Origin of the sequence: Burkholderia sp. ABCPW 11 (genome assembly GCF_001523445.1) — a bacterium.
Classification (GTDB): Bacteria; Pseudomonadota; Gammaproteobacteria; order Burkholderiales; family Burkholderiaceae; genus Burkholderia.
Genome location: NZ_LOVM01000031.1, coordinates 173,014 through 229,272 on the forward strand (window position 1 = coordinate 173,014; position 56,259 = coordinate 229,272).

At 68.4% G+C, this 56,259-nt stretch carries 53 protein-coding genes and 1 pseudogene (2 of these 54 cut by a window edge); 19 read left to right on the forward strand and 35 right to left on the reverse strand.

What is annotated here, in order from left to right:
- The 8 genes from lpxO to WS61_RS12655 all read right to left on the reverse strand — a co-directional run.
- Positions 1-123, reverse strand: partial view of a lipid A hydroxylase LpxO gene (gene lpxO, locus WS61_RS12620; RefSeq protein ID WP_059500776.1) — the beginning only. It extends 777 nt beyond the left edge of the window; the window shows 123 of its 900 coding nt (coding positions 1-123); its start codon is at positions 121-123; its stop codon lies off the left edge, out of view.
- A 207-nt stretch (positions 124-330) separates the two neighbouring features.
- Positions 331-885, reverse strand: a complete 555-nt coding sequence (locus WS61_RS12625) for a carboxymuconolactone decarboxylase family protein (protein WP_059500777.1) — start codon at positions 883-885, stop codon at positions 331-333.
- Positions 886-910: 25 nt separating this feature from the next.
- A complete protein-coding gene (locus WS61_RS12630) occupies positions 911-2,245 on the reverse strand; it encodes an aspartate aminotransferase family protein (RefSeq protein ID WP_059500778.1) in 1,335 nt (444 codons plus the stop codon).
- A 15-nt stretch (positions 2,246-2,260) separates the two neighbouring features.
- Complete coding sequence (locus WS61_RS12635; RefSeq protein WP_059500779.1) at positions 2,261-3,310, reverse strand: C45 family peptidase; 1,050 nt, start codon at positions 3,308-3,310, stop codon at positions 2,261-2,263.
- 20 nt (positions 3,311-3,330) lie between these two features.
- Positions 3,331-4,059, reverse strand: a complete 729-nt coding sequence (gene glnQ / locus WS61_RS12640) for a glutamine ABC transporter ATP-binding protein GlnQ (RefSeq protein ID WP_034205076.1) — start codon at positions 4,057-4,059, stop codon at positions 3,331-3,333.
- Entirely contained in the window at positions 4,056-4,712 is a 657-nt protein-coding gene (gene glnP, locus WS61_RS12645; protein ID WP_059500780.1) for a glutamine ABC transporter permease GlnP, read from the reverse strand. The genes glnQ and glnP overlap by 4 nt, the downstream gene beginning before the upstream one ends.
- Before the next feature lie 66 nt (positions 4,713-4,778).
- Complete coding sequence (glnH, locus tag WS61_RS12650) at positions 4,779-5,531, reverse strand: glutamine ABC transporter substrate-binding protein GlnH (RefSeq protein ID WP_059500781.1); 753 nt, start codon at positions 5,529-5,531, stop codon at positions 4,779-4,781.
- 395 nt (positions 5,532-5,926) lie between these two features.
- Complete coding sequence (locus WS61_RS12655; protein WP_059500879.1) at positions 5,927-9,466, reverse strand: ABC transporter ATP-binding protein; 3,540 nt, start codon at positions 9,464-9,466, stop codon at positions 5,927-5,929.
- 119 nt (positions 9,467-9,585) lie between these two features.
- Here WS61_RS12655 and WS61_RS12660 point away from each other — a divergent pair, with 119 nt between their 5' ends.
- Positions 9,586-10,533, forward strand: coding sequence for a LysR family transcriptional regulator (locus WS61_RS12660; RefSeq protein ID WP_059500782.1), 948 nt, complete (start codon positions 9,586-9,588; stop codon positions 10,531-10,533).
- Positions 10,534-10,576: 43 nt separating this feature from the next.
- On the opposite strand, the gene WS61_RS12665 is transcribed toward WS61_RS12660, so the two are convergent.
- Entirely contained in the window at positions 10,577-10,948 is a 372-nt protein-coding gene (locus WS61_RS12665) for an MAPEG family protein (RefSeq protein ID WP_059500880.1), read from the reverse strand.
- A gap of 302 nt (positions 10,949-11,250) precedes the next feature.
- Between WS61_RS12665 and alr the strand changes: the two genes are divergently transcribed.
- Entirely contained in the window at positions 11,251-12,372 is a 1,122-nt protein-coding gene (alr, locus tag WS61_RS12670) for an alanine racemase (protein ID WP_059500783.1), read from the forward strand.
- A 153-nt stretch (positions 12,373-12,525) separates the two neighbouring features.
- Here the strand turns inward: alr and WS61_RS12675 are convergent, their stop codons facing one another.
- Together WS61_RS12675 and WS61_RS12680 are read right to left on the reverse strand one after the other, a co-directional pair.
- Positions 12,526-13,320 (reverse strand): enoyl-CoA hydratase, encoded by a 795-nt coding sequence (locus WS61_RS12675; protein ID WP_059500881.1) that lies wholly within the window; start codon positions 13,318-13,320, stop codon positions 12,526-12,528.
- Positions 13,321-13,504: 184 nt separating this feature from the next.
- Positions 13,505-14,932, reverse strand: a complete 1,428-nt coding sequence (locus WS61_RS12680; RefSeq protein ID WP_059500784.1) for an MFS transporter — start codon at positions 14,930-14,932, stop codon at positions 13,505-13,507.
- 256 nt (positions 14,933-15,188) lie between these two features.
- On the opposite strand from WS61_RS12680, the gene WS61_RS12685 reads away from it, so the two are divergent.
- A complete protein-coding gene (locus WS61_RS12685; RefSeq protein ID WP_059500882.1) occupies positions 15,189-16,070 on the forward strand; it encodes a LysR family transcriptional regulator in 882 nt (293 codons plus the stop codon).
- A gap of 12 nt (positions 16,071-16,082) precedes the next feature.
- On the opposite strand, the gene WS61_RS12690 is transcribed toward WS61_RS12685, so the two are convergent.
- On the reverse strand, positions 16,083-17,033 hold the full coding sequence (locus WS61_RS12690; protein WP_059500785.1) for a hypothetical protein: 951 nt from the start codon (positions 17,031-17,033) through the stop codon (positions 16,083-16,085).
- An 89-nt stretch (positions 17,034-17,122) separates the two neighbouring features.
- Here WS61_RS12690 and WS61_RS12695 point away from each other — a divergent pair, with 89 nt between their 5' ends.
- Positions 17,123-18,175, forward strand: coding sequence for an RNA-guided endonuclease TnpB family protein (locus WS61_RS12695; RefSeq protein ID WP_059500786.1), 1,053 nt, complete (start codon positions 17,123-17,125; stop codon positions 18,173-18,175).
- Positions 18,176-18,325: 150 nt separating this feature from the next.
- Here the strand turns inward: WS61_RS12695 and WS61_RS12700 are convergent, their stop codons facing one another.
- The 7 genes from WS61_RS12700 to WS61_RS12730 all read right to left on the reverse strand — a co-directional run bounded on the left by WS61_RS12700 (position 18,326) and on the right by WS61_RS12730 (position 24,661).
- Positions 18,326-18,778: a DUF3592 domain-containing protein gene (locus WS61_RS12700; protein ID WP_059500787.1), complete on the reverse strand. Its 453-nt coding sequence runs from the start codon at positions 18,776-18,778 to the stop codon at positions 18,326-18,328.
- 10 nt (positions 18,779-18,788) lie between these two features.
- On the reverse strand, positions 18,789-19,373 hold the full coding sequence (locus tag WS61_RS12705; RefSeq protein ID WP_059500788.1) for a hypothetical protein: 585 nt from the start codon (positions 19,371-19,373) through the stop codon (positions 18,789-18,791).
- 190 nt (positions 19,374-19,563) lie between these two features.
- Complete coding sequence (locus WS61_RS12710; RefSeq protein ID WP_006486240.1) at positions 19,564-19,929, reverse strand: response regulator; 366 nt, start codon at positions 19,927-19,929, stop codon at positions 19,564-19,566.
- Between the two features lie 36 nt (positions 19,930-19,965).
- Positions 19,966-20,925, reverse strand: coding sequence for a chemotaxis protein CheX (locus WS61_RS12715; protein ID WP_059500789.1), 960 nt, complete (start codon positions 20,923-20,925; stop codon positions 19,966-19,968).
- Between the two features lie 22 nt (positions 20,926-20,947).
- Positions 20,948-21,526, reverse strand: coding sequence for a hypothetical protein (locus tag WS61_RS12720; RefSeq protein WP_059500790.1), 579 nt, complete (start codon positions 21,524-21,526; stop codon positions 20,948-20,950).
- Positions 21,523-22,251: a methyl-accepting chemotaxis protein gene (locus WS61_RS12725; protein WP_059500883.1), complete on the reverse strand. Its 729-nt coding sequence runs from the start codon at positions 22,249-22,251 to the stop codon at positions 21,523-21,525. The genes WS61_RS12720 and WS61_RS12725 overlap by 4 nt, the downstream gene beginning before the upstream one ends.
- Before the next feature lie 22 nt (positions 22,252-22,273).
- Positions 22,274-24,661: an MCP four helix bundle domain-containing protein gene (locus WS61_RS12730; protein ID WP_059500791.1), complete on the reverse strand. Its 2,388-nt coding sequence runs from the start codon at positions 24,659-24,661 to the stop codon at positions 22,274-22,276.
- A gap of 96 nt (positions 24,662-24,757) precedes the next feature.
- Between WS61_RS12730 and WS61_RS33250 the strand changes: the two genes are divergently transcribed.
- Complete coding sequence (locus WS61_RS33250; protein ID WP_257127253.1) at positions 24,758-24,946, forward strand: hypothetical protein; 189 nt, start codon at positions 24,758-24,760, stop codon at positions 24,944-24,946.
- Positions 24,947-25,071: 125 nt separating this feature from the next.
- Here the strand turns inward: WS61_RS33250 and WS61_RS12735 are convergent.
- Positions 25,072-25,470 (reverse strand): annotated as a pseudogene (locus WS61_RS12735) (type II toxin-antitoxin system VapC family toxin); the annotation flags it as partial.
- A complete protein-coding gene (locus WS61_RS12740) occupies positions 25,467-25,709 on the reverse strand; it encodes an antitoxin (RefSeq protein WP_059500792.1) in 243 nt (80 codons plus the stop codon). The pseudogene WS61_RS12735 and the gene WS61_RS12740, both read right to left, overlap by 4 nt.
- A gap of 256 nt (positions 25,710-25,965) precedes the next feature.
- Here WS61_RS12740 and WS61_RS12745 point away from each other — a divergent pair, with 256 nt between their 5' ends.
- Positions 25,966-26,655 carry an alpha/beta hydrolase gene (locus WS61_RS12745; protein WP_059500793.1) on the forward strand — a complete coding sequence of 230 codons (690 nt, stop codon included), beginning with the start codon at positions 25,966-25,968 and terminating at the stop codon, positions 26,653-26,655.
- 57 nt (positions 26,656-26,712) lie between these two features.
- Here the strand turns inward: WS61_RS12745 and WS61_RS12750 are convergent, their stop codons facing one another.
- Positions 26,713-28,215, reverse strand: coding sequence for an amino acid permease (locus WS61_RS12750; RefSeq protein ID WP_059500794.1), 1,503 nt, complete (start codon positions 28,213-28,215; stop codon positions 26,713-26,715).
- A 103-nt stretch (positions 28,216-28,318) separates the two neighbouring features.
- Complete coding sequence (gene aspA, locus WS61_RS12755) at positions 28,319-29,725, reverse strand: aspartate ammonia-lyase (RefSeq protein WP_059500795.1); 1,407 nt, start codon at positions 29,723-29,725, stop codon at positions 28,319-28,321.
- Positions 29,726-29,866: 141 nt separating this feature from the next.
- Between aspA and WS61_RS12760 the strand changes: the two genes are divergently transcribed.
- Complete coding sequence (locus WS61_RS12760; RefSeq protein WP_059500796.1) at positions 29,867-30,841, forward strand: LysR family transcriptional regulator; 975 nt, start codon at positions 29,867-29,869, stop codon at positions 30,839-30,841.
- Between the two features lie 57 nt (positions 30,842-30,898).
- On the opposite strand, the gene WS61_RS12765 is transcribed toward WS61_RS12760, so the two are convergent.
- The 4 genes from WS61_RS12765 to WS61_RS12785 form a co-directional block, all read right to left on the reverse strand.
- Positions 30,899-31,960 carry an asparaginase gene (locus WS61_RS12765; RefSeq protein WP_059500797.1) on the reverse strand — a complete coding sequence of 354 codons (1,062 nt, stop codon included), beginning with the start codon at positions 31,958-31,960 and terminating at the stop codon, positions 30,899-30,901.
- 256 nt (positions 31,961-32,216) lie between these two features.
- A complete protein-coding gene (locus tag WS61_RS12775; RefSeq protein ID WP_059500884.1) occupies positions 32,217-33,239 on the reverse strand; it encodes a DUF2891 domain-containing protein in 1,023 nt (340 codons plus the stop codon).
- A 19-nt stretch (positions 33,240-33,258) separates the two neighbouring features.
- Positions 33,259-34,209, reverse strand: a complete 951-nt coding sequence (locus tag WS61_RS12780; protein ID WP_059500799.1) for a DUF979 domain-containing protein — start codon at positions 34,207-34,209, stop codon at positions 33,259-33,261.
- Positions 34,206-34,895: a DUF969 domain-containing protein gene (locus tag WS61_RS12785; protein WP_034205098.1), complete on the reverse strand. Its 690-nt coding sequence runs from the start codon at positions 34,893-34,895 to the stop codon at positions 34,206-34,208. The genes WS61_RS12780 and WS61_RS12785 overlap by 4 nt, the downstream gene beginning before the upstream one ends.
- A gap of 271 nt (positions 34,896-35,166) precedes the next feature.
- Here WS61_RS12785 and WS61_RS12790 point away from each other — a divergent pair, with 271 nt between their 5' ends.
- The gene (locus tag WS61_RS12790; RefSeq protein ID WP_027782734.1) at positions 35,167-35,391 is read left to right on the forward strand and encodes a hypothetical protein; all 225 of its coding nucleotides are present in this window, start codon (positions 35,167-35,169) and stop codon (positions 35,389-35,391) included.
- A 328-nt stretch (positions 35,392-35,719) separates the two neighbouring features.
- On the opposite strand, the gene WS61_RS35640 is transcribed toward WS61_RS12790, so the two are convergent.
- Positions 35,720-35,938 (reverse strand): hypothetical protein, encoded by a 219-nt coding sequence (locus tag WS61_RS35640; protein ID WP_257127255.1) that lies wholly within the window; start codon positions 35,936-35,938, stop codon positions 35,720-35,722.
- A gap of 179 nt (positions 35,939-36,117) precedes the next feature.
- Between WS61_RS35640 and WS61_RS12795 the strand changes: the two genes are divergently transcribed.
- Together WS61_RS12795 and WS61_RS12800 are read left to right on the forward strand one after the other, a co-directional pair.
- Positions 36,118-37,119 carry a chemotaxis response regulator protein-glutamate methylesterase gene (locus WS61_RS12795; protein WP_059500800.1) on the forward strand — a complete coding sequence of 334 codons (1,002 nt, stop codon included), beginning with the start codon at positions 36,118-36,120 and terminating at the stop codon, positions 37,117-37,119.
- 76 nt (positions 37,120-37,195) lie between these two features.
- Positions 37,196-38,248, forward strand: a complete 1,053-nt coding sequence (locus WS61_RS12800) for a PleD family two-component system response regulator (protein ID WP_059500801.1) — start codon at positions 37,196-37,198, stop codon at positions 38,246-38,248.
- 19 nt (positions 38,249-38,267) lie between these two features.
- On the opposite strand, the gene WS61_RS12805 is transcribed toward WS61_RS12800, so the two are convergent.
- The gene (locus tag WS61_RS12805; protein ID WP_059500802.1) at positions 38,268-40,517 is read right to left on the reverse strand and encodes a bifunctional diguanylate cyclase/phosphodiesterase; all 2,250 of its coding nucleotides are present in this window, start codon (positions 40,515-40,517) and stop codon (positions 38,268-38,270) included.
- Between the two features lie 177 nt (positions 40,518-40,694).
- Complete coding sequence (locus WS61_RS34855) at positions 40,695-40,988, reverse strand: hypothetical protein (RefSeq protein ID WP_157692731.1); 294 nt, start codon at positions 40,986-40,988, stop codon at positions 40,695-40,697.
- Between the two features lie 9 nt (positions 40,989-40,997).
- Here WS61_RS34855 and WS61_RS12810 point away from each other — a divergent pair, with 9 nt between their 5' ends.
- The gene (locus WS61_RS12810; RefSeq protein WP_059500803.1) at positions 40,998-41,720 is read left to right on the forward strand and encodes a haloacid dehalogenase type II; all 723 of its coding nucleotides are present in this window, start codon (positions 40,998-41,000) and stop codon (positions 41,718-41,720) included.
- A gap of 30 nt (positions 41,721-41,750) precedes the next feature.
- Here WS61_RS12810 and WS61_RS12815 read toward each other — a convergent pair whose 3' ends face one another.
- Positions 41,751-42,710 (reverse strand): LysR family transcriptional regulator, encoded by a 960-nt coding sequence (locus WS61_RS12815; RefSeq protein WP_059500804.1) that lies wholly within the window; start codon positions 42,708-42,710, stop codon positions 41,751-41,753.
- Positions 42,711-42,868: 158 nt separating this feature from the next.
- On the opposite strand from WS61_RS12815, the gene WS61_RS12820 reads away from it, so the two are divergent.
- From WS61_RS12820 to mmsB, 3 genes are all read left to right on the forward strand, one after another.
- A complete protein-coding gene (locus WS61_RS12820; protein ID WP_059500805.1) occupies positions 42,869-44,188 on the forward strand; it encodes an MFS transporter in 1,320 nt (439 codons plus the stop codon).
- A 115-nt stretch (positions 44,189-44,303) separates the two neighbouring features.
- Positions 44,304-45,830, forward strand: a complete 1,527-nt coding sequence (locus tag WS61_RS12825; RefSeq protein WP_059500806.1) for a CoA-acylating methylmalonate-semialdehyde dehydrogenase — start codon at positions 44,304-44,306, stop codon at positions 45,828-45,830.
- A gap of 23 nt (positions 45,831-45,853) precedes the next feature.
- Positions 45,854-46,744, forward strand: a complete 891-nt coding sequence (gene mmsB, locus WS61_RS12830) for a 3-hydroxyisobutyrate dehydrogenase (RefSeq protein WP_059500885.1) — start codon at positions 45,854-45,856, stop codon at positions 46,742-46,744.
- Positions 46,745-46,861: 117 nt separating this feature from the next.
- On the opposite strand, the gene WS61_RS12835 is transcribed toward mmsB, so the two are convergent.
- The 4 genes from WS61_RS12835 to WS61_RS12850 form a co-directional block, all read right to left on the reverse strand.
- Positions 46,862-47,194, reverse strand: a complete 333-nt coding sequence (locus WS61_RS12835) for a hypothetical protein (protein WP_059500807.1) — start codon at positions 47,192-47,194, stop codon at positions 46,862-46,864.
- 224 nt (positions 47,195-47,418) lie between these two features.
- Positions 47,419-49,812, reverse strand: a complete 2,394-nt coding sequence (locus tag WS61_RS12840; protein WP_059500808.1) for a c-type cytochrome — start codon at positions 49,810-49,812, stop codon at positions 47,419-47,421.
- Positions 49,802-50,305: a (2Fe-2S)-binding protein gene (locus WS61_RS12845; protein ID WP_059500809.1), complete on the reverse strand. Its 504-nt coding sequence runs from the start codon at positions 50,303-50,305 to the stop codon at positions 49,802-49,804. The genes WS61_RS12840 and WS61_RS12845 overlap by 11 nt, the downstream gene beginning before the upstream one ends.
- Before the next feature lie 175 nt (positions 50,306-50,480).
- Positions 50,481-51,638, reverse strand: coding sequence for an FAD-dependent monooxygenase (locus WS61_RS12850; RefSeq protein ID WP_059500810.1), 1,158 nt, complete (start codon positions 51,636-51,638; stop codon positions 50,481-50,483).
- A gap of 298 nt (positions 51,639-51,936) precedes the next feature.
- On the opposite strand from WS61_RS12850, the gene WS61_RS12855 reads away from it, so the two are divergent.
- From WS61_RS12855 to WS61_RS12875, 5 genes are all read left to right on the forward strand, one after another.
- Positions 51,937-52,689, forward strand: coding sequence for an Asp/Glu racemase (locus WS61_RS12855; protein WP_006483547.1), 753 nt, complete (start codon positions 51,937-51,939; stop codon positions 52,687-52,689).
- A gap of 27 nt (positions 52,690-52,716) precedes the next feature.
- On the forward strand, positions 52,717-53,547 hold the full coding sequence (locus WS61_RS12860; RefSeq protein WP_059500811.1) for an alpha/beta fold hydrolase: 831 nt from the start codon (positions 52,717-52,719) through the stop codon (positions 53,545-53,547).
- A gap of 42 nt (positions 53,548-53,589) precedes the next feature.
- Positions 53,590-54,651: a hypothetical protein gene (locus tag WS61_RS12865; RefSeq protein ID WP_059500812.1), complete on the forward strand. Its 1,062-nt coding sequence runs from the start codon at positions 53,590-53,592 to the stop codon at positions 54,649-54,651.
- Positions 54,652-54,670: 19 nt separating this feature from the next.
- A complete protein-coding gene (locus WS61_RS12870; RefSeq protein WP_006483545.1) occupies positions 54,671-55,324 on the forward strand; it encodes an isochorismatase family protein in 654 nt (217 codons plus the stop codon).
- Positions 55,325-55,487: 163 nt separating this feature from the next.
- Positions 55,488-56,259: the start of a xanthine dehydrogenase family protein molybdopterin-binding subunit gene (locus tag WS61_RS12875; RefSeq protein ID WP_059500813.1), read on the forward strand. The gene runs 1,514 nt beyond the window's last position; only the first 772 of its 2,286 coding nucleotides appear in the window; its start codon is at positions 55,488-55,490; the stop codon falls past the right edge of the window.

The following is a 56,259-nucleotide window of genomic DNA, read 5'->3' on the forward strand; positions in this document are numbered from 1 at the left end:
GTTCAGCGGTGCGGTAAAGGTCGAGTGGTCGGAAAGTTGCCTGAACAACCGGTGCCGAACCTTGCCGCGCCGATGCGTGTACACGACACACGCAATGAACACGATCAGCAGGACCCAGCGCATCGATATTTCCCCCGTGGTTCTTTGGCGAAATTCTAAAGACGGGGAAAATTTCCTGCATTGACGCACAGGCGGGACGATGGGCAGCGGGACGACACGGCGCGAATGTCGATCGACCGAGGCCGAAACGCCGAAAAGCCCGCATATACGGGCTTTTCGGGCTATCCGCACGCGCACGCGGCATGCCGCCGACGCACGCGCCGGCGGCGATTATTCCGGAAACGGCAAATCAGTTTGTCCGTCTGCGCGCATACCGAACGTGTTGAGCGTCATCGCGACGAGCGCGTAATAGCCGAGCAGCGCGACGAGGTTCACCACGGTCTCGTGGCCGAAACGCGCCCGCGCGCGTGCGAACGTCGCATCGCTCACGCGGCGCGTGTCGTACAGCTCGGTGGCGAACGCATGGATCAACGCGTCGTCGTCCGATTCGAAGGCCGGCGCGACGCCACGCCGGATCGCGTCGGCGGTTGCCGTCGGCAAGCCGGCATCGAGCGCGATCGGATGATGGATGTGCCACTCGGCCTGCGAGCGCCAACGCGCGGCCGTCACGAGAATCGCGAGTTCCGACAGGCGCAGCGGCAGCCCCGTGCGGTAGCGGCAGAACGCGCCGAGCTTCTGCGCGTGCTGGGCCAGTTCGGGGCTCGCGATCCAGCCGAGGAACGGCCCGTTCAGGTTGCCGCGCGGGCCGCTGAGGATGTCGGCGAGCACGGCCTTCTGTTCGTCGGTGGCCGATGCGGGATCGAAAGGAGGGAGTCTGTCCGTCATGATGAAAATTCGTTGAGATCGGGGTTCATGCGCCGGCCGACGCGAGCGCCGCGCCGATCGCGCCGGACAGCCGATCGACGATCGTGTCGATCTGCTGCGCGGTGCAGACGAACGGCGGTGCGACCAGAATGTGGTCGCCGTGCACGCCGTCGATCGTGCCGCCCATCGGATACACCATCAACCCGCGCTGCATCGCTTCGCGCTTGACCGCCGCATGCAGCTTCAGCGCGGGATCGAACGTGGCCTTGGTGTCGCGATCGCGCACGAGCTCGATGCCGACGAACAGCCCGCGGCCGCGCACGTCGCCGACATGCGGATGCGCGCCGTAGTGCTCCCGCAACGACGCGCGCAACTGCTCGCCGCGCGCCTTCACGTTGTCGAGCAGCTTCTCTTCCGCGATCACGCGCTGCACCTCGAGCGCGGCCGCGCACGCGGTCGCATGGCCGAGGTAGGTATGACCATGCTGGAAGAAGCCCGAGCCGTCGACGATCGTGCGATAGATGCGGTCGCTCACCAGCGTCGCCCCGATCGGCTGGTAGCCCGCGCCGAGCCCTTTCGCGATCGTCAGCAGATCGGGCGCGACGCCGTCTTCGTCGCACGCATACAGGTAACCCGTGCGCCCCATCCCCGACATGATCTCGTCGAGAATCAGCAGCACGCCGTACTTGTCGCACACCGCGCGAATCTTCTTCAGGTAGGTACGCACCGGCGGCACCGCGCCGGCCGTGGCGCCCACCACCGTTTCCGCGACGAACGCCGCGACGTTTTCCGCGCCGAGTTCGACGATCTTGCGTTCGAGCTCGTCCGCGAGGCGCTGCGCGTACGCTTCGTCGGTTTCGCCCGCCAACTGGTCGCGGTATGCATAGCACGGGCTCACGTGATGCGCTTCGATCAGCAGCGGCAGGAACGGCTCGCGCCGCCACGCGTTGCCGCCGATCGCGAGCGCGCCGAGCGTGTTGCCGTGATAGCTCTGGCGACGGGCGATGAAATGACGCCGCTGCGGCTCGCCCTTCTCGACGAAATACTGGCGCGCGAGCTTCAGCGCGGCCTCGATCGCCTCGGAGCCGCCCGACACGAAGTACACGTGCTCGAGCCCGGCCGGCGCGGCGTCGACGAGCCGGTCGGCCAACTCCTCGGCCACGTCCGTCGTGAAGAACGACGTATGCGCGTACGGCAGTTGCTGCACCTGCCGCTTGATCGCGTCGATCACGCGCGGGTTGCTGTGGCCGAGACACGATACGGCCGCACCGCCGCACGCGTCGATATAGCGTTTGCCGGTCGAATCGATGATCTCGATGCCGTCGCCTGCGACGGCAACGGGCAAGGTGGCGCGCGGGGCGCGATGGAAAACGGTCGTCATGCGTGGCCTCATGGATCAGGATGCGCGGTGTGCGCATCCGGACGGCACGATGCGCGTCGCGAAGCGCTGCGTGCCGTGTTGATGGACGGTGAAGTCGATCGCGGTGTCGCGAATCGCGAACACCGCGGTCGCCAGCGTGTTTTCGTCGTCGGGGTCGGCCGGATCGTCGCGATAGATCGGCAGCCCTTCCGGCGCACGATCGCCGAGCACGCGCAGCAGCGCGGTTTCGTCGATCGCGTCGATGCCGCGCGTGAGCGCGTCGACGCGCCGCTGGCGATCGCCGGACGATTGCGTCACGATCTGCGCTTCCGCATCGCAGCCGGGATGCACGAGGTGATTCGCATGGCCCGCAAGCCGTGCGACGTCGACGACCGAACAGCGCGCGACACTCGCCTCGATGCTCAGCAGCCGCGCATCGCCGGTCGCACCGAGCGTGTGATGAAAGCCGCTCGCGCGCGCATGCGTGCGCAGCACGTCGGCGGCTGCGTCGAGCGACGTCGCGTCGAGCACGGCGCGCGCAAGGATCATGCGCGGCACGCCCGGCGCCGGCGTGCGGATCCGCAGGTTGTTGATCGCCTGCGCGATGCCGGCGCGGTTCACGGCGAACGTATGTCCCGGCAGCGAACCCGGGTAATAGAAACTGACGAACCCGGGCTTGCCGGCGGGTTGCACGTCGACGAGCAGGCAACGTTCGCGCAGGTACGGATCGCCGTCCTCGTTGTGCGCGATCCAGCGCGTGCCGTCCGCACCGCGCGCGGCGAGCGTCGTGCAGCCGTCCGGCGCGTTGTGAATCAGCTCGCCGCGGCAATTCCACAGAAAAATGTCCTCGGCCGGCCAGCCGATGCCCGCCGCGATCCCGTCCAGCTCCGCGACGAGATCGGGGTACGCGGCCAGCGCGGCCTGCCGCAGCGCATCGACGAACGGATGGCCGCGCCAGCGGCGCACGGCCTGCCATGCGCCGCTCTGCTGCATGTACGGATCGAACACGGGGCGGGCAAGCTCGCCGAGGCGCACGCCGATGTCGAACGGCGTGCCGGCGATGACGGGTGAAAGGGAAAGCGGCATGTCGGGTGTTTCGGTTTCGTTCAGGATACGTGCTTCAGGAATTCCTTCAGGCGCGGCGTCGGCGGCCGGTCGATCAGGTCGGCCGGATGGCCGTCCTCGGCAATGCCGCCCTGATCCATGAACAGCAGCCGCGTGCCGACCCGCTTCGCGAAGCCGATCTCGTGCGTGACGACGATCATCGTCATCCCTTCGGTCGCGAGATCCTGCATCACTTTCAGCACTTCGTGGCGCAATTCCGGATCGAGCGCCGACGTCGGCTCGTCGAACAGCATCAGCCGCGGCCGGATCGCGAGCGCACGCGCGATCGCGACGCGCTGCTGCTGGCCGCCCGACAGCTCCGACGGGTAATGATTCGCGCGCGATTCGAGGCCGACCTTGTCGAGCAGCGCCATCGCCTGGTCGCGCGCGTCGGCGCGCGACGCGCCGCGCACCTGCATCGGCCCGAACATCACGTTCTCGAGCGCGGTCATTTGCGGAAACAGGTTGAACTGCTGGAACACCATGCCGGCTTCGAGCCGGATGTTGCGGATCGTCGCCGCGTTGCCGCGCACGCTCTGGCCATCCACCAGCAACTCGCCGCCGGTGATTTTCTCGAGCGCGTTGATACAGCGCAGCATCGTCGATTTGCCCGAGCCCGACGGGCCGACCACGACGACCACCTCGCCCGCGTCGATCTTCAGGTCGATGTTCTTCAGCACCGGCACATGGCCGAAGCTCTTCGACACGTTCTGGAATTCGATCATGCTCATAAGATTTTCATCCGCTTTTCGACGAGCCGAAGCGTCAGCGTCATCGCACCGGTCAGTATCAGGTAGATGACCGCCACCGCACTCCAGATCTCGACCGCCTGGAAATTACCGGCGATGATTTCCTGCCCCTTGCGCGTCAGCTCGCCCACGCCGATCACGATGAACAGCGACGTGTCCTTCAGGCTCACGATGCACTGGTTGCCGAGCGGCGGAATCAGCCGACGGAACGCCAGCGGCCCGACGATCTTCAACAGCACGCGCGGCATCGACAGCCCCATCGCGAGCCCCGCTTCCGTCAGCCCCTTCGGGATCGACAGCAGCGCGCCGCGCACCACTTCCGCGAGATACGCGCCGGAATTCACCGTGATCGCGATGATCGCGGCCGTCAGGCCGTCGATGCGGATATGCGCGAGCAGCGGCAGGGCGAAATACAGGAACATCACCTGCACGACGATCGGCGTGCCGCGGATCAATTCAATATAGACCTGTGCGAGCACGTTCATCGCCTTCGGTCCGTATGCGCGGAACATGCCCGCGATCATCCCGACGACGAAGCCGCCCACCAGCCCGAAAAATGCGATGAACACCGTCAACCGGACCCCGTCCATCAGGTCCGGCAACGCCGCCCAGATCGCCGACCAATCGAAATTCACTTGTCGCTCCCCGTTCGATTCAAGACCCGCGCGGCCCCGGGGCCGCGCGCCGATGCGCCGTCACGCTCACATCTTCGGCGGCTCGGCACCGAACCACTTCTTGTAGATCTGCGCGTAGCGGCCGTCGGCCTTGATCTTCACGAGCGACGCGTTGACCTTCGGCACGAGCGCGCTGCCCTTCGGGAAGCCGATCCCGTACTTGTCGCCGCTGACCGGCTGGCCGGCGACCTTCACCTTGCCCTTGCCTTCGTTGTTCACGAAGAACAGCACGTTCGGCGTGTCGTGCATCGCCGCGTCGACGCGGCCCGCTTCGAGCGCGAGGTAAGCCTGGTCGATGTTCGGGAACTGGCGGACCTCCTTCGGCTTCAGGTGCGCCTTGATCCAGTCGATCGTCGCGGTGCCCGTCTTCGCGGCGATCACCTTGCCGTTCAGGTCGTCGATCGACTTGATCGACGTGTCGCCGGCCTGCACCATCGCGGCGAGCCCGCTGTCGTAGTAAGGCGCGGAGAAATCGATCGCTTTCTTGCGCTCTTCCTTGATCGTCATCCCCGACAGCGCGACGTCGATGTTCTGCGTCTGCAGCGCCGGAATCAGGCCCGCGAAATCCATCGGCTGGATCGTGTATTTCCAGCCCTGGTCCTTCGCGATCTCGGCCCACAGGTCGAGATCGAAGCCGACGTACTTGTCGCCCTGCTTGAACTCGAACGGCATGAACGACGTATCGGCCCCGACGACGAGCGTCTTGGTGTCCGCGTGCGCGAGGCTGGCGCCGAGTGCGGCGACGACCGCGACGGCTTTCAGGAAGGAACGGCGACTCATGGATTCTCTCCGCATGATTGAGCGATGTGACCGGCCAACGGGCCGGCGGAACGACGACATCGAGTCGCACCGCAACATGCGATGTCTAATTAGACATTAGTGCAACAAGTGTTGTCAACGGCGATACTACGACACCAAAAAAGTCCGCAACAGATAAATGCATCGAGACAAACCCGGGCCGCGCGGCGCGGATAGATCGGAGGAAAGCGGGAGGATGGCGGAGCAGAATGCCCCGCCGGATCGCGGCGCGCCGGCGGATGGCGGCGCGGAGCGGAAGATGGCGCGCCGTGCCGGAATGGCCGTGCGCGTCACGCCGGCAACCGCCGGCTCGACTCAATGCAGGTGGCGCAACGCTCGGGCAATGGCCAACGGGCAACGCGCCGATGCCGCACCGCTCACGCCGCGACCCCGCTCGCCTGATGCGACACGAGCCGCGCATACGCGCCCTGCCGCGCCATCAGGTCCGCATGGCGCCCGGCCTCGATCACCGTGCCCTGCTCGATCACGAGGATCAGGTCGGCATGGCGCACGGTCGACAGACGGTGCGCGATGACGATCGACGTGCGCTGCGCCATCAGGTCCTCCAGCGCCGCGCGGATCTGCTGCTCGCTGATCGTGTCCAGGTGCGACGTCGCCTCGTCGAGGATCAGCACCGGCGCATCCTTCAGGAAGGCGCGCGCGATCGCCACGCGCTGGCGCTGGCCGCCCGACAACTGCACGCCGCGCTCGCCGACGCGCGTCGCGAGCCCGTCGGGCAGCCGCGCGACGAAGTCGCCGAGCGCGGCGTGATCGATCGCGCGCCGCACGTCCGCGTCGGATGCGTCGTTCGCAGCGAGCCGGATGTTTGCTTCGAGCGTGTCGTTGAACAGGTAGGTATCCTGCGCAACGAGCGCGATGTGCTGCCGCAGGTCGTCGAGCCGCAGGTCGCGCAGGTCGACGCCGCCGAGCGTCACGCGGCCCTGCTGCGGATCCCAGAAGCGCAGCAGCAGGCTCGCGACGGTCGACTTGCCCGCGCCCGATGCGCCGACCAGCGCGACCGTGCTGCCGGGCGGCGCCTCGAAACTCACGCGATCGATCGCGGGCACGCTGCGCCCCGGATACGTGAACGACGCCGCCTCGAACCGCACCGTCGCATCGCCGGGCATCGCGTGCGCGCCGTCGATCACCGTCACGGGTTCCTTCTCCAGCGCGCGCAAGCGTCGCGTCGAGGCGATCGTGTCGGCAAGCTGGCGCGCGACCTGGCCGATTTCGGCCACCGGCATGAACGCAGCCACCGCGACCAGCACCAATAGCGGCAACGACTCGCGCGGGAACCCGCCGCGTGCGCACAACCACGCGCCGAGCGCCGCGACCGCCAGCCCGCCCAGCCCGCTCGCGACTTCCAGCGCGGCGCTTTGCGACGACAGATCGTCGAGCAGCTTCGCGCGCTGCCGGCGGTACGCATCGACCTCGGCCACGAACGCTGCGCGCCGGCGCGCGATCGCCTGGAACGCGGTCAGTTCCGCGAGCCCCTGGATCGTTTCGGTCAGGTGCGCACCGAGCTGGCCGAGCGCTTCGCGCGCACCGGTGCCGAGCCGGTCGACGTCGCGCCGCGCCAGCACGGGTGCGAGCCCCGCCCACAGCAGGAACGGCAACAGCACGAGCGCGAGCGGCCACGCGACCGACGCGAGCAACGCCAGCACACAGGTCGGCACGAGCACCGCGACGAATGCCGGCGCCAGCGTATGCGCGTAGAAATATTCGACGGTCTCGACGTCCTGCGTCGCGAGCGACACGAGATCGCCGGAACGGCGACGCAGCAGCCCGGCCGGCGCGAGCCGTTCGAGCGTCGCGAACAGCGCGATGCGCATTTCCGCGAGCAGCCGGTACGCCATGTCGTGCGCGAGCCAGGATTCGAGCCAGTGCAGCACGGCCGCGACCGGCGCGATCGCGAGCAGCGCGACCACGAGCCCGCTGCCGAGATGTCCCGTCGGCACCGCGCCGACCACCCGTGCGCCGATCACACCGACGCCGATGAATGCGAGCACGCGGCCGATCCCGAACAGCACGGTCAGCATCACCTTGGCCTTCCACGGACGCACGAAGCGCAGCAACGTCTGCAACGTTTCCGGCCAGCCGATCGTCGCCGCATCGTCGTTCAACGGCCGCACCTGCGGGCCCGACGACGCGCGCGCGCTCGCACCGGCCGCCGCCGTCGCGCCGACGGATTCGGCGACCGCTTCCAGTTGCGGCCCCATCAGCCGTCGATACGGGCCGTCGCGCGCGATCAGCGCCGCATGCGTCCCTTCGTCGACCACCCGCCCCTGGTCGAGCACCAGGATACGATCGGCGCCGATCACGCTGGACAGCCGGTGCGCGAGCACGAGCGTCGTCCGTCCGTGCGTGAGCCGGTCGAGCGCCTGCTGGATCAGCGCTTCGTTTTCCGCATCGACCGACGACAGCGCTTCGTCGAGCAACAGGATCGGCGCATCGCGCAGCAGCGCGCGGGCAATCGCGATGCGCTGGCGCTGGCCGCCCGACAGCATGAGCCCGCGTTCGCCGATGCGCGTCGCGTAGCCGTCGGGCAGCGCCGAGATGAAATCGTGCGCGTTGGCGGCGCGCGCGGCCGCGATCATGTCCGCGTCGCTGGCGTCCGGGCGGCCGAGCCGCAGGTTGTCGGCGACGCTGCCGTCGAACAGCGTCGCGTCCTGCGCGACGACCGCGATCATGTCGCGCACCTGGTCGACAGAGAGCGTACGCACGTCGTGGCCGCCGATCCGGACCGCACCGCCCTGCGCGTCGTGCTGGCGCAGCAGCAGGCGCACGATGGTCGACTTGCCGGCCCCGCTCGGCCCGACGATCGCCACCGTCTCGCCCTCGCGCACCGAGAAACTCAGCGCCGCATGGGCATCCGCGCGGCGTCCCGGATACGCGAAGCTGACGTCGTCGAACGCGATCTCCGGCCGCAGGCCCGCCACCCGCGGCGCGTCGGCGGCCGGCGCCTGACTGCCCGCGTCGAGCAGCGCATGGATCGCATGCGCCGCGGACTGGCCGATCATCCCCTGATGCAGCACCGCACGCAGGTCGCGCAGCGGGCGGAAGATCTCGCTACCGGCCATCAGCACGATCAGCAGCGCTTCAAGACTCATGTCGCCGTGCTGCACGCGCCACGCGCCCACCGCGATCGCCGCGGCCGCGCCGAGGCCGGTGCCGAGATCGGTGAAGAACCGCGTCAGCAGGCCGAGCGCGAGCACCCAGAACGTGCTGTCCGACAGTGCGCGCGCCTTCGCGGCCAGCTTCGCGCCGAACGCGGCGCTCTGCCCGAACGCCTTCAACGTCGGCAGGCCCTGCACCGCGTCGAGAAACTCTTCGCCGAATGCCTTGAACGCGGCCGAACGGGCGAGCGCCGCACGCTTGTCGGCGCGATGCACGAGCTGCGGGAGCGCCAGCGTGACGAGCGCCGCGACCAGCAGGATCGCGGCCGTCGGCACGTCCCACCACGCGAGCACCGCGAAGATCATGAGCGGCGCGCACGCGGCGATCACGAGCTGCGGCAGGTAAACGCCGAAGAAGGTCTGCAGCTGCTCGACGCCGTCGACGACGGCCAGCATGACGCCGCCCGTGCGTTCGCCGTTGAACCATGCGGGGCCGAGCGCGGCGATCCGGTCGAACAGCCGCGCGCGCAGCGTCGCCTGCACGCGGCCCGCCGTATGCTGCGCGAGCACCGTGCGGCGATGATCGAGCCAGGCACGCAGCAGCACGCAAGCCGCCGTTGCAGCGACGGCCTCGCCGATGTCGCGCGCCGGCGCGCCGGAAAAAACCAGCGCCAGCACGCGACCGAGAAATACGAAGCGCAGGATGCCGACACCCATCGCGAGCAACCCGAGCGCGACGGCCGCCGCCACCCGCCAGCGCAGCCCCGCCATCATGGCCCATAGTCGTCGGTCGAAATACATGAAGCCCTCCAGTCGGTGTTTCGTTGCGTTTTTCTTGACCGGATCGAGGCTACCTGCGCCGCCCGCGCGCGGCAAAAGATGATTTTTCAACGGGTGTTGAGTCAACTACAATACCCCGCATGTCGCACCTTCCTCCCCTCAGCGCACTGCGTGCTTTCGAGGCGACCGTTCGCCTCGGCGGGTTCGCGCGCGCGGCGGTCGAGCTGAACGTGTCGACCAGCGCGGTCAGCCATCAGATCCGCTCGCTCGAGGAATCGCTCGGTGCGCGGCTGCTCGAACGCAGCACGGGGCTCGGCGGCATCAGCCTCACGCCGGCTGGTGCGCGCCTGCTGCCGGCCGTCGGCGAGGCGCTGTCACGTCTCACCGACGCGTGCGCCGAGATTCGCGGCACCGCGCAACGGCTCACCGTCTCCGCCAACGCGCCGTTTTCGTCGATGTGGCTCGCGCGCCGGCTGGCGGAATTCTCGTCGCTTCATCCCGACACCCCGCTGCACGCGGTCGTGCTCGACGACGAGCCGGATTTCGCGCGCAGCGGCGTCGATCTGGCGATCGTGCACGTGCCCGCGCACCGGCTGCGGGCCGACGACGACGTGCTGATGCGGGAAACCGTGTTTCCGGTGTGCAGTCCCGAACTGTTTCCGTACGCATCGGGATACGTATGCCGCTCGCGGTTGCTGCAGGAGATGCACGAGGACAACCCCGAGATCGACTGGCGCAACTGGGCGTCGGAATTCGGCCTGCCGGGTGACTTCGAGACGAAGATCGTCCGTTACAGCAGTTTCAGCCAGGTAATCGGCGCGGCCGTCGGCGGCGCGGGCATCGCGCTCGGCCGCGTGCCGCTGATCGAGCCCGAACTGCGCAGCGGGCGCCTGGTGCCGCTGGTGCCGGGCCTCGCACGCGACGCGTCGTGGCGCTTCGTGCTGCGCCGCCATCCGTCGACGCGGCACCGGCTGCTCGATCCGTTGATCGCGTTCCTGCGCAGCGAAGCGGACGCACCGCCGTTCGTCTCGAAAATGGTTGCGCCCGCATCCAACGATAGTCACGCGCGAGGCACGAGCGGCGCCTGACGGGCCGGCATGCAAGGCCGGCCTCGCGTCGCCCGGCGGCCGCTTACGGCGTCGCGAAGAACAGCGCGACGACGCACGCCATCCCGCCGAACCACACGAGCGAACGCAGCGACGCCCAGTTCAGCAGGTACATCAGCGCATAGACGATACGGATCGCGACGAACGCGATCGCGAGCTGATCGACGCGATGCACGTTCGCGCCGTTGTGCCATGCCACCACCAGCGCGGCCGTGAACAGCGCAAGCGCTTCCCACGCATTCTGATGAGCGGCCTGGGCGCGTGCGCGCCAGCCTTCGAGCTTCGCCAGGTACTCGCGCGGCGCGCGGTTGTCGTAACCCTTGCGGGCCTTGGCGAGAAACGTCATCGGGAACGGCAACAACGCGACGATGAACAGGCACAGCTGGGACGTCGTCATCCAGGTCTCCTCCATTATGATTACATTGAACAATGACAAGATCACCGAGAGCTTAGCATCGCGACGTGCCGTTCGCGCACCGGTTTTCTAGACGGGAGACTCGGCCGCGCAGGCTGCGGGCGACGAGCCCGGCCCGCTACGACACCAAAATTTCCACCAAATCGTCGACAAATACGTTAATTAAAACTGGTCGAACACCAATAAGATAGCGCTCAACACTGGCTTGGCACGCGAGCGCGCCAAGCCCGCCGTTTCCCTCCGCGCCGCCGCGCGCCGAACGACATCCGACCCGAGCCCTTGCCATGCCCCGTCCCATCGTCGCCCATATCCGCCCGGACGCCGTCCGCCACAACCTCGACTTCATCCGCCGCACCGCTGCGCAATCGCGCGTGTGGGCCGTGATCAAGGCCAACGCGTACGGCCACGGCATCGAACGGATTTACCCGGGCCTCGCGGCCGCCGACGGCATCGCGCTGCTCGATCTCGACGAAGCCGTGCGCGTGCGCGAGCTGGGCTGGGACAAGCCCGTGCTGCTGCTCGAAGGGATCTTCGAGCCGGCCGACGTCGAGCTGGCCGATCGCCACCGGCTGACGGTCGCCGTGCACTGCGACGAACAGCTCGACCTGCTGATCGCCGCGAAGCCGCGGCAGCCGATCGACATCCAGCTCAAGATGAATTCCGGCATGAACCGGCTCGGCTACCGGCCGGCCGCGTTCCGCGCCGCGTGGGAACGCGCGGCGCGCGCGCCGTCGATCGGCAAGATCACGCTGATGATGCATTTCGCGAACGCCGACGAAGGCGAGGTCGACTGGCAGCTCGAGCAGTTCGACGCGACCACGGCCGGGATTCCGGGCGAGCGCTCGGTATCGAATTCGGCGGCGGTGCTGTGGCACCCGCACGCGCACCGCGACTGGGTGCGCCCCGGCACGATCCTGTACGGCGCTTCGCCGACGGGTGCGTCGCGCCATATCGCCGACACGCCGCTGACGGCCGCGATGACGCTGACCAGCCGGATCATCGGCGTGCAGACGCTCGCCCCCGGAGAGACCGTCGGCTACGGCCGGCGCTTCACGGCCGACCAACCGATGCGAACCGGCGTCGTCGCGTGCGGCTACGCAGACGGCTATCCGCGCCATGCGCCGACCGGCACGCCGATCGCCGTGGACGGCGTGATGACGCGCGTCGTCGGCCGCGTGTCGATGGACATGCTGACCGTCGACCTGACGCCGTGTCCGAACGCGGGCATCGGGTCGAGCGTCGAGCTGTGGGGCGACCAGGTGAAGGTGGACGACGTCGCGGAAGCCAGCGGCACGATCGGCTACGAGCTGATGTGCGCACTCGCACGCCGCGTGCCGGTGGCGATCGTGCCACCCGGTGCGTCGAGCATGCAGCCGGCGCCGCGGACCGGCAGCCACGGGCGCTGACCGGCGGCGGTTCGGCGATACGCGACCGCGCGCCGCACCTGTCGCGCTACATACCGGCGGCCGGCCCACGCGCAGCGGCGACGACGCGGGACGTCGTTGCGCGTCGTGCAACGACGGGCGCCGATGCGCTCCCCGCGCGCTTGCGCCGATGCGTCACGAGCGCCACGTCGGCTTCCGCTTGTCGAGGAACGCGTCGATACCCTCGCCCGCATCCTCTTCCATCATGTTGCGCGCCATCACGTCGCCCGCGTACGCATACGCCTCGTCGAGCGGCAACTCGCGCTGACGATAGAACATCTGCTTGCCGATCCGCACCGCGGCCGGGCTCTTCGCGACGATCTCCGCGACCTTGCGCGCGACGGCCGCATCGAGCGCGTCCTCGGGCACGGCTTCGTTGACGAGCCCCCACGCGGCGGCCGTCGCCGCATCGACGAAGCGCCCGGTCATCAGCATGTCGAACGCACGCTTGGCCGCGACGTTGCGGCTCAGCGCGACGGCCGGCGTCGAGCAGAACAGCCCGACGTCGATGCCCGACACCGCGAAGCGCGCGGTATCGGCCGCGATCGCGAGGTCGCACGCGGCGACGAGCTGGCAGCCGGCCGCCGTCGCGATGCCGTGCACGCGCGCGATCACCGGCACCGGCAACGCGCGCATCGCGAGCATCACGCGGCTGCACTGCGCGAACAGCGTGCGGTAGTAGTCGAGTTCGGGCTTGCTGCGCATCTGCCGCAAGTCGTGGCCGGCGCAGAACGCCTTGCCTTCGGCGGCCAGCACGACGCAGCGCACGTGCGGATCGGCAGCCAGCGTATCGAACGCATCGTGCAGGGCCGAGAGCAACGCTTCGGACAACGCGTTGAACTGCTGCGGGCGATTCAGGCGCAACGTGACGACGCCGTCGTGCGTGTCGCGCAGCAGGATCGGCTCGGCGGTCTGTTGATCGGGTTCCATGGGGCTCCGCTGGACGGGGTTCGACAGGTTGCGCGGCGAGGCGAACGCGTGACCATCGCGCCCGCCCGCTCGCGGCATGACGAGGAAATGGTCCTCCACATTCCGCGGCGCGTCCAGCCGCGCCGCCGCATGCGCGTGCGCCGCGGCCTGCCCGCCACTGCGCCACGCCCCTGCCGCTCGTGCGTCAACGGCGCGGCTGCGCGGCTTGCGCGCGACCTGCCGTCCGCGCAGCCAGCGCGGCAATCGCATAGGCGACGCAGCCGAGCGCCGCGACAGCCCACAGCGCATCGGTCGGATCAGGCAACAGGATCGTCGCGGCGCCGGCAACGGCCACGCCGAGCAGGCTGCCGGCCTGCCGTGCCGCGTTGAGGAACCCGGATGCCACGCCCGCCGCGTCGGCAGGCACCTGTTCGAGCACCGTCGCGATCATCGGCGCCACCGACAGCGCGGTCCCGGTGCCGAATGCGATCATGGCCGTCCAGACCGCCGGCCACGGCGCACGCAGCGCGAGCGCAAGCGCGATCGCGGGAACGGCCAGCGCCGCCATCGCGAGGCCGTTTGCCATCAGCGTGACCGGACGCACCCGGCCGTGCAGTTTTCCCGACAGCAGATTGCCGAGCGACAGACTCAGCGCGAACGGCAACAGCGTCAGCCCCGTCTGCCGCGCACTCATGCCGAAGCGCCCGTGCAGGTACAGGCTCAGCACGAACAGCAGCCCGAAGTACCCGACATAGACGAGGCTGCCCATCAGATTCATCGCGACGAAGATGCGGTTGCGAAACCACGCGAGCGGCACCATCGGATGGCGGGCACGCCGCTCGACCACGACCAGCACGGCGGCGGCGAGCGCGGCGATCAGCAGCGCGCACCGGACCTCGGTGGCGCCGACGCCGCGCGTCGGCAGTTCGATCGCCGCGAAACACAGCGCACCGAGCGCCGTCGCCCCGACGCACTGGCCGGCCCAGTCGAACCGGCGCACGTCCTGCGCGGCCGATGCGCGAACGAGCGCCGCCGCGCCGGCAAAGGCCACGGCGCCGGTCGGCACGTTGATCAGGAATGCGCTGCGCCAACCGAAATCGTCGACCAGGATCCCGCCGAGCACCGGCCCCACGGCAACCGCGACCGACGCGATGCCGGCCCACACCGCGATCGCTCGCGCCCGCTCGGCCGGCACGTCGAAGGTGCTGCGCACGATCGCGAGCGACGCGGGCAAGAAGAGCGCGGCGCCCGTGCCCTGCCCGAAACGCGCGACCACGAGGACCGCCACCGACGACGCGACGCCGCACGCCGCCGACGCGGCGACGAACAGCGCCAGCCCGGCGAGATACACGTGCTTCGCGCCGAACCGGTCGGACAGCGCGCCGCCCGCGAGAATCAGCGCGGCGAAGCTGAGCGTGTACGCGTCGACGATCCACGCGAGTTCCGCGACCGTCGCGCCGAGGCTCGTGCGCATCGCCGGCAGCGCCACGTTGACGATCGTCGAATCGAGTACCGCCATGAACATGCCGACCGCGACGAGCGCCAGCGTCCAGCGCTGCTCGCGCGCCGTCGGGCGGCTCGGCGCCGCCGCGGCGACGGGAACGGGGACGGAAACGGAATGGCAATCGGACATGACACCTCCAGGCAGATGCCGGGAGTCTAGGACCGGGCGCATGATGCGGAAAAGTGATAATTTCGCATTTGTCCGATGCAGATTTGCATCATTCGATTCCGCCCACCGCTGGCTGCCCGATCGTCCGTCGAGCGACTCCACCCGGTAGCGGTAGACAAGAATCATGCAGGTGATCCTGCCCCGTGGCAGAACCTGCCGGTCAACGGCACGCCTTGCCTTCCCGCCATCAATGGCGGGTTTCTCGGAGCACATCCTGATGAACTGGGACAACGCCCGCTTCTTCCTCGCGCTGGCGCGCACCGGCACGCTGCGCGGCGCCGCGGCGCAACTGAACGTCGACCAGGCGACCGTCGGGCGCCGGATCGCCGCGCTCGAGGACGAACTCTCGGCCCGGCTGTTTCTCCGCACCCCGTCCCTCTATGTGCTGACGACCGCGGGCGAAGCCCTGCTCGAACCGGCCGAAACGATGGAGCGGGCGTCGCTGACGATCGAACGCCGCGTGATGGGGCTCGACGAGCAACTGGCCGGGTCCGTGCGCGTCGCCACGACCGACACGCTCGGCAAGCGCTTCGTCGTTCCCGCGATCGCCCGCTTGCGGCGCAGGCATGCCGGCATCGACGTCGTGTGCGTGACGTCGGCGCAAATCACCAACCTCACGCGCCGCGAAGCGGATCTCGCGATTCGCACGTTGCGGCCGGAATCGCCGGATCTGATCGTCAGGCGGCTCGGGCATCTCGAAACGGGCATCTACGCATCGCGCCGCTATCTGGCCGAACGCGGCGAACCGGTCGCGGGCAGCGCGTTCGACGGGCACGATCTGGTGATGTATCAGCAGCCGGTGGTGCCGACGATGTGGGACGCGCTGTGCGGCGAACCGACATCACGCGGCCGCGTGATGTTCCAGACTTCGTCGACGATGATGCTGGTGGAAGCCGCGCTGGCGGGGCTCGGCATTGCGGAGCTGCCGTGCTTCCGCGCCGACACCGAGCCGGAGCTGGTGCGACTCATGCCGCAGCGGTGCAATCATTTCGACGTGTGGCTCGTCGCCCATGCCGATCTCTACAAGACCGCGCGCGTGCAGGCGGTGATCGAAGCGGTCGTCGACGAATTCGCGACGGCGGCGGCCCCCGCCCGCTAACGGGCCGGTGCGTCAGCGCGGCTGATACTCGCCATCCGCCGCCGACCAGCGAAACGTCCGGCGCCATTTGCCGCCGCGTTCGCGCAACTGCAAGTCGTGGAAGCCGTCCGTCGACGTCGACAGCACGCTCAGCGCATTGCTGCCTTCCGTGATGTCGTGATCGCGCGTGCCGTCGCGATGCCAATCGCCGGCGATATCCCGGTAGAACATCATCGGCTGCGCGAACACGACGCGCAGCGCCTTGCCGTCGATCCTGAACAGGTACAACGCCTCGAACGACGCGCCGCCGCCGGAATAGCCGATCGACCAGCCCGCCCGCACCCCGAACGCGACATCGCCCGCCCGCAGCGCATACGGCGCGAGATCGAACCGCGACCACCGCTCGGGCCGTAACGCGACATCGCCCGACTGCTTCGTCTGCTCGAGGTAGTCGGGTCTGTCGAGATTCGTGTTGCTCCAGTCGGTCGCCTGTTCGAGCGGCTCTTCGGTGCGCGCGACGAGGCGCGGCACGCCGTCCGGACCGCGCTCGAACACGCCCAGCCAGACCAGCTCCTTCTGGTCATCGGCCTCGGCGTGATGCTCGAAGCCTTCGCAATCGGTAGGCGCACCGAATCGCAGCACGTCGCGCGCAGACTCGTCGGTCGGCGCCGCGCAGACGATCGCGACGAATGCGCCAGGGCGCTGCGGCCACGGTTTCGCGCCGACCAGCACGACACGCGCAAGCGGCTGGCCCGGGGCAAGCTGCGCCACCAGCCCCGCCTTCGTGAAGCCGGGCGGCAGGTGCACGCCGAAACCGTTGGCTGCCGCGCCGCTCATGTCGCGTGCGTACGCGGCGCGTGCTTCGGGCGAACCGAGCTTCCGGGGCACCTGGTCGAGCGAATGCGCGGTGCCGGCCGCGTGCGCGGGGAAGCTCGCGAATGCAGCGCCGATCGCGACGAGCCACGGCATCAAGCGAATTGTCATCAGTTGCTCCGAGAAACGCCGTCCTTCAGGACGGGGAGGAAAGGATTGCTATTGACAGACAGCTTCTTCCACGGGTTAGGATCACCGACATGATCCTTGTCTACCGCTACCGCGTGAAGTCGCTCAACGGACTGCTTAACAAGCCGAGCCGCGCGGTGAACGACGTCTGGAGTTTCTGCAACGACACGCAGAAGCACGCGCTCAAGTGGAGCAAGAAGTGGCCTACAGGATTCGACCTGAACGTGCTGACGACCGGCAGCAGCAAGGAACTCGGTATTCACTCCGGCACGGTCAACGCGACGTGCGAGCAATACGCGAAGTCGCGCAGTCAGCACCGTCGCCCGTACCTGCGTTATCGCGGCAGGAAGTCGCTCGGCTGGGTGCCGCTGAAGGGGCGTGACCTGAAGCGCGAGGGCGACGCGTTCCGTTTTGCCGGTAACACCTTTCGCGTGTTCAACAGCCGGGCGCTTCCCGAAGGCAAGATCAAGGACGGAACCAACTTTGCGCAGGATGCGCGCGGCAACTGGTTTCTCAACATCGTGATCGAGATGCCGGATGTTCCGGCCCGCCCGATCCGTTCCGGCGTCGGCATCGATCTCGGCCTGAAAGACTTCGCCACGCTTTCGACCGGCGAGAAGCTGCCCAATGACCAGTTCAGTCGACGAGCGGCGGAAAAGCTCGCGAAAGCGCAGCGAGCACGAAAGCACAAGCGACATATCGCGAAGCTGCACGCAAAGATCGCCAATGCCCGCGCCGACTTCCAGCACAAGCTCGCGCTCGATCTGGTGCGGCGGTTCGATTACATCGCGGTCGGCAACGTGTCGGCCAAAAAACTCGCCAGAACCAGGATGGCGAAGAGCGTCTACGACGCGTCCTGGTCGTCCTTTCGAAACAAGCTCCGCTACAAAGCGATCGCGCACGGGGCCACGTTCGAGGAAGTCGACGAAAGCGGTTCTACCCAGTCCTGTTCGTCGTGCGGATCGAAAGACAGCACGACGCGGCCGAAAGGTATCGCGGGACTGCGAGTAAGAGAATGGGCCTGCAGTAGCTGTGGTGTCGTGCATGATCGTGATATCAACGCTGCGTTGAACATTCTCCGATGCGGACGTGCATCGCCAAGTATAGGAATCCGCTCCCTTTAGGGAGCGGAGGACGTCAAGCTGGAATGTCCTGTGAAGTAACGAGGCAACGTACTGCGACGCCTGCAATCGTGTGCGTGACGACCGGATCGGCTCGCAGTGTCATGATGCCCTACTCGTCGGGATCGGTAAGTTTCGATGCGCAGCGCGCGGTCACTTCCGCTTGCGCCCGCTGCGCCACACACGCACGCCCGACCACAACTGACCGACGCCGACGACGAAAAAGACCAACCCCATCGCGCCGAATGTCAGCACATCGCCCCAGATCGCGCCGAACGTGTTCATCCGCGCAGTCATCCCCGGCGCGTCCGGCGCATAGCGCACCTCGACCGTCGCGCCGTCCTCGACGCTGACGTCGCCGCCCTGCGGATATTCGACATGCTCGCCCGCGAGCGTCGTGAACGCGATCTCCGGATGATGCGGGCCCGCGTTCAGCTTGACGACGCGCCCCGGCACGACGACCGACGTTCGCAGGAACTCACGCGTCGACTGCGCATACAGGCCGACGCCGATCAGCATGCACGTGCCCACGACGGTAAAGACGATGCCCTTTGCGATCAGCGTCTCGATGTGCCGGGCTGCAGCCCCGCCGAATACGGACATCATCCGTTTCGCGCTACGGACGCGACCGATAGAACGACACGTCGATCCGGGACTGTGTCTTGCAGCGATACATCACGCCGCGCCCCGTTTCGTCGGTCACGCCTTCGTACGACCCGTTGCAGCCCGTCACCTTGTACTGCGCGAACGGAACGCGCTTGCCGTCCGTCGGACGAACCAGCACCGGAATGCGTCCGGTCGGGCCGTCGCCGATCATGCGGACGAGCACCATGCGCGCCGCATCGATCGGCGCGTCGGAACGCATGTAGATCGTGCGCCCCTGCGCGTCGGTGGTGCCTTCGGCTTCGAGTTCCCGGCTGTCCTGGGTCGCGCTGGTGTAAAGCGCGAACGCATAGCGCGTGTTCGGCAGCGCCTGCCTGGTGGCGGGGTCGTGCAGCACGAAATAGCATCCGTTTGCGCCCCGCCCGGCCGACGCCTGCCCGTTGGCCTGCGTGGGATTGCACGTGTACGACGAGCCGTCGCCCGCGGCCGCCGTGTGTGCACGCTGTGGCCCCGTGTTCGCGCATCCGCCCGCCAGCGCGGCGACCAGCGATACGCACGCGCCGCGCAAGCGCGCGGGCCGACCGATTCCGGTTTTCATTGGAAGGTGTACCGTTCCCGATGTTGTCAATGCCGGGCGTGCCGTGCATGACACACCGGCACGCCGCCCTCGGCAACCGGCAGGATACGGACATCGCGGCGCGCTGTAAATCGCGCCGGCAACCGGCCACGCGCCCCGAACCTCAGCGTCGAACGCCGGCGCGGCATCGGGCCCGCGCCGGCCGCGCGCGTCAGCCCGCGAGCTTCTTCAGCGCGTCGAGCACCGCATCGCCCTTGAACGGCTTCACGATCCAGCCCTTCACGCCGGCGGCCTTGCCGCGCTCCTTCATCGCCGGGCTGCTTTCGGTCGTCAGCATCACGACGTTGACCGCCGTGTTCGCCAGTTCGCCGCGAATCTTCTCGACCATCGTCAGGCCGTCCATGTTCGGCATGTTCACGTCGCTGATCACGAGGCGCACGCCGGGCGTCGCCTTGAGCTTCGCGAGCCCGTCCTTGCCGTCGACGGCCGTCGCGACGTCGAGCCCGTGATTGCGCAGGAAGCCCGCCACTTCGTCGCGCACCGTGCCCGAATCGTCGACCACCAGAATCTTTGCCATGTCGTATTCCCCTTTCGTCGTTGCTGACTTCAACATTCAAAACAGTTCGAGTTCGCCCGATTCGACCATCGGCCCGACGTCCTGCACCGATTCGCGGAAATCCTCCGGCGACCAGCTCAGGCTGAACACGAAACGCTGGTCGAGACAGACCGAGCGCCCCGATGCCGGATCGGTCATCCGGTACTTGAAACAGAGCTGCGGACAGTCGCCGCCGAACGAGATGAACTTCTGCTTGTGATTGACGACGAGCGGCACCTGCACCGGATGGCGCGCCAGCGCCTCGGCGTCGCCGAGATAGCGGTTCTTGAACGCGCCCCACACGAGGTTGGTCAGCTCGCCGAGCACGCTGTTCACGTCGCGGAAATCCGGCGCGCGGCTGCCGTCGCGCGAGCCGCCGAGCATGTCGAGCAGCGGCTGCTCGCTCGTCTGCAGGAGCATGTAGCCGCGGCACCACGCGCTTTCGAGCGCGATCAGGCTGAACACCTCGCCGAAGATGATCTGGTCGCGCACGATGCACGGCGTGTCGTGCTCGATCGTCATGCCCGGGAACAGGCTGTCGAGGCGCGCCTCGGTGATCTCCGAGATGCCGCGCACGAGCGCGTTCGGGTAGTCGCGCCCGAACAGGTATTCGTCGATCGCGCGCTCGAGCGGCGTCATGTCGTCGGCGACGTAGGCCGCGCACGCGACACGCGCGAGCGCATCGGGCAGCCCGTCGCGCGACGCGAGCGATTCGCGGCGCAGGATGATCGGCAGTTCGGGCCGCAGCGCGTCGATCTGCGTCGCGATGATCGCGCTCTCGGCCGGCGAACCGCCGTAATCCTCGGCCAGCAGGATCGCGCCGAGATCGATGTTCGAGCGCAGCACCTTCAGCAGCCGGCTGCGCCGCACGGTCAGGCCGACCAGGTTGTGCTCGTCGCAGAAACGCTTGATCGCGTCGGCATGCACGCGGCTGTCGTCGAGCACGAGCACCTTGCTGACGGGTTGGTCTTCGGTCATCTGATGGATTCCTGATGGTCGGTCAGAACAGTTCGAGCTCGCCGCCGGTTTCCACCGTGGCCGCTTCCGGCACATGGAAATCGACCGGCGCGTTCGCACACACGCACAGCGTCGCGCCGACCCGCACGTCGTCGAACGTCAGGTCGTACGCGGCCACGTAATCGGGCGAGAGCGCGTGCATGTAGTCGATGCTCGCGCCGCTCAGCAGGTAAGGCGTCGACATCCCGAGATCGGGAAACGGCACGGTCAGCGCCTGGTTGATCGCGCCGCAACACAGGTTCGCGGCTTCCATGAACGCGTCGGTCAGCGGCCGCGCGCTGCCCGCGCCTGCCGCCGTGCCGACGAAATGGCGGCGCGTCGCGTCGTCGTCGCTGAAGCGCAGCGCGAGCAGCAGGCGGAAGTGCAGCGCCGAGATCGTCAGCACGACCACATGTTCGGGCGCCTTCGATTTCGATCGCGACGTCGCCTGCACGCGATCGGGCGCGTCATGTTCGTGGCCGGTGGTCGGCCGGATGTCGCACGCGCCGCCGGATGCGAGCCGCGTGCGAACGGCATCGAAAAAGATCCGCTCGAAACCGGCTCTCGCCTGCGCGCCGATCACGCGGCCTCTCCTTCGATCCGCGCGTGCAGTTGCCCGGCCAGCGTCTCGACGGTCGCGAGCGCGGCCGTGATCATCTTGCCGCCGGCCTGGATGTCCTGGAACGTCGCGGCCGTCACGAGATCGTTGCGGTTCAGGCTGTCGCGATAGCTGTTCGACAATTGCTGCGAGCGCGCGGCCAGCCCGCGCACCTCGCTCGCGACGATCGAGAAGCCGCGCCCGGCCGTGCCCGCGCGCGCGGCCTCGATCGACGCGTTCAGCGACACGATCGACACGTGCGCGACGATCGCCGACAGCTCCTGGTTCTTCGTGCGCATGTCATGGTTCTGCGTGGTCAGCGAGATCATCTGCTCGTGCCAGCGCTCGAACGTGCCGGCTAGCCCGCGCAGGCGCGCGGCTTCGTCGGCGATCTTCATCGCGTGCTGCGCGAGCGCCGCGCGATCGGCCGACAGCGCCTGCAACGCGTCGCGCTGCGCGCCGTGCGCGGACGCCTCGCGCGCCAGCGCCTCCTCGAGCTGCGCCTCGCGCCGCGCCCATGCGTCGGCCGCTTCCGCATGCGCCGACGCCGCTTCCTCGGCGCGTGCGCGGGCAGCGTCGAGCGCGTCGCGCAACGCATCAGCCTCGCGCGCCAGCGCCGCGACGTGCCGCCTGCGCATCACGCGAAACGCGATCGCCGCCGCCACGGCGACGACCGCGCCGCCCGCCAGCGCGGCGGCCATCTGAATCATCCACGCCTGCACGATCACGCCGTCACTCCGCTGCGCCGATATCCGCGCTGCGCGCCCGCTGGGCGAGCCCCGCGCCATGCGCGGCACCGTCCGCCGCGAAGCGCGCCGGCAGCGACACGATCGTCTCGAACGCGCGATACGGCGCGCCGACGCGATCGTCGGTGAAGCGCAGCGCGATATCGCCGCCCTCGCGCTTCAGGAAATTGCGCACCGCGTCCATGCCGACGCCGCGTCCGGATACTTCGGTCACCGTCTGCGCGGTCGAAAAACCCGGCCGGAAGATCAGCTCCGCGACTTCCTCGTCGGACAGTGCCGCCGCGTCGTCGGCATCGATCCAGCCGCGCTCGCGCGCGATGCCGCGAATCCGCTCGAGCGCGAGGCCGCGGCCGTCGTCGCCGAGCACGAACCACAGCTCGCCACCGCCCACGCCGACCGCGATGTCGATCGTGCCGGACGCCGCCTTGCCGGCCGCGCGCCGTACGTCGGACGATTCGATCCCGTGGTCGATCGAATTGCGCAGCAGGTGCATGAACACGTTCTTCAGCGTCGCGACGATCTCGCTGCGCACGCGCTGGCCGTGGCTGTCGATATGCACGACGGGCGCCGGCTTGCCGAGCTCGGCCGCGAGCGACGGCAGCGACTCGATCACGCTGCCGAGCGCCTCGCCGATACCCTGGGTGCCGAGCTGGCTCAGCATGCGCCGCACGGCATCGCGCGCCGCGTGCCAGTCGGACGCATTCGCCGGATCGGCGCCGTCGAGCACGCGCAGGCTTTCGCTGATGCGCGCGCGCTCGACCATCAGGAAATCGGCGCCGCTTTGCGCCGGCTCGCTGCTGCGGCCGAGCGTGACCGCGTTGATCGTCGCGTAGTGATCGACGGCTTCGCGCACGCGCGCCAGGTCGTCCATCAGCGCGTCGCGGTTCCACTCGGGGCCGCTGTCCGCACGCCGCAGCGATTCGTACGCCTGCTCCGCTTCATGGACGATGTTCGTCAGATGCTGGAGGCTGTAGGTGCGCGCATTGCCCTTGATCGTGTGCATGTTGCGGAACAGCGCCGCGACGATCGAATGATCGGCGCGCTCGTGCTGGCGGATCATCCGCTCGTTCTCGCTGAGGAAGCCCTTTGCGCTGTGCACGAAGTCGTGGAACTTGTCCTGGCTGATCGACAGGATCTCGCCGATCATCTCGAGGCGCCGCTGCTGCTCGCCGGCCTGCGCGGTCAGCTCGCGGATCTCGGTCACGTCGCGCACGCACAGCATCAGGCGCACCACCGTGTCGGTCTCGTCGGTGATCGCCGACCAGCTCAGATCGAGCCATTTCTCGCGGCCGTCCGGCATCCGCTTCGCGACTTCGTTGACGAGCAGGTGCTCGTTGAACGCGAAGTTCATGCTGTCTTCGCCCAGGCACGCGTGCACGGCCGCATCGACCTGCGAACGCGCGTCGGCGCCGATCGCCGAATCGTCGAACACGAGCGCCATCAGGTCGCGGCCGGCGATGTCGTTCGTCTCGAAGATGGTTTCGAGGTACGCCGAATACTCCGCATGCACGACGCCGCCTTCGACGACGGTCAGGATGCCCTGCTGCATGTTCTGCAGCATCGCCTGGATGTCGGCCGTCTTCTGCTTCAGTTGCGCGGCGTTCTCCTGGATCTTCTCGATCATCCCGTTGAACGCGACGATCGAATGGCCGATTTCGTCCATCCGGCCCACCGGCACGCGGCGCGTGAAATCCTGGCTCCTCGCGATCTCGCTCATCGCCGTCTGCATCCCGATCAACGGGCGCGTGATCTGGCGATACAGCACGAGGCCGAGCGCGGTCAGCAACACGATCACCGTGCCGGCGACGGCCGCGATCGCGGTCGCCGTGGTCGCGAGCATCCCGTTCAGCGCGCCGATCGCGTCGTCCTTCTGGCGGTTCTTCTCGACGCGCAGCGTGTCGACGATGCTTTCGAGTTCGTCGCGATACTGCGCGACGTTCGCGAACAGGTAGGCCTGCGCCATCTCGGCCTTGCCGTCCGCCTTCATCTTCACGGTGTCGTCGATCGCCGCGAAATAGTTGGCGGCGCTGTCCTTCGCCTGTGCGACGAGCCCTTCCTGCGCGCGGCCGACCGCCGATTTCGCCTGCGCGTCGAGCGCGGCGCGCAGTGCGGCCTGCTTCGCCTTCAGCTCGTCGCGGGCCTGCGCGGCGGTGTTCGCGTCGGGCGCGTAGACGAGCGTCATCGTCGCGATCTGGATGTTCTTCACGTCGGCGACGAGATCCGCCGACGCGAGCGCGCTCGGCACGATTCCCTGGGTGACCTGACGCACCTCGGATGCGCTCTTGCGCGTCTGGTACACGGCATAGATGCCGATCGCGGACAGCGCGAAGAACGTCAGGACGACTAGTAGCGTAATGCGATGACGGATGGTCATGAGTACAGCTCCCCGCAGCGATCCGGCTTCGATCGCCCTCTGGTCTAATGAAAGAATGTGAGCGCCGAATTATCGGGGATGGTGTATGACTGTCCGATGACCGACAATCAATCGTTCATTGAGGAAATTGAAATGAATAATTGTGCGGGGAAAAGCCTAAAGTTTTTCGCGGATTTTCCGTTAACTTGCCGCCGCCATATGCAGCACGGTCACGGCGCCCGACGCATCGCCGCAATAGCGGATATTCATCGTTTTATTCATGCTCCGCGAAATCCGTTTTATTGAATGCCGGTAAAACGTTTGCGCATTATCGGCGAGCCGGTTTATTTCGGCCTCTTTTTATAATCGATGCTGCGTTCGCCTGGCAGGCTCGTTAATGTCGCCCGTGCACGATCCGCCGCTCGGCCTTCGCTCGGTTCGGCGAGCCAGTCTTCGAATTGCAGCCGCGGAACCCGCCCGAATTCGCCGACGTTGTGCGTGACGAGCACGAGATGCCGGGCGCGCGCCTGCCCTGCGATCAACGCGTCGTAAGGGCCGATCGCCGTACCGGCCGCGATCAGATGCGCACGAATTTCGCCCGCATGCTGCGCATCCTCGGTGTCGAACGGGACGACCTCGAACTGAAACGCGTCGACACGTGCGACGTTCGCTGCCGCTCGCCGACTCTTGTACGCGCCGTAATAAAGCTCATGCGCGACGATCGCCGGGATCCCGAAATCGGCCGGCTGCCAGGCATGCAGACGGGCCAGCATTGCCGGCTCGCCGTTGAGAATGGCGATCACCGCGGTGGTGTCCAGCAGGAACTTCATTCGAACACATCCAGGCTCGAGCGCTCCTGAGCGGACGGCTGCGTGGTCGCCGCAGCCTCGAAGTCGGCGTCGACCGGGCCGATCAGCGGCGTCAGCCATGCCCAGTCTTGCGGCACCGGTTCAAGAATGACGGACGCCCCATGGCGGCGGATGCGCACCTCGGCCGTATCGAAGCGGAAATCCTTCGGCAGCCGGACGGCCTGCGAGCCGTCATGCTTGAAGATCTTTGCCGTATCCATCTTCGCACCCTCACGTATCTACAAAATGTATCTATTTTGTCAACGCACGTGAGAATGACGACTCGTCCGATCGGCCTGCCGTCGAAAGGTTGCCGGGCCGTTGGCCCATACCTGGCGCATGGCGTCGCGATCCGTTCCCGCAACGCACCGCGGCCCCGATTCGTTCCCCCGCGGAAACAATCAATCCCGCCCCGGCGATTCCCGTCCCGATCCGCCCGCTCTAGACTGTCGCATCGTTCCCTTTCGGACTCACGCAATGACCGACGTTCTGCCGCTGACCACCGATCCCGAATCCGGGCTGCAGTACCGGCTGCGCCCGGCCACCGGCCACCCCGCCGCCCGCCTGTTGCTGCTGCACGGCGTCGGCGGCAACGAAACCAACCTGCTGAACGTGGCCGGCACAATCGATCCGCGCATCGAAATCGCGTTCGTGCGCGGCCCGCTCACGTTCGGGCCGAATCAGCATGCGTGGTTTCCGGTGCGTTTCGGCCCGAACGGCCCTGAAATCGATGCGGCGCGTGCCGACGAGAGCCGCGTGCAACTGATCGCGCTGCTGCACGCGCTCCGCGCGCGGGATGGCGCAGCCCCCGCGCCGGCGACCGTGATCGCCGGCTTCAGCCAGGGCGGCATCATGAGCGCGAGCGTCGGCCTCACGTCGCCGGGCGATGTGAGCGCGTTCGCCGTGCTGTGCGGCCGCATCCTGCCGGAAATCGATCCGCTGATCGCGCGGCGCGATGCGCTTCGCCCGCTGCACGCGTTGATCGTGCATGGCCGCTTCGACGACAAGCTGCCCGTCGCGTGGGCGGACAAGGCCGATGCGAAACTGGCGGCACTCGGCATCGCGCACGACACACGGCTGTATGCGGCCGGACACGAGCTGACCGCGGAGATGGCCGGCGATTTCGGCCGATGGGTCGGCGAGCGCGCCGGCTTGAACCGGACTTGAACCGGACGCACCGCAGGCGCCGGCCCGCAAACGGACCGGCGCCTGCGGTGCATGGCATTACGCGTTCCGGGCAGGCTCGGCAACGGCGCGCGCCGATGCGGGCGTCGCCGCCTGCTCGCGCACGGCTCCGCGCTTCGCCAGCTTCCAGCCGATCGCCAGCGCGAGCACGACGACCGGAATCATCGCGACGGTCCACGTGCCGCCCGGATAATCGAATGCCATCAGCACCAGCACGCTGACCAGGAACCCGAGCGTGAGCCATGACGTGAAAGGCGCGCCGGGCATCCGGAACGACACCGGGCTCAGTTCGCCGCGATCGACCGCGCGACGGAACAGGATCTGGCACATCACGATGAAGCCCCAGGTCGTGATGATCCCGAGCGATGCCATGTTCAGCACGATCTCGAACGCCTGCGCCGGCACGATGTAGTTCAGCGGCACGCCGATCGCATTGACCGCGACCGTGACGAGGATTCCGCCATAGGGCACGCCGCGCGCGTTCATCCGCGACACGAAGCGCGGCGCGGAGCCGCCCATCGCGAGCGAGCGCAGCACGCGCCCGGTCGAATAGAGGCCGGAATTCAGGCTCGACAGCGCGGCAGTCAGCACCACGACGTTCATCACCGTGCCGACGTACGGCACACCGAGCTTGCTGAAGAACGTCACGAACGGGCTTTCGTGCGCGCTGTACGCGGTCCACGGCAGCAGCATCGTCAGCAGCACGACCGAGCCGACGTAGAACAGCCCGATACGCCACATCACGCTGTTGATCGCCTTCGGCAACACCTTGCGCGCATCGGCGGTCTCGCCCGCCGCGACGCCGACGAGCTCGATGCTCGCGTATGCGAACACCACGCCCTGCACGATCAGCACGGCCGGCAGGATGCCGTGCGGGAAGATCCCGCCGTGATCCGCAACGAGATGCAGCCCCGGCATCTGGCCGGCGACCGGATGCCCGCTCGCGAGAAACACGGCGCCGACCGCGAGGAACAGCGCGAGCGTCCCCACCTTGACGATCGAGAACCAGAACTCCATCTCGCCGAACACCTTCACGCCGATCATGTTCATCACCGACACGATCCCGAGCGCGCCGAGCGCGAACACCCATTGCGGCACGTCGGTGAACACGGCCCAGTACTTCATGTAGATCGCGACCGCGGTGATGTCGACGATGCCGGTCGTCGCCCAGTTCAGGTAGTACATCCAGCCCGCGACGAACGACGCGCGTTCGCCCATGAACTCCCGTGCGTACGACACGAAGCTGCCGCTGGTCGGCCGGTGCATCACGAGCTCGCCGAGCGCGCGCATGATCAGGAACGCGAACGCGCCGCACACGAGATACACGAGCGCCAGCGCGGGCCCCGCACTCTGCAGGCGGCCGCCCGCGCCGAGGAACAGGCCGGTGCCGATCGCGCCGCCCATCGCGATCATCTGCACGTGGCGCGGCTTCAACTTCTGTTCGTAGCCGGCTTCGTGCGACGCGAACATCGCATCGCGGTCGGCATGACGGGGATCCGCGCCGCCGGCCGTGTCGGCCGGGCGCTCGCTGGCGTGCTTCATGGTGTGTCTCCGTTTCTTGATGTATCGCGCCCGTCGACGGGCGCTGCGGGGAACGGCCACGCGCGGGCCGCCGGCGGCATGGGCCGGCGCCGCGCGGGCGGAATCAGTAGGCGCGCGGCCGGATCAGCGCTTCGGGCTGCAGCGCCTCGTCCAGTTGCGCGTCGGTCATCAACCCGTGAGCCAGCACGACTTCGCGGATCGACTTGCCGCTCTCGTGCGCTTCGGCGGCCACGGCGGTCGCGCGCTTGTAGCCGATGTACGGATTCAGCGCGGTGGCGAGCGCGACCGAGCGCTCCATCGTCTCGCGCAGCCGCTCGGGATTCGCGGTGATGCCGCTCACGCACCGCTGCGCGAGCGTCGTGCAGGCGGCCGTCAGGTGGCTGAAGCTGCGGAACAGCGCGCTGGCGATCACCGGTTCGAACGCGTTGAGCTGAAGCTGGCCGGCCTCGGCCGCGAAGGTGATGGTCACGTCGTTGCCGAACACCTCGAACGCGACCTGGTTGACGACTTCCGGGATCACCGGATTCACCTTGCCGGGCATGATCGACGAGCCGGCCTGCACCGGCGGCAGGTTGATCTCGCCGAAGCCCGCGCGCGGGCCGCTCGACAGCAGCCGCAGGTCGTTACAGATCTTCGACAGCTTGACGGCGATCCGCTTGAGCACGCCCGACACCTGGACGAACGCGCCGCAATCCTGCGTCGCCTCGATCAGGTTCGGCGCGGTGCTCAGGTCGAGCCCGGTGATCCGGCGCAGCGCGGCCAGCGCCTTCTCCGCGTATTGCGGGTGCGCGGTGATGCCCGTGCCGATCGCGGTCGCGCCGAGGTTGATCTCGCGAATCAGCCAGCCTGCCTCCTGCAGCCGCGCGATGTCTTCCGTCAGCATGACCGCGTAGGTCGAGAACTCCTGGCCGAGCGTCATCGGCACCGCGTCCTGCAGTTGAGTGCGGCCGAGCTTCAGCAAGCCGGCGAACGCGTCGGCCCGCTCGGCGAACGCATCGCGCAGCCGCGCCATCGCTTCGAGCAGATGTTCGACCGCGAAGCACGTCGCGATCCGGATCGCGGTCGGATAGACGTCGTTGGTGCTCTGCGCGAGATTGACGTGCTCGTTCGGGTGCAGATATTCGTACTGTCCGCGCGCGTGCCCCATGATTTCGAGCGCGCGGTTGCAGATCACCTCGTTCGCGTTCATGTTGGTCGACGTGCCGGCGCCGCCCTGGATGACGTCGACGACGAACTGGTCGTGCAGCCGCCCTTCGCGGATCTCGACGCACGCGGCGGCGATCGCATCGCGGTACGGCCGCGGCAGCAAGCCCAGTTCGCAGTTGGCGTCGGCCGCCGCTTCCTTCACGGCCGCGAGCGCCATCACGAGGTACGGCAGCGACGCAATGGTGCGGCCCGAAATGTCGAAATTCTCTTTCGCGCGCAGCGTGTGGACGCCGTAATAGGCGGCATCCGGAATACTTCGTTTGCCTAAAAGATCCGCTTCGACGCGGAAGCCGTTTTCGGTCATCGTGCCCTCCAGGATGTCTCGTGCCGCTCGTCGTTCGCCGCTTGCCGACGCGACGGGTTCGCATTCTATGCCTTTGCAAAAACAAGCTCCCTTCTGTATTATCGAAAGCGGTTTTGCGTGTGGCGCAACAGCGAGAATCGAATGAAGAAAGGCGCGAGAGAAACCGGCATCGATCACCTCGGCGCGATGCGCGCGTTCGTGCGCGTGGTCGAAACGGGGAGTTTTTCGGCGGTCGCGAAGGAGATGCACGTGTCGACGTCGACGGTCGCGCGCAAGGTGACGGCGATCGAGGAGGCGCTCGGGGTCGCGCTGCTGCACCGCTCGACGCACAGCGTGACGCTCACCGAAGCCGGCCATATCTATCTGGAGCGCGCGGTCACGCTGATCGCCGATCTCGACGACACGCTGCGCGTCGTCGCCGAGCTGAATGCACAGCCGAGCGGCCCGCTGAAGCTCACCGCACCGGTCGCGTTCGGCCGCCGCCATCTCGCGCCGCTGATCGCGCCGTTTCTGGCGCGCTATCCGACGATCCAGCTCGACGTGCGGCTCACCGACAACCACAACGACCTCGTGGCCGGCGGCTTCGACCTCGACATCCACGAAGGCGAGAACTACCTGGACAACCTGGTCGTCCACCGGCTGTCGCGCAACGACAGCATCCTGTGCGCGACGCCCGGCTACCTCGACCGCTGCGGGCGCCCGGCGACGCCGGACGACCTGAAGCACCACAACTGCCTGCGCTACGTGCATCCGGAAGGCGATCCTCGCTGGGCTTTCGTGAACGGCGACACCCAGCACAGCGTGCTGCCGGCCGGCAATCTCGTCACCGACCATTCGGAGCTGCTGCTGGAAGCGACCTGCGCAGGGCTCGGCATCGCGGAATTCGAGATCTGGCTGGTGCGCGACCTGCTCGCGAGCGGCCAGCTCGAAGCCGTGCTGCCGCGCTACCGGCTGCAGAACCGGCTGACCGGCGAATTCATCTACATCGCGTATCTGGCGAACCGGCGCAGCTCGGCGAAGCTGCGCGTGCTGAAGGATTTTCTCGTGGAACACCTCGCGCAGATCGGCGAGCTGTCGGATCGGGAACTGGCGAAGCTTCGCCACGCACGCGCGTAGCGCGCGCCGATGCGCGGCCCGGATTGCGGGCTGGCGGCATCGGCGCGGCGGCCGCGTTCAGGCCGCCTGCAATTCGAACGGGAACGTCACGTGCCCGAACTCGACGCCCTGCGTATTGAGCATCCGCGGCCGGTGGAAGCCAGCCAGTTGCGCGCGCTGCTCGGCCGTGCCGATCTGCAGCCGCTCGAGGATTTCGCTCACGACCATATAGAGCACGTCGAGATTGCCGTCCTCGATCTTCACCGAGATGCCGAGCGCGCCGTCCGCGCCGAGTTGCCGCGTGCGTTCCGACGCGCGCACGCCGATCCCGTAGCACGCATCCGCGCCGAGCTTGCCGACCACCTGCCCGCCGAACGCGTTCATCAGCACCGTGCAATAGCGCCCGTCGCCTGCGACCAGTTCCGGATAGGCGGTCATCGCACGGTGAATGCGCGCCAGTGCGCGCACGCGATCGGTGAGCGCGCCGCCCGCTTCCACCGCGTCCGCACCGTCGGCCAGCGACGCGTACAGGCGCGCCAGTCGATCCAGCGAGAACGCCGGCGTCGGCAGGTTGCAGCCGTCGATGCCCCAGTCGACTTCGTCGTCGCGCAGGCCGCACGCGTCGGCCACCGCGTGCTTCACGCGCACCTGCATCGGATGGTCGGGCAGATGGTAATCGGCGATCGCGGCGCCGATCGCGCGCGCGCCCGCCAGCATCCCGACATGCTTGCCCGAACAGTTGCTGCATACGCTAGTCGGCGTGTAGTCGCGCTTGATCCATGATCGGTACACCGCGTCGGACAACGGCGGATGGCCGCCGCAGCGCAAATCCGATTCGTGCGCGTCGACCTTCTCGAGCATCGCGCGCGTGCGTTCGATGTGACGGTCTTCGCTGCTGTGCGACGCGCACATCAACGCGATGTCCGCGTCGTCGAAGCCGAAACGTTCCGGCGCGCCCGTCTCGATCACCGACAGCGCCTGGGCCGGCTTGGCGGCCGACCGCGCGAGCGTCATCCGGAACGGATCGCCGAACCGGGCCAGCAGCCGGCCGCGGGCGTCGACTACCGCCACATGGGCGACGTGCGTGTTCTCGATCGCATTGCCGCGGTACGTGACGACCGCTGCGCGTGGGGTGTCCATCCTCTTCTGTCTCCTTGCTCGGGGGCCTGATGCCGGGGCCCGTCCAACCGGTACGGCAGTGTAGCGAGTCGTCGTCGCCGCGCGTCGGTCCCGTCATGGAAAGCGGTGTTGCGCACGATGCAAAGCCGGTCGAACGGCAGCGGCAACGCGTCGATTGGCTGCCCATCGGGATGGCGCCACACGTCGCGGTCGATCCGGCATTCGGCGCACGGCAGGTCGGACGGTGCCCGGTCCTGCCCGGCCGCGCGATTTCGCGCTACGCGTCCAGCGCGAGCAACGCGAACGTCGCGAGCCAGTGCTCGCCCATGTAGTCGCCGGCCACGTGCGCGAGTGCGCTCGCGAGATGCCGGTCGGCCGCGTCGAGCAGCTTCGCGCGCCGTGCATCGCCTGCCGGCAGCGCGCCGGCCAGCGAACGCTGGCACCACGCGCGGCTCAGGTTCAGCCCGTCGAGGTGCGCGATCTTGCCGTCGCTGCGGTCGCTGACGGTCGCCGGCACGAACAGCGTCGCGGGTTCGCCGCGCGCGAGGTCGGGCAGGAAGCGCGCGAACCAGCCGTCGAATTCGGTGGCCGGCAGCACGCGCCGCATCAGTTCGGCCTCCATCAGCGCGGGCGACAGGAATTCGTCGCCCGACGGTTCCCACGCCTGGCATGCGACGTCGTTCAGGTGCCAGCGCTTCGCGGTATCGACGATCAGCGCGGCAAGCCCGTCGCGCTGCGTGTCGCGGGCGAAATCGAGCGCGAGCGCCAGCGCGAACGCGGTGTTGAAGTGCGTGCCGACACGCAGCGGATAGGTCGCCTTCGGCAGGAAAGTCTCGAAGCGCGACACGAACAGGTCGGCCAGCGGCGCCATCGTCTTCGCCCAGCGCGCGGCCTGCGGCAGCACGCCCTTCAGCGCGAGCCGCTCGAGCTGCGCGGCGAGCGCGAGCAGCCACGCCCAGCCGTACGGCCGCTCGAAGCCGGCGTTGTGCGGCCGCGCGAGATACGCGCGCTCGCCGGCGACGTTCGCGTCGGTGAAATGCGCGTCGACGATCGCGACGATGCGTTCGGCTTCCGGCAATGCCGGGTAGCGTTCGAGCACGCGCAGCACGAGCCAGTAGCCGTGCACGCACGAGTGCCAGTCGTAGCTGCCGTAGAAGATCGGATGCAATGCGCGCGGCCCCTGCACGTCGTGCGGACCTTCGAGCGCATGCGTGAGCTTGTTCGGATATTCGCGGGTCAGGTGCGCGAGCGCGAGCGACGCGAATTTCGACGCGAGTTCGGGAGTGAGTCGGTCGGTCATGAGGATCTCGTCCATCGAGTCAGAAGCGGAATACGAACGCGTACATCAGCAGCGTGTTCACGGCCAGCAGCAGCACGGCCGTCGGCCACTGCATCTTGATCACGCCGTTCTTGTCCTTCAGTTCGAGCAGCGCCGCGGGCACGATGTTGAAGTTCGCGGCCATCGGCGTCATCAGCGTACCGCAGAAGCCGCTCAGCATCCCGATCGCGCCCATGATCGCCGGGTTGCCGTGGAACTGATGGACGATCAGCGGCAGGCCGATGCCCGCCGTCATCACCGGGAACGCGGCGAAGCCGTTGCCCATGATCATCGTGAACAGCGCCATGCCGACCGTGTAAGCCGCGACCACCGCGAACGGCGAATCGATCGGCACCCATTCCTTCACGAGCCCCGACACCACCCCGCCGACGCCCGCGATCGCGAACAGCGCGCCCAGCGCCGCGAGCATTTGCGGCAGGATCGCGGCCCAGCCGACCGCATCCATCGTATGGCGCGCTTCCTTCAGCGCATGCACGGGCGAATCGCGCAGCATCGCGAGCGCGACGACGAACGCGACGATCGTGCCGAGCACGAGCGAGATCAGCGTCACGCTCTTCGGGTCGACGAACGGCACGAGTTTCAGCGCGAACGTGCCGATCAGCGTGACGACCGGAATCAGCAGCGCGGGCAGGAACAACCGGTTGCCGAAGCGTTGCGCGAGCGTCTCGCGCCGCACGGCCGCCGCCTCGCCGGCCTCGTCCGACCGGCCGCGGCCGAGCCTGCCCGAACCGGCGATCAGCGCGAGCGCGATCGCGAGGCAGCCCGTGACGAAATGCGGCAGCAGCGCACCGAACAGGAACGTGACCGCGTAGATGGCCCAGAACGCGAAATTGACGACGCGCCGCGGGTTCGTGCGGTCCGTCAGGTTGAAGTACGCGAACGCGGCGAACATCAGCCCCGCGAGCGTGTACAGCGATTCGAGGCCGATCATCGCGCGCCCTCCTGCTTCACCAGGCCGAAGCCGCGCGCGAGCCGGCGGTCGAGCAGCGCAAGGCGCGTGCAGTGAATCAGCAGCGCGGCGATCGCGGTCGGGATCGCCCACACCGACAGGTGCAGCGGCTCGATGGCGATGCCGTTCTGTTCGAGAAAGCCCTTGATCAGCAGGATCGACTGGATCGCGATGAAGATGTCCTCGCCGAAGAACACGGCGACGTTGTCGGCGCCCGACGCGTGCGCGCGGATCTGCTGTCGCACCGACTCGGGCAGCTCGCCGTGCCGGCTGACCGCGGCGGCCTCGGCCATCGGCGCGATCAGCGGCCGCACCATCTGCGCGTGGCCGCCGAGCGACGTGAGACCGAGTGCGGCCGTCGCCTGGCGCAGCACGAAATACAGCATCAGCACGCGGCCCGTGGTGGCCGCATGCACGCGCGAGATCATCCGCTTCGCCTGCTCCTTGAGCCCGTTGCGCTCGAGCAGCGCGATCACCGGCAGCGTGAGCCAGATCAGCCCCATGTAGCGGTTCTCGGCGAACGCCTTGCCGAACGCGCCGACGATGTCGACGAGATTCAGCCCGCCCGCCAGCCCCGTCGCGAGCCCCGCGATCGTGACCACCAGCAGCGCGTTGAAGCGCAGCGCGAAGCCGATCACGACGATCGGCACCCCAATCAGCACCAGCATTTCTCCTCCGTGTGTCTGGACGCGCGGCACGTCGGCAACGCGTTGGCGGCCCGGTTTGCATCGGGCTCGGACGGCGAAATCTAACACGAGACTTTATCGATAAAAAGTCGACAATTTGCCGATTCGGGTAAACGTTGAAGCCGGCGGATACCGTGCGCGCGCCGTGTGTCGAGCGCATTTCATCGGACGAATCGGGTCGGCCCGCGCGCGTGGCGCAGCCCCGGGACGGCGACTACACTGAAAGGCATCGGCAACGTACGGGAGAGCCGCCATGATTGACGTATTCCAGACCATCGGCAGCCGCGCGTTCTCCGCTCATCTGGCGAAGGACGGGATGGTGACGCTGATGGAGCAACGCCATGAAGTCGACCGCGTGACGCTCGCGACCGCTTATGCCGCGCTCGTCGAGGAAGCCGAGCAGGAAGGCGACCTGCGCGACGCGACGGTCGAAGGGATGATGCGCGCGCTGATCCAGGGCTACGCACGTAGCCATTGACGGTGCGGCGGGCGCGTGCGCTGCGCGGCCCGATGCTCTCGACGGCCCGGTACGGCTCGCTACGGCCCGCCACGCGGCCGGCGCGCCCGCGCCCATGCCGAGCCCACCGGCCCTCGCGCGGTTGCCGGTCGTCAGCCTGCGTGAAGCGCCTCGGCAAGTTCGCTGCCGCGCCATTGCCGGCGCGATCGCGTTCCGTCATGAAGGCTTCGGCCTCGTCGCGGCCGGCACACGGGATCGTGCTGAAATAACGCGCGCGCTGCGCATCGCGTTCGACCGGACGATCGCAATCGCGGTAGATCGACGCATATCCGCTCTCGATGTAGATCCTCTACGGCAAACGGCCGTCGCGCGCGGTCGCGACCGGTGCGAACGGCGCGCGGCTGACGACGAGCAGGGTTTCGCGCGCGGTCCTCGGGATCCCGCTTTCTTTTTTTCGATGCCGGCACGGTAACATGCGGACTTTTGCGGCCTGTCCGGACAGGATCGACTGGCCCGCTTGCAGGCAATGCGGCACAGTCATAGAGGAAACGCACTGAAACGGCATCATGCGCTCATTTCTCGATTGCCGCCGCCCGCGCTGCATGACAGCATTCGGGCGTCGTCAACCGAAAAGAATGCCGCGCCGTCCGGCCGCCGATGCCGCCCGGCAGCGAGCGCCGAACAGGCTGCCCCCTCCATGAACCCGGCCCACCTCCAACACTACGAACCGACCGGAGAATTCCGCTTGTGAACATCGGCATCGTCAACGACCTCCCGCTTGCCGTCGAGGCGATGCGCCGCGCGATCGCGCGACGGCCCGAGCACCGCGTGCTGTGGGTCGCGACCGACGGCGCGCAGGCCGTCGAACTGTGCGCCGCGCAGCCGCCCGACATCGTGCTGATGGACCTGATCATGCCGAAATTCGACGGGATCGAAGCGACACGTCGGATCATGCGTTCCGAACGACCGTGCGCGATCCTGATCGTGACGAGTTGCATCGGCGCGAACGCGTGGCGCGTGTTCGAGGCGATGGGCGCCGGCGCGCTCGATGCGGTCGACACGCCGCGGCTCGGCGACGGCGCCGCCGGCGACACGACGAAACTGCTGCTCGCGAAGATCGACCAGATCGGCCGCCTGCTCGACGCGCCGGGTGGCACGCGCGTCGCCGGCGCGGCCGCGCGCGGCGGCGGCCCGCTGGTCGCGATCGGCGCATCGGCCGGCGGCCCCGGCGCGCTCGCGTCGATCCTCGGCAGCCTGCCGGCCGATTTCAATGCGCCGATCGTGATCGTGCAGCACGTCGATCGCGCGTTCGCCGAAGGCATGGCGCAATGGCTCGACGGTCAGACGCGGCTCGCCGTGCGCGTCGCGCGCGAAGGCGACCGCCCGCAGCCAGGCGTCGCGCTGCTCGCCGCGACCGACGATCACCTGCGCATCACGCGCGCCGGCACGCTCGAATACACGCGGGAACCGGCCGCCACGCCGTATCGGCCGTCGGTCGACGTGTTCTTCAACAGCCTGACCGAGCACTGGCCCGGCCGCGTGATCGGCGTGCTGCTCACGGGGATGGGACGCGACGGCGCGATCGGCCTGAAGGCGTTGCGGATGAAGGGCTACCATACGATCGCGCAGGACGAGGCGACGAGCGCGGTGTACGGAATGCCGAAGGCGGCGGCGACGCTCGGCGCGGCGCGTGCGATCCTGCCGCTCGGGCGCATCGCGGGCGAGCTGGCGGCGCTCGCGCGGCTCTGAACCCGACGATGACCGCGCGCAACACCCATGCCTGCCCCTGCAACGACCGCGACAACCGCAACGACCCGCATCGATCATGACGATTGACCTGACTCGCCCGCCGGGCGGCCCGACCGCGTCGCCCGCCGACGCGCCGGCGATGGTGTTGCTGGTCGACGACCAGACGATCGTCGCGGAGGCCGTGCGGCGCGCGCTCGTCGACGAGGAAGGCATCGACTTCCACTACTGCCCGCGCTCGGACGACGCGATGGCCACCGCGATCGAGACGCGCCCGACCGTGATCCTGCAGGATCTCGTGATGCCGGGCATCGACGGGCTGAGCCTCGTGCGGGCGTACCGTGCGAATCCGGCGACGCGCGACGTGCCGATCATCGTGCTGTCTACGCAGGAAGAGCCGGTGATCAAGAGCGCCGCGTTCGCGGCCGGCGCGAACGACTATCTGGTCAAGCTGCCCGATCGCATCGAACTCGTCGCGCGCATCCGCTACCACTCGCGCTCGTACATGAACCTGCTGCAGCGCGACGAAGCCTATCGCGCGTTGCGGCAATCGCAACAGCAACTGCTCGAGGCCAATCTCGAACTGCGGCGCCTCACGCACTCCGACGGCCTGACCGGCCTGTCGAACCGGCGCTATCTCGACGAATACCTCGCCGCCGAGTGGCGGCGCGGCGCGCGCGAACGCAGCGAGCTGTCGCTGCTGATGATCGACGTCGACAACTTCAAGCTGTACAACGATACGTACGGGCACGTGTCGGGCGACAGCGTGCTCAAGCAGATCGCATCGACGATCGAGCGCTGCCTCGGGCAGTCGGGCGATCTCGCCGCGCGCTTCGGCGGCGAGGAATTCGCGGTCGTGATGCCGGCCACGTCGCCGGGCGCCGCACGGCTGCTCGGCGAAAAGATCCGGCTCGCGGTCGAAGCGCTGCGCCTGCGGCATGCGCACTCGTCGACGGGCAACCACACCGTGACGATCAGCATCGGCGGCGCGAGCATCGTGCCCACGCCCGGCCTGCCGACGACACTCCTGATCGAGGCGGCCGATCGCGCGCTCTATCGCGCGAAGCACGAAGGCAAGAACCGGGTCGAGATCGATCCGCCGCCGGGCGCGGGCGGGTTCGGCACGCGCTAGCGGGACACCCGGCACGCGCTTATGCGGCGCCGAGCCGGCGCGCGTAGTCGTTCGCGTCCAGCGGGCGGCTGAACAGATAGCCTTGCTGCATGTCGCAGCCGATCTGTTGCAGGAACCACGACTGCGCCTGCGTCTCGACGCCTTCGGCCGTGACCTTCATCCCGAGCGAATGGGCCATCGCGACGACCGCCTGCGTGATCGCGACCGAGTCGTGATGATCGGGCACGCCCGACACGAACGAGCGGTCCACCTTCAGGTTGTGCAGCGGAAAACGCTTCAGGTACGCGAGCGACGAATAACCGGTGCCGAAATCGTCGACCGAGATCCGCACGTTCATGTCCGTGAGCGCTTCGAGCATCGGCAGCACGGTATCCGTGTCGTTCATCAGCACGCCTTCGGTGATCTCGAGTTCGAGTGCGGACGGGTCGAGCCGCGTTTGCGCGAGACAGCGGGCGACCGACTCGACGAGCCCTTCGTGAAACTGCCGCGGCGACAGGTTGACGGCCAGCATCAGGTCCGGCGCGATCGTGCGACGCCATTCGGCCGCCTGCCGGCACGCGGTTTCGAGCACCCACTGGCCGATCGCGACGATCAGCCCCGTGTCTTCCGCGACCGGAATGAATTCCGCCGGCGACATCGGCCCGAGCTCGGGGCTCGTCCAGCGCAGCAGCGCCTCGGCGCCGACCGTGCGGCCGCTGCGCGCATCGACGACGGGCTGATACGCGAGCCGCAGCATGTCCGACGCGAGCGCGCGCCGCAGCGACTGCTCGATCGCGAAGCGGCGCTGCAGCCGCAGGTTGAGCTGGGCGGTGAAGAACGTGAAGTGGTTGCGGCCGCGCTGCTTCGCGTCGTACATCGCCGAATCGGCGTTGCGCATCAGCGTCACGGCGTCGTCGCCGTCGCGCGGCGCGACGCTGATCCCGATCGATACGCCGAGCCAGTATTCGTTGTTCGCGATCGCGAACGGCTTCGCGATCGCCTCGATGACCTCGCGCGCGAGCACCGCGAGATGCTCGGGATCGTCGCAGTCGTCGACGAGGATCACGAACTCGTCGCCGCCGACGCGCGTGAGCGCGTAGCGGCCATCCGCGCAGGCCGCGAGCCGCGCTGCGACGCTGCGCAGCAGCGCGTCGCCCGCGTCGTGGCCGGCCGTGTCGTTGACCTTCTTGAAGCCGACCAGATCGATGAACAGGATCGCGACGCGCGCGGGCCCGGCCGCCGCATCGTGCACGTCGAACAGCTCGCGCATGCGGTCGCCGAGCCAGCGGCGGTTGTAGAGGCCCGTCAGCGCGTCGCGGGTCGCCAGATACCGCAACTGCTGCTGCGCTTCGCGCACCGGGCCGATGTCGTTGAACGACACGAGCACCGAGTCGGCCTGCGTCTCGCCCGGCCTCACGATCGGCACTGCGTTGCCGCGCACCCAGATGATGTCGGCGTCCGCGAGGCCGAAGCCGACCGTGTAGCCGAGCTGAGGCTTGCCCGTCTTGAGCGCGATCCGGCTCGGCCAGTCGTCCGGCGCGATCGGCGTGCCGTCTTCGTGCAGCTTGCGCAGGACCACCGTCGACAGCCGGCGCCCGACGAGCTCGCCCTTCACGCGCAGCATCCGGTTCGCGCTCGGGTTGCTCGCGACCACGACACCGTCGCGCGACACGACGAGGATTCCTTCATTCAGGCTGTTGACGACGAGCCGGTGATGTTCCTCGCTGCGTGCGAGTTGCCGCGCGATCCGGTCCTGGTGCACCGCGAGGCCGACGCTGTTGCCGATATCGCGCAACAGCGCGGTTTCCTCGTCGCTCGGGCGGCACGGCCGGTGGTGATAGATGGCGAACGCGCCGAGCACGACGCCGGCCTCGTCGAGGAACGGCACCGACCAGCACGCGCGCAAGCCCAGCGGCAATGCAATGGCGCGGTAGTCGGCCCACCGCGGATCGGTTTCGATGTCCTCGACGGCGATCATCCGGCGCTCGTACATCGCGGTGCCGCACGAGCCGGCCGCGGGCCCGATCGGCGCGCCGTCGATCGCCGCGCTGTACTGCGCGGGCAGCGACGGCGCCGCGCCGACGCGCACGTGCACGCCGTCCGTATCGAGCAGCAGGATCGTGCACGACGCGCCGTCGCCGAGCAAAGCCTCGGCACGCCGGCAAACTTCGGACAGCAGTTCCGGCAGCGGCGTGTTGCGCGTGATCAGTCTCAGCACGCTCTGCTCGGACGCGAGCACTTCCGCGGCGAGCCCGAAGCTGTAGCGAGAACTTTGCGGTTCGGTATTCAAGCTGAATCCTGCCGTCTGTCCGACCGGGTCTGATGCGCCCGATTCGTTATCGATATTTCGTACCCTGTCCCGCCTCGGGTTTACGCCGATGCACGGTGCGCCCCGTTTGCGCGCCGTGCCAGAGCGCGCCGAAATGTATTTAACACCAATCCGCAACGATCGGCACACCTCGTTCCATCAGGGGATACGCTCGGTTGCCGCGCGGCTCGCGGGCGGCGGCCGGTGCGACGACAGGTTGCTGCGCTGCACGAAGACGCAGGCGCGCTGCCCGTCGATCCTTCCGGATGTGCTCGGCCACGCAATCGAATCTGCAGGCGCGCCCGCGGCAGCGACCCGCACCGCGACGGAAACACTGCGCCACGCATCGCGGCCTTCCGGGCCGCGTTTTCGTATCCGTGATTCAATGTCGATCGAACCGATGTCGCGCCATCCGGCGGCACGGCGAGGCGAACCCGATCGAACGACCTTCACTGGATCACCATGACGAACCCCACCGAAATCAAGGCGCTCGTTTTCGATGTCTTCGGAACGATCGTCGACTGGAGAGGCGGTGTCGCACGCGGCGCCGCCGCATTCCTGGCGCGCCACGCGCCGACGCTCGACCCGTTCGCGTTCGCCGATGCGTGGCGCGCCGAGTATTCGCCGTCGATGGAAGAAATCCGCAGCGGACGCCGCCGCTACGTGCGGCTCGACGTGCTGCATCGCGAGAACCTCGTGCGCACGCTCGACCGCTTCGGGATCGACGACGTGCCCGATGCCGACATCGATGCGCTCAATCTCGCGTGGCATCGGCTCGACCCATGGCCCGATGCCGTCGCCGGGCTGCAGCGACTGAAGCAGCGCTACATCGTCGCGCCGCTGTCGAACGGCAATATCCGGCTGATGGTCGACGTCGCGAAGCACGGCGGGTTGCCGTGGGACGCGATTCTCGGCGCCGAGGTGGCGCGCGCGTACAAGCCGTCGCCGGCCGTCTATACCGAAGCGGTCGAGATTCTCGGGCTCGCGCCGGCCGAGCTGTGCCTGGTGGCTGCGCACAACGGCGATCTGGCGGCCGCGCGCCGGCTCGGGCTGTCGACCGCGTTCGTGCTGCGGCCGACCGAGCACGGGCCCGGCCAGACGACCGATCTGCAAGCCGACGAGGCGTGGGATTTCGACGTCAGGGATCTGAACGAGCTGGCGGATCGGCTGGGTTGCCCGGGTTGAAGGCCCGCGTCGCGGCCGGCCCGTGCACCGCTATTCCGGCTCGCCGACGAAGCGCAGCGTCCCCGACTCCCCCGACAGCAACGCGCGGTTCGCGTCCGCCGCCGCGCGCAGGTAATCCCACAGCGCGGTCACGCGCCGCAGCTTGCGCAGATCCTCGCGGCACGTCAGCCAGAAACACCGCGTGACGACCACGTCGTCCGGCAGCACGGGCGCGAGCGCCGGCTGCGCGGCCGCCATGAAACACGGCAGGATCGCGAGGCCGCCGCCCTGCAACGCAGCGAAATACTGCGCGATCACGCTGGTCGTGCGCAAGCCCGCCGTCGCGCCGGGCACCGCGCGGTCTAGGTACAGCAGCTCGTTGCTGAACGCGAGATCGTCGACGTAGCTGATGAACGCGTGCTGCGCGAGATCGTCCGTACACGCGATCGGCGCGTGGTTCGCCAGATAGTCGCGCGTCGCATAGAGCCGCAACTGGTAGTCGCACAGCTTCGTGACCACGTAAGGCCCGCGTTCGGGCCGCTCGAGCGTGATCGCGAGATCGGCCTCGCGCTTGGGCAGGTTGACGAAATGCGGCACCGGCAGCAGGTCGACCGTCACGTGCGGATGCGCGGCGCGGAACCGCGCGAGCTGCGGCGCGAGGAAAAAGCAGCCGAACCCCTCGGTCGACCCGATCCGCACGTGGCCCGACAACGCCTCGCCGGTATTCGCGATCTGGTCGCACGCGGACTGCACGGTCGTCTCCATCGCATCCGCATACGCGACGAGCCGCTGCCCTTCGGCCGTCAGCGCGAAGCCGCCGGAGCGCGACTTGTCGAACAGCAGCGTGCCCATCGCGGCCTCGAGCGCGCGGATGCGCCGCGCGACGGTCGTGTAGTCGACGCCGAGCCGCTTCGCGGCGCCGCTCGCGCGCTGCGTGCGCGCGACCTCGAGGAAAAAGCGCAGGTCGTCCCAGTTCAGGTTGCCGGAAACCGGCTCGGTAGCATGTCGCATGGGCGAGGGAAAAGGCGGGCGTCTCCGGGCCGGCCGTCGATATGCATAAATGCATATCCAACCGGTTTCTTTATCGGTACATCGTGAATCTGCGCATAACTATACTCGACCGTGACCTGCGGACCACGAGCCGCGGCAACAACTACCACGGAGACACCATGCAGACCCGATCCACCCTCGACGAGCATGCGACGATCGCGACGCCGGCCCCCGGGCGCACCGCGAAGCACTACCTGCTGGCCGGCTGGGCCAGCATGGCCGGCACGACGATCGAGTGGTACGACTTCTTCCTCTACGGCACGGCCGCCGCGCTCGTGTTCAACCGCATCTTCTTCCCGTCGCTGGACCCGGTCGTCGGCACGCTCGCCGCATTCGGCACGTTCGCGGTCGGCTTCATCGGGCGGCCGATGGGCGGCATCGTGTTCGGCCACTTCGGCGACCGCATCGGCCGCAAGTCGATGCTGATGATCACGCTGCTGCTGATGGGCGTGCCGAGCATGATCATCGGGCTGATCCCGTCGTACGACAGCATCGGCTACTGGGCTGCCGCGCTGCTGATCGCGATGCGCTTCCTGCAGGGGATGGCCGTCGGCGGCGAATGGGGCGGCGCGGTGCTGATGGCCGTCGAGCACGCGCCGAAGGGCCGCAAGGGGCTGTTCGGCAGCCTGCCGCAGACGGGCGTCGGGCTCGGGTTGATCCTGTCGTCGGTGGCGATGGCCGCGGTGGCCGCGCTGCCGGAAGCCGACATGCTGTCGTGGGGCTGGCGCGTGCCGTTCCTCGCGAGCATCGCGCTCGTCGGCCTCGGCTGGTTCATCCGCGCGAAGGTGCCGGAATCGCCCGACTTCGAGAAGGTGCAGCGCCAGGGCAAGGCCGAGAAATCGCCGGTGACGGCCGCGCTGCGCCGCCATCCGCGCGAAGTGCTGACGATCGTCGGCGCGCGCGCCGCCGAGAACACCTGGTTCTACATGGTCGTCACGTTCGCGCTCGCTTACGCGACGCAGCAACTGCATTTGCCCAAAGCCGAGATGCTGCATGCGATCACGGCCGGCGCGGTGCTGTCGCTCGTCACGATGCCGCTGTGCGGGCACCTGAGCGACCGCATCGGCCAGCGCCGGATGTTCGCGCTCGGCCTCGTGCTGATGTGCGCGTTCGCCGCGCCGTTCTTCATGATGCTCGGCACGCAGCAGACGTCGTACGCATGGTGGGCGATCGTGCTCGGCCTCGGCGTCGTGTTCCCGATCCTCTATGCGCCGGAATCGCTGCTGTTCGCGCAGCAGTTCCCGGCGGAAATCCGCTACAGCGGCATTTCGCTGTCGGTGCAGCTGGCCGGCGTGATCGGCGGCGGCTTCGCGCCGATGATCGCGACGTCGCTGCTCAAGGCCGGCGGCGGCCAGCCGCACTACGTGATCGCGTACCTCGTCGGCTTCGGCGTGTTCGCGCTCGTCTGTACCTCGTTGATGCGGCCGGCGCGCGCATAGCACCCCGCGCGCATTCAGTCGATTTCAGTTCAACCTGCCGTCCGCCGCGGCCGCACGCGCGGCGGACGCAGGCCACCCTTTTCCCTTCGCACACCACCGATTCTCGGAGAATTCCATGAACGCCGCAGTTCCCCAGACCGCCCTCGCCCTGCCCACCGCCAAGCTGCTGATCGACGGCGCGTTCGTCGATTCGCAAAGCGCCGAATGGGGCGACATCGTCAACCCCGCGACGCAGGAAGTCATCGGCCGCGTGCCGTATGCGACGCTCGACGAGGTCGATGCCGCGATCGCGTCCGCGCAGCGCGCGTTCCATACGTGGAAGACGACGCCGATCGGCGCGCGACTGCGCATCATGCTGAAGTTCCAGGATCTCGTGCGCCGCAATCTCGAACGGATCGCGCACACGCTGACGGCCGAACAAGGCAAGACACTGCCCGATGCGCAGGGCGACATCTTCCGCGGCCTCGAAGTGGTCGAGCACGCATGCTCGATCGGCACGCTGCAGCAAGGCGAATTCGCGGAGAACGTTGCGGGCGGCGTCGACACCTACACGCTGCGCCAACCGATCGGCGTGTGCGCGGGTATCACGCCGTTCAATTTCCCCGCGATGATCCCGCTGTGGATGTTCCCGATGGCGATCGTGTGCGGCAACACGTTCGTGCTGAAGCCGTCGGAGCAGGACCCGCTGTCGACCATGCAGCTCGTCGAACTCGCGATCGAGGCCGGCGTGCCGCAAGGCGTGCTGAACGTCGTGCACGGCGGCAAGACGGTGGTCGACCGCCTGTGCACGCACCCGGACATCAAGGCGATCTCGTTCGTCGGCTCGACGCGCGTCGGCACGCACGTGTACAACCTCGGCAGCCAGCACGGCAAGCGCGTGCAGTCGATGATGGGCGCAAAGAACCACGCGGTCGTGCTGCCCGACGCGCATCGCGAGCAGACGATCAACGCGCTCGTCGGCGCGGGCTTCGGCGCGGCCGGCCAGCGCTGCATGGCGACGTCGGTCGTCGTGCTGGTCGGCAAGGCCCGCGACTGGCTGCCCGATCTCGTCGACAAGGCGAAGGCGCTGAAGGTCAACGCGGGCGCCGAAGCCGGCACCGACGTCGGCCCGGTCGTGTCGAAGGCGGCGAAAGAACGCATCCTGTCGCTGATCGACGCCGGCGTGAAGGCCGGCGCGACGCTGCTGCTCGACGGCCGCGACGTGAAGGTGCCCGGCTACGAGCAGGGCAACTTCGTCGGCCCGACGATCTTCTCGGGCGTGACGACCGACATGTCGATCTACACCGAAGAAATCTTCGGCCCGGTAGTGGTGGTGCTCGAGGCCGACACGCTCGACGACGCGATCGCGCTCGTCAACGCGAATCCGATGGGCAACGGCGTGGGCCTGTTCACGCAGAGCGGCGCGGCGGCGCGCAAATTCCAGAGCGAGATCGACGTCGGCCAGGTCGGCATCAACATCCCGATTCCGGTGCCGGTGCCCTATTTCAGCTTCACCGGCTCGCGCGGCTCGAAGCTGGGCGATCTCGGCCCGTACGGCAAGCAGGTCGTGCAGTTCTACACGCAGACCAAGACGGTCACCGCGCGCTGGTTCGACGACGACGCGACGGCAGGCGGCGTGAACACGACGATCGCGCTGCGCTGATGCAGCGCACGGGGAACCTCGACATGGACATTGCATTCATCGGACTCGGCAACATGGGCGGCCCCATGGCCGCCAACCTGCTCAAGGCCGGCCACGCGCTGATGGTGTTCGACCTCGACGCGCACGCGGTCGACGCCGCGGTGCGCGCCGGCGCGACGGCGGCCGACTCGCCGCGCGACGCGGCCGCGCGCGGCGCCGTCGTGATCACGATGCTGCCGGCCGCGCAGCACGTGCGCGCCGTCTACCTCGGCGGCGACGGCGTGCTGGCCGGTGCGCGCGCCGGCGCGACGCTGATCGACTGCAGCACGATCGATCCCGGCACCGTGCGCGCGGTGGCCGAAGCCGCCGCGCAGCGCGACTTCCCACTCGCCGACGCACCCGTGTCGGGCGGCACCGGCGGCGCGCAGGCCGGCACGCTGACCTTCATGGTCGGCGCGGACGGTGCGCTGTTCGAGCGCATCCGCCCGGTACTGCTCGACATGGGCAAGAACGTCGTGCACTGCGGCGGCACCGGCACCGGGCAGATCGCGAAGATCTGCAACAACCTGCTGCTCGGGATCTCGATGATGGGCGTGGCGGAAGCGATGGCGCTGGGCGCCGCGCTCGGCATCGAGCCGGCCGTGCTGGCCGGCATCATCAACACGTCGACCGGCCGCTGCTGGAGTTCGGACGCGTACAACCCGTATCCGGGCGTGAGCGGCACGGCGCCGGCCGCGCGCGGCTATGCGGGCGGCTTCGCGGCGAACCTGATGCTGAAGGATCTCGGGCTCGCGACCGAAGCCGCGCGCAGCGCGCATCAGCCGGTCTGGATGGGCGCGCTCGCGCAGCAGCTGTATCAGTCGATGAGTCAGCAGGGGCTCGGCACGCTCGACTTCTCCGCGTGCGTGAAGCTGTACGAGGCGCAGCCGGCCTGACCCGCCAGGCCGTCGCCGGACGTGCGCCGACCCGCGATGTGCCCGAATGGCGTCGCGGGTCGGTTTGCGTGAGGGGGAGAAGGAAAACGGGGGCGGCGTAATCATGCCGCCGCTCGGTCAACCGCGCGGGTTCGACGCCGTCTCGAAGGTCGGATGGCACTCGAACGCGAGTTCGGAACGTGCGTCGATGCGGCGGCCGCCGGTCAGCGATTCCTGCTTCATGCTCGCGCGCATCCCGCGCTGCGTGCAGTAGTTGGTGGCTTCGCTGACGGCCTTCGCGTGGGCGTCGGCCCACGTCGTCGACACGCCGACCGTGTGTGTCGTCACGGTGAACACGTTCGGGTTCGACGTCGCGGTCACGTCGGAAGCAGTCGAACACGCGGCGAGCAAGCATGCAGCAGCCGCAATGGTCAACCATCGCAAGGTTCGAAAAGAGACTGGAATGGACATGGAGGGCAAGCGCACGCCGGGCGACGTGCATTGAGCAACATAGGCGACAGTATGCCTGCTCGATCGCCGGAGATCATGCCCCTTTCGGTGAACACATTGTTTCGAATGGTTAAACGATGGCCGAATCAGGCAAGATTTACGGCCGTCGCCGGCCATCGTTTTCGTCCGGCAGGTCATTTCGCCCGGCGCGCCCGCCGGCCGGGGCGCTCACGCCGGCGCGACGGTCAATGCGCCCCCGCCTGCCGGATTCTCGCGGACGCTTCCGCGAGGTTTCGCCACGCCGGCTGCCCCGGCGCATAGCGGGCGCGAATGTAGGCGGCAAGCTCGGCCATCTGGCGGTCGTCGAACGCATCGCCGAAGCCCGGCATGTAGCCGAGCCCGTCGGTGGCCGGCTGGTCGATCCCGTGGTGCAGCACGCGCAGCAGGTTGTCCGGTGTCGCCTGGCTGACGCTCGTGTTGAGCCCCATCAGCGGACGCACGCCGAAATGCCCGACGCCGCCCGATTCCGCGTGACAGACCGCGCACGCCGCGTCGAACGCGCGACGGCCGTTCTCGAGGCCGAGCGTCGCGATCGTTTCTGCGCCGCTCGCGTGGCGGCTGGCCGCGTCCGCGGCGACCGCCGCGTCGACGGGCGGCGACAGCGACGCCAGATAATGCGCGATCGCCCGCACGTCGGACTCGGGCAGCGCCGCGAGCCCCGCGACGACGGGCGCCATCGGCCCGGCCGCGACGCCGTGCTGCGCCGAGAAGCCCGTGCGCAGATAGTCGAACAGCGCGCCTTCGGTCCACGGTACGGGCGAAGCCGGCGACGCGACGAGCGGCGGCGCGACCCATCCTTCCGCCTCGCCGCCCGCCAGGTAGGCAAGCCCGCCCTTCTCCGCACCGAGCGCGTTGCGCGGCGTGTGGCAGGCGCCGCAGTGCCCGGCGCCGTCGACCAGATACTTGCCGCGATTCCACGTCGCCGAGCGCGCCGGGTCCGGCGCAAATGGCCGCGCATCGTGAAACAGCCAGTTCCAGCCGGCCACGAGACGCCGCCGGTCGAGCGGGAACGGCAGCTTCGTTTTCGGCGGCTCGTGCCTCACCGGCGGCTGCGACATCAGGTACGCATAGAGCGCGAGCAGATCGGGCTCGCTCAGCTTCGCGAACGCGGTGTACGGGAACGCCGGATACAGGTGCGAGCCGTCGCGCGAGATGCCTTCGCGCATCGCACGGGCGAACGCCGGATACGACCACGTGCCGATGCCGGTTTCCGGATCGGGCGTGAGATTCGTCGTGTAGATCGTGCCGAACGGCGTATCGAGCGCGAGGCCGCCCGCGTTGGCCGCACCGCCGGGCGCCGTGTGGCACACCGCGCAATCGCCGGCGAGCGCGACCTGGCGGCCGCGTTCGAGCGTCGCCGCGCTCCACATCGCGCCGTCCGCGCCGCCCGGCGCAACAGGCGCGATCGGCGCGGGGCCCGGCAGGATCGCGCACGCCAGCCCGATCAGCCCGCCGACCACGCCGCCCGCGCCGCCGCCGGCCAGCCAGCGGCGCCAACGCGATGCGCGGCGTGCGGCAGCCCGCGGCCGGTCGCCGACATCCGCCGGCGCCGGTTGCGCGAGCGCAGCGCGAATGTGCGCGGCGTCGAACGGCGGCGCACGAAAACGCACGCCCGTCGCGTCGTACAGTGCGTTGGCGATCGCGGCCGCGGCCGGCGCAACTGCCTGCTCGATTCGCCGCGCGTCGTATGCGGACAGGTCGCCGTATGCGCGATGCGCGGCTGCATCGACTGCAACCAGCTCGTGCGCGAACGCGTCGGGCCGCGCGCCGGCATCGGTCTCGTCGTACGCGGGCCGCGCGGACAACCGTGCCCCCATCACGCGCGATATCGCGGCCTCGATCTGCCACGCCGGCAGGCCCGCCGTCGACGTGTCGCCCGGCTCGCCCGCGCCCTGCCCGGCCACGACGCGCCGCACCGAAACATCGCCCGTCGCGCAATCGACTTCGAGATCGACGACCCACGCGGACCAGTGCGAATCGTGGCCGGCATCGTCGCCGGGCGCGACTGCGCGCGCATTGACACGCTCGCCGTCGAAAGCGAAACCGCGACCGCTGACACGCGACGCCGCGTTCGCCCGGGCCGCAGCCGGCACGCCCCACGCAGCGCGTTCGCTGACCATCCGGATCGTTTCGCGCGGGCCCGCATCCCGCGCGGCGTCGAGATGCTGCAACCGCAACGCGACCGGATCGCGCCGCAATGCGCCCGCCAGTTCGTCGACGAAGGATTCGCGGGCAAAGGCGTGGGCGTGACCGGGAATCGCGCCGTCGGCGTCGGCCAGCTCGATCGACGTCTGCGCGTGCCGGTACACGAATGGCGATGCGGAGCCGGGATCGGCGCGTTCCTCCGCTGCCCGAGCATCGCCTGCGCCGGCCGCCTGCGCGCGATAGCGCCAAGCCGTCATCCGGCCGTCGGGCGCGGTCCGCGTTTCGATATCGAACGATGCATGCGTGCGCGCATCGCCGAGCGGCCACGCGTAGCGCGCGTGGTGCGGACGCGATGCGTCGGCGGCCGCTTCATCGTGCGGCGCCGGTTCCGTCACGCGCGCCGGCGCCGCGGGCAGATCCGCATCATGCTTCATCGCCGCCTCGCAGATAGCGTGCGGCGCGACGCACCGCGCGGATGATCTCCAGATGCGTGCCGCAGCGGCACAGGTTGAAGCGCAACGCATCCCGAATCGCCGCATCGTCGGGCGCCGGGTTGCGGTCGAGCAGCGCCTTCGTGCTCATGATCATTCCGTTCAGGCAGTAACCGCATTGCGCGGCCTGCTCGTCGATGAACGCGCGCTGGATCGGATGCGGCGCGTCGCACGACCCGAGCCCTTCCAGCGTCGTGACGTCGCGCCCGTGCGCGGCGGCGGCCGGCACGACGCACGAACGCGTGGCCTGCCCGTCGACGAGCACCGTGCACGCACCGCACTGCCCGAGCCCGCAACCGTATTTCGGGCCGTTGAGCGTGCAATCGTTGCGCAGGACCAGCAGCAGCGGCGCGTCGGGCGCGGCATCGGCGAAGGTATGCGGCGTGCCGTTCACGCGAAACGCCAGCGGCCGCGACGGAGAAGCGGGATGGGACATGAATGGATCCGGAATACGGCGTGCGGGCCGGAGTCGGCCGGCGGCGGACACGGCCGCCGGCTGGCGCCTGCCGGCGCGCCTGACATATAACACGCCGAAATGCGCGCGTTGCAACGCATCGATTCCCGCGCCGGCGAAGCGGCAGCAACGCGCCGCGGGCGCCGGCGCCCGCGCGTCAGGCCGCGGCCGCCACGTTGCCGCGCGACGGCGCTTCGAGCGGCACGTCGAACACGTCGTAACCGAACACCCACGACGGATCCTCGTTGGTGCGCAGCCACGTGTTGTTGTGCGACACGAGTTGCACCTTCGACGCGCGCGCCGCACGGTTCGCCTCGTACAGCGCGAACGCGCCCGCATGGTCGCCGATGCCGACTTCGTCGAGACAGCGCGCGAGCATTGCGGCGTCCTCGATCGCCATCGCCGCGCCCTGCGCCATGTGCGGCTTCATCGGATGGCACGCGTCGCCGAGCAGCACGAGACGGCCGCGGCTCCACAGCGGCAGCGGATCGCGTTCGAGCAGCGGCCATTTGGTGATCGACGGCGATACGTCGATCAGGTGCTGGATGTCGGCATGGAAACCGGCGAACGCCTCGCGCATCTCGTCGCGGCTGCTGTCGACCATCGACACGCCTTCCGGCCACTCGGCCTGCGGCACCCCCGTCACGTAGTAGTACTCGTCGCGCTTCTCGGTCACGTAATAGACCATCATGTGACGATCCTCCGACCACCACTTCACGCACATGTCGTACGGCTTGTTGCCGAGCAGCGAGGCGGGGAACACCGCGCGGTGTGCGACGTAACCGGTGTAGCGCGGCGGTTCCGCACCGAGCAGATGCTCGCGGAGCCGCGAATTCACGCCGTCCGCGCCGATCGCGATGTCGGCCGTCTCGACGCTGCCGTCGGCAAACGTGAGGCGCACCTCGCTGCCGGTGTCCTCCACCGCCGCGAGCCGCTTGCCGAAGCGAATCGTGCCGGGCGTCACCGCCTGCGTCATCAGCGCGTGGAAATCACCGCGATGCACGGTCAGGTAGCTCGCGCCGTAGGTCTTGCGCGCGTAGTCGCCGAGCGGAATCCGCGACAGCACGTCGGCCGTCTGCCAATCGCGGCTGTACCAGCAATCCGGATGCGAACCCATCGTTTCCAGCGCGCCCTCGCAGCCGATGCGCCGCATGATCTTCATCACGTTCGGACCGAGATGGATGCCCGCGCCGAGACGCGAGAACGCGGGCGCCTGCTCGTACAGCGCGACGTCGTAACCGCCGCGCTGCAGCAGCGCCGCAGCGGCCGTGCCGCCGAGGCCGGCGCCGATGATTGCGATACGGGGTTTGCTCATGCAGATCTCCTGATCGTGGGCCCGTTGCCGAACGCGGCGCGAGGACGGGCGGATTGAATGGCGTTCATATAGCGTACACACTCAATTTATTCAGGACAAGCGGATTGTTGATCGACGCCTCAGCATTCGGGAAAACACCAATAAATCGTCGAAAATCCGCGCACACAAACAATCCATCCATACCGGACGTCATTTTGATCCATTGCCATTTTCAAATGTACACACTAGACTTTGCCCAACATCCGGCGATCCCGCGCCAGCGTGCCGCCCCACCCTTACCGACACGGAGCCTCCCGTCATGAGCAAGACCTACCGCATCGGCCAGATCGTGCCGAGTTCCAACACGACGATGGAAACCGAGATCCCCGCGATGCTGCGGCTGCGCGAAGCAATCCGTCCCGAGCGGTTCACGTATCACTCGAGCCGGATGCGGATGAAGAAGGTCGTCAAGGAAGAGCTCGCGGCGATGGATGCCGAATCCGACCGCTGCGCGGTGGAACTGAGCGATGCGCGCGTCGACGTGCTCGGCTACGCGTGCCTCGTCGCGATCATGGCGATGGGGCACGGCTACCACCGCGTATCGCAGGCGCGCCTCACGAAGCACACGGCCGACAACGGCGCGCAGGCGCCGGTGCTGACGAGTGCGGGTGCGCTCGTCGATGCGCTGAAGGTGATCGGCGCGAAGCGGATCGTCGTCGTCGCGCCGTACATGCTGCCGCTCACCGAGCTGGTGGTCGACTACATCCGCAACGAAGGCTTCGACGTGCTCGCCTACCGCGCGCTGGAAATCCCCGACAACCTCGACGTCGGCCGCCACGATCCGGCGCGCCTGCCCGACATCGTGAAGACGCTGCCGTACCAGGATGCCGATGCGATCGTGCTGTCCGCGTGCGTGCAGATGCCGTCGCTGCCGGCCGTCGCGAAGGTCGAGGCGATGACGGGCAAGCCGGTGATCACCGCCGCGATCGCGACCACCTACGCGATGCTGCGCGAACTCGATCTCGAGCCGGTCGTGCCCGGCGCCGGCGCGCTGCTGTCGGGCGCGTACTGAGTGCCGCCACCACTTCGGAGACTCCCCATGCCCTCGACTTTCCTGTACGGCGCGAACGTCCGCGCCAACGGCATCCGCCAGCACTACCTGCGCTACGGCGGCGCGACCGGCGCACGCGCATCGCGCCCGGCAATCGTGCTGATTCCAGGCATCACGAGCCCCGCGATCACCTGGGGCTTCGTCGGCGAAACCTTCGGCGCGGCGTTCGACACGTACGTGCTCGACGTACGCGGCCGCGGGCTGTCCGAAGCATCGCCGGCGCTCGACTACAGCCTCGATGCACAGGCAGACGACGTCGCGGCGTTCGTCGCCGCGCTCGACTTGCCGCGCACGAGCCTCGTCGGCCATTCGATGGGCGCGCGGATCGCCGCGCGCGCAGCCCGGCGCGGCATCCGCGGGCTCGCGTCGGTCGTGCTCGTCGACCCACCCGTGTCGGGCCCGAACCGCCGCGACTATCCGGGCAAGCTGCCGTGGTACATCGACTCGATGGCGCTTGCGCGCGCCGGCACGGACGCCGAAGGCATGCGCGTGTTCTGCCCGACCTGGACCGACGCCGAACTGCGGTTGCGCGCCGAATGGCTGCATACCTGCGACGAGCGCGCGGTGCGCACGTCGTACGAAGGCTTCCACACCGACGATTTCCACGCGGATGCCGCGCAACTGGCCGTGCCGTCGCTGCTGATCACGGCCGAGCGCGGCGACGTGGTGCGCGACGACGATGTCGCCGAACTGCAGCGCGCGACGCCGTCGATGCGGCACGTGCGCGTGCCCGATGCCGGCCACATGATCCCGTGGGACAACGCGGCGGGCTTCTACGCGGCGTTCGGCGATTTCCTCGGCGCGCCGCTCGCGGCCTGAGCGCGCGGCGCCCGCCTCTTTCCTTCTTTACCGGAGCCGCCGATGCCAGTCAGCGATACCCAATTGATCGACGCGTGGAAGCAGGTCCTCACGCTGTCACGCCTCGAACCGGGCCAGACCGTCACGATCCTGACGAGCGCGGCCACCCATCCGCAGACGCTGTCGTGCGCGCTGATCGCGACGCAATCGCTGGGCGCGATCGTCAACCGGCTCGACCTGCCGCCCGTCAACGGCGACAAGGCGTTCAGCCGGGATCCGCTCGCCTACCTCGGCACGACGCCGCTGACCGGCAACAAGGCCGCGATCGCCGCGCTGCGCGAGAGCGATCTCGTGCTCGACCTGATGACGCTGCTGTTCTCGCCGGAGCAACACGACATCCTGAAATCGGGCACGAAGATCCTGCTCGCGGTCGAGCCGCCCGAAGTGCTCGTGCGGATGGTGCCGACCCTGACCGACCGCACGCGCGTGCTCGCCGCATCGAAGAAGATCGCGGCCGCGCGCGAGATGCGCGTGAGCTCGGCGGCCGGCACCGCGCTCGTATGCCCGCTCGGCGAGTTTCCGCCGACCGCCGAGTACGGCTTCGTCGACGCACCGGGCCGCTGGGACCACTGGCCGAGCGGCTTCGCGCTGACTTACCCGAACGATCGCACCGCACGCGGCACGATCGTGATCGATCGCGGCGACATCCTGCTGCCGCAGAAGCACTACGTGCGCGAGCCGATCGCGCTGACCGTCGAAGGCGGCTACGCGACGCGCATCGAAGGCGGCGTCGACGCCGATCTGCTGCGCGACTACATGGAAACGTTCGCCGACCCCGAAGGCTATGCGATCTCGCATATCGGCTGGGGGCTGCAGCCGCGCGCACGCTGGTCGACGCTCGGGCTGTACGACCGCGAGGCGACGATCGGGATGGATGCGCGCGCGTTCGAGGGCAACTTCCTTTTCTCGCTCGGCCCGAACAACGAAGGCGGCGGCAACCGCACGACCACCTGCCATATCGACATCCCGCTGCGCCGCTGCACGGTCGAACTCGACGGCGAGACCGTCGTGCGCGACGGCGAGACCGTCGTGCGCGACGGCCGCGTGACCGATCAACCCGCCTGACCGACGAGTGCCCGACACCATGAACGATCTTTCCCGTCACGCCGAAGCGAACGTGTATCGCCAGCAGGGCTTCGGCACGCCGCTGCCGCCGCACGGCAACCTCGGCCTGCTGATCGTCGACTTCGTGGTCGGCTTCGCCGATCCCGCGACGTTCGGCGGTGGCAACATCGCGCCGGCGATCGCGCGCACGACGCATGCGCTCGCGCTGGCGCGCGAACGCGGCTGGCCGGTCGCGCACAGCCGCATCGTCTACGCGGACGACGGCAGCGACGACAACGTGTTCTCGCTGAAAGTGCCCGGCATGGCGACGCTGACCGAGCATCATCCGAACAGCGCGATCGTGCCCGAACTCACGCCCGCGCCGGGCGAACTCGTCGTGCGCAAGACCGTGCCGTCCGCGTTCTTCGGCACGCAGCTCGCGCCGTGGCTCGCGCAGCGCGCGGTGCAGACGCTGCTCGTCGCAGGGGCCGTGACGAGTGGCTGCGTGCGCGCGAGCGTCGTCGATGCGATGTCGCACGGGTTCCGCCCGCTCGTGCTCGCCGATTGCGTCGGCGATCGCGCGATCGCGCCGCACGACGCGAACCTGTTCGACATGCAGCAGAAATATGCGGCCGTGATGCCGCTCGACGATGCGATCGCGGCGATCGACGCCGTCCAGGCCCGCGCGCGCTGAGTCGCGACGGATCGCGGGCGGCACGCGTGCAAGTGCATCGTGTGCCGCCGCGATTGACGCTGCGCTTTTGGCGACCTAGATTGACTCGACGCGCGCCGCCGCCCGAACGCTTCGCGCCCCCATCGCCCGCCGGCCGCGCCGCCCCTCGACAGGACCTCTCCCCGTGAACCGCTCCGAACTGCTCGCGCGCACCGGCTGCCTGACCGTGATCCGGCCGCCCGCGCCGCCCGTGAAGCCGGCGCCCGGTCAGCCGGGCAGCCCGTCGTCCTACGTGCCGGCGCTGCCCGAAATCTTCGTCGCGATTCTCGACGACGGCCGCATCCTCGCGTTCAACGGGCACGTCGATCTCGGCACCGGCATCCGCACGTCGCTCGCGCAGATCGTCGCCGAGGAGCTCGACGTGCCGGTCGCGCGCGTGACGATGGTGCTCGGCGACACGGCCGCGACACCGAACCAGGGTCCGACCATCGCGAGCGCGACGATCCAGATTTCCGCGACGCCGCTGCGCTGCGCGGCCGCGCAGGCTCGTCACGCGCTGCTGGCGCTCGCGGCCGAGCGCTTCGGTGTCGACGCGGCGCGGCTGGACATCGACGATGGAACGATTTCAGCCGATGGGCAGGCGATGACGTTCGCCGCGCTCGTCGCCGGGCAGCGGATCGCGCTGACGCTCGACCCGAACACCCGCACGAAGGACCCGGCTCGATACCGGATCGTCGGCCGCTCGTCGCCGCGCGTCGACCTGCCCGCGAAAGCGACCGGCCAGCTCACGTTCGTACACGACATGCGCGTGCCGGGCATGCTGCACGGCCGCGTCGTGCGGCCGCCGTACGCGGGCCACGACAGCGGTCCGTTCGTCGGCACGTCGCTCGTGGACGTCGATCGCGCGTCGGTGGCCGATGTGCCGGGGCTCGTGGCCGTCGTCGCGATCGGCGATT

What these genes read in the sequence shown, in the direction of transcription:
- WS61_RS12625 (WP_059500777.1), bottom strand. Translation starts at nt 885, where the DNA reads ATGACGGACAGACTCCCTCCTTTCGATCCCGCATCGGCCACCGACGAA.
- WS61_RS12630 (WP_059500778.1), bottom strand. Translation starts at nt 2,245, where the DNA reads ATGACGACCGTTTTCCATCGCGCCCCGCGCGCCACCTTGCCCGTTGCC.
- WS61_RS12635 (WP_059500779.1), bottom strand. Translation starts at nt 3,310, where the DNA reads ATGCCGCTTTCCCTTTCACCCGTCATCGCCGGCACGCCGTTCGACATC.
- glnQ (WP_034205076.1), bottom strand. Translation starts at nt 4,059, where the DNA reads ATGAGCATGATCGAATTCCAGAACGTGTCGAAGAGCTTCGGCCATGTG.
- glnH (WP_059500781.1), bottom strand. Translation starts at nt 5,531, where the DNA reads ATGAGTCGCCGTTCCTTCCTGAAAGCCGTCGCGGTCGTCGCCGCACTC.
- WS61_RS12655 (WP_059500879.1), bottom strand. Translation starts at nt 9,466, where the DNA reads ATGTATTTCGACCGACGACTATGGGCCATGATGGCGGGGCTGCGCTGG.
- WS61_RS12660 (WP_059500782.1), top strand. Translation starts at nt 9,586, where the DNA reads ATGTCGCACCTTCCTCCCCTCAGCGCACTGCGTGCTTTCGAGGCGACC.
- WS61_RS12665 (WP_059500880.1), bottom strand. Translation starts at nt 10,948, where the DNA reads ATGACGACGTCCCAGCTGTGCCTGTTCATCGTCGCGTTGTTGCCGTTC.
- alr (WP_059500783.1), top strand. Translation starts at nt 11,251, where the DNA reads ATGCCCCGTCCCATCGTCGCCCATATCCGCCCGGACGCCGTCCGCCAC.
- WS61_RS12675 (WP_059500881.1), bottom strand. Translation starts at nt 13,320, where the DNA reads ATGGAACCCGATCAACAGACCGCCGAGCCGATCCTGCTGCGCGACACG.
- WS61_RS12680 (WP_059500784.1), bottom strand. Translation starts at nt 14,932, where the DNA reads ATGTCCGATTGCCATTCCGTTTCCGTCCCCGTTCCCGTCGCCGCGGCG.
- WS61_RS12685 (WP_059500882.1), top strand. Translation starts at nt 15,189, where the DNA reads ATGAACTGGGACAACGCCCGCTTCTTCCTCGCGCTGGCGCGCACCGGC.
- WS61_RS12690 (WP_059500785.1), bottom strand. Translation starts at nt 17,033, where the DNA reads ATGACAATTCGCTTGATGCCGTGGCTCGTCGCGATCGGCGCTGCATTC.
- WS61_RS12695 (WP_059500786.1), top strand. Translation starts at nt 17,123, where the DNA reads ATGATCCTTGTCTACCGCTACCGCGTGAAGTCGCTCAACGGACTGCTT.
- WS61_RS12700 (WP_059500787.1), bottom strand. Translation starts at nt 18,778, where the DNA reads ATGATGTCCGTATTCGGCGGGGCTGCAGCCCGGCACATCGAGACGCTG.
- WS61_RS12705 (WP_059500788.1), bottom strand. Translation starts at nt 19,373, where the DNA reads ATGAAAACCGGAATCGGTCGGCCCGCGCGCTTGCGCGGCGCGTGCGTA.
- WS61_RS12710 (WP_006486240.1), bottom strand. Translation starts at nt 19,929, where the DNA reads ATGGCAAAGATTCTGGTGGTCGACGATTCGGGCACGGTGCGCGACGAA.
- WS61_RS12715 (WP_059500789.1), bottom strand. Translation starts at nt 20,925, where the DNA reads ATGACCGAAGACCAACCCGTCAGCAAGGTGCTCGTGCTCGACGACAGC.
- WS61_RS12725 (WP_059500883.1), bottom strand. Translation starts at nt 22,251, where the DNA reads ATGATTCAGATGGCCGCCGCGCTGGCGGGCGGCGCGGTCGTCGCCGTG.
- WS61_RS12730 (WP_059500791.1), bottom strand. Translation starts at nt 24,661, where the DNA reads ATGACCATCCGTCATCGCATTACGCTACTAGTCGTCCTGACGTTCTTC.
- WS61_RS33250 (WP_257127253.1), top strand. Translation starts at nt 24,758, where the DNA reads ATGACCGACAATCAATCGTTCATTGAGGAAATTGAAATGAATAATTGT.
- WS61_RS12740 (WP_059500792.1), bottom strand. Translation starts at nt 25,709, where the DNA reads ATGGATACGGCAAAGATCTTCAAGCATGACGGCTCGCAGGCCGTCCGG.
- WS61_RS12745 (WP_059500793.1), top strand. Translation starts at nt 25,966, where the DNA reads ATGACCGACGTTCTGCCGCTGACCACCGATCCCGAATCCGGGCTGCAG.
- WS61_RS12750 (WP_059500794.1), bottom strand. Translation starts at nt 28,215, where the DNA reads ATGAAGCACGCCAGCGAGCGCCCGGCCGACACGGCCGGCGGCGCGGAT.
- aspA (WP_059500795.1), bottom strand. Translation starts at nt 29,725, where the DNA reads ATGACCGAAAACGGCTTCCGCGTCGAAGCGGATCTTTTAGGCAAACGA.
- WS61_RS12760 (WP_059500796.1), top strand. Translation starts at nt 29,867, where the DNA reads ATGAAGAAAGGCGCGAGAGAAACCGGCATCGATCACCTCGGCGCGATG.
- WS61_RS12765 (WP_059500797.1), bottom strand. Translation starts at nt 31,960, where the DNA reads ATGGACACCCCACGCGCAGCGGTCGTCACGTACCGCGGCAATGCGATC.
- WS61_RS12775 (WP_059500884.1), bottom strand. Translation starts at nt 33,239, where the DNA reads ATGACCGACCGACTCACTCCCGAACTCGCGTCGAAATTCGCGTCGCTC.
- WS61_RS12780 (WP_059500799.1), bottom strand. Translation starts at nt 34,209, where the DNA reads ATGATCGGCCTCGAATCGCTGTACACGCTCGCGGGGCTGATGTTCGCC.
- WS61_RS12785 (WP_034205098.1), bottom strand. Translation starts at nt 34,895, where the DNA reads ATGCTGGTGCTGATTGGGGTGCCGATCGTCGTGATCGGCTTCGCGCTG.
- WS61_RS12790 (WP_027782734.1), top strand. Translation starts at nt 35,167, where the DNA reads ATGATTGACGTATTCCAGACCATCGGCAGCCGCGCGTTCTCCGCTCAT.
- WS61_RS35640 (WP_257127255.1), bottom strand. Translation starts at nt 35,938, where the DNA reads ATGATGCCGTTTCAGTGCGTTTCCTCTATGACTGTGCCGCATTGCCTG.
- WS61_RS12800 (WP_059500801.1), top strand. Translation starts at nt 37,196, where the DNA reads ATGACGATTGACCTGACTCGCCCGCCGGGCGGCCCGACCGCGTCGCCC.
- WS61_RS12810 (WP_059500803.1), top strand. Translation starts at nt 40,998, where the DNA reads ATGACGAACCCCACCGAAATCAAGGCGCTCGTTTTCGATGTCTTCGGA.
- WS61_RS12815 (WP_059500804.1), bottom strand. Translation starts at nt 42,710, where the DNA reads ATGCGACATGCTACCGAGCCGGTTTCCGGCAACCTGAACTGGGACGAC.
- WS61_RS12820 (WP_059500805.1), top strand. Translation starts at nt 42,869, where the DNA reads ATGCAGACCCGATCCACCCTCGACGAGCATGCGACGATCGCGACGCCG.
- WS61_RS12825 (WP_059500806.1), top strand. Translation starts at nt 44,304, where the DNA reads ATGAACGCCGCAGTTCCCCAGACCGCCCTCGCCCTGCCCACCGCCAAG.
- mmsB (WP_059500885.1), top strand. Translation starts at nt 45,854, where the DNA reads ATGGACATTGCATTCATCGGACTCGGCAACATGGGCGGCCCCATGGCC.
- WS61_RS12835 (WP_059500807.1), bottom strand. Translation starts at nt 47,194, where the DNA reads ATGTCCATTCCAGTCTCTTTTCGAACCTTGCGATGGTTGACCATTGCG.
- WS61_RS12840 (WP_059500808.1), bottom strand. Translation starts at nt 49,812, where the DNA reads ATGAAGCATGATGCGGATCTGCCCGCGGCGCCGGCGCGCGTGACGGAA.
- WS61_RS12845 (WP_059500809.1), bottom strand. Translation starts at nt 50,305, where the DNA reads ATGTCCCATCCCGCTTCTCCGTCGCGGCCGCTGGCGTTTCGCGTGAAC.
- WS61_RS12850 (WP_059500810.1), bottom strand. Translation starts at nt 51,638, where the DNA reads ATGAGCAAACCCCGTATCGCAATCATCGGCGCCGGCCTCGGCGGCACG.
- WS61_RS12855 (WP_006483547.1), top strand. Translation starts at nt 51,937, where the DNA reads ATGAGCAAGACCTACCGCATCGGCCAGATCGTGCCGAGTTCCAACACG.
- WS61_RS12860 (WP_059500811.1), top strand. Translation starts at nt 52,717, where the DNA reads ATGCCCTCGACTTTCCTGTACGGCGCGAACGTCCGCGCCAACGGCATC.
- WS61_RS12865 (WP_059500812.1), top strand. Translation starts at nt 53,590, where the DNA reads ATGCCAGTCAGCGATACCCAATTGATCGACGCGTGGAAGCAGGTCCTC.
- WS61_RS12870 (WP_006483545.1), top strand. Translation starts at nt 54,671, where the DNA reads ATGAACGATCTTTCCCGTCACGCCGAAGCGAACGTGTATCGCCAGCAG.